Consider the following 57,671-nt stretch of genomic DNA (forward strand, 5'->3'; position numbering starts at 1 on the left):
ATCAAGGTTACAGACCAAGAGCTTGATACTATCGCAATCGAACGAAATTCTTTTCATGGTGAGTGGAACTATATTATCAAACCCAAAGTAGTCAGTTAATTGTTCAAGTTATTTTTACATAACTCCTAAGCATCAAGTCTTCACCCCATCCATACTGCAAAATAAATATTTAAAAATCTAGAAATTGCGACCCCTTAATACAGGTTCTGATTAGCTTGACATTACTTAAATACTTTAAACCGATCGATAAACCGTAGTTTTTAGCATAATAAAGTTTTTCACAGTTTTCAACAAAAAGCAAGCATTTTACCAAACAACTCCAAACGTAAATTTATGTAAAACCAACTGAGTTATCTTTCTCAATAACTTGCTTTGTAACGTCTTTTGTGTAGTGGTCTAATTTTGGTTGATAAAATATTTAAATTCGATAAATTTACAGTAGTTTAATAAATTTTTCTAAACGGTTTTGTCTAGATAGAAAAGACGCGAAATTGGATTGGGCTTTGTCTTGGGGCACTAACATTGGCTCCCTTAAGACTCAAGAATCCCTGGACTTTTGATTAAACCTCAGCAAATTTTTATTCAGTCCGGGGAGTGTCAAAGGTTAAAACCTAAAAACAGTACGAACCCAAGCAAATAAACTATCAGGATTGCTGGAATCTGAGTTCGGTGCAGTAATCCAGATCAAACCTGGCGTAACCTCAATATTATCTCCGATTCTATATTGGTAGAATGCCTCAACGTGTAGGGAAGTATCTTTGTCTGCTTGGCCCGCACCCGTTCCCAAATCTACACCCCTACTGAGACTAATCATTTTTGGTTCCATACCAACTAAAACCCCCCCTAGAGCACCTTCACTAAAAAGATCCGGGAATGCCAGTCCTACCGCCCAATCCATAGCTTCGCCATCTCCGCGCCCCAAATAGCGGTGTGCTGCATAACTTACCCACGCATTAACTGCAAACTTGGGATTAACTTGATAGAACGCCTGTAGACCATAAAGGTTGCCCACAGTTGCGGCTCCAGCCACGGTACTGTTTACTAGGTTACTCCCGACTGCTGGACCGAAATTTGTTCCACTAAAACCTATGGTATTTGGTGGGCTATAGGTATTGACGTAAGTTGCCGCCACCCGAAAATTCCGATTAGAAGAGTAGTATATTAACTGTGCTAAAGCTAAATATCTGCCTGTAAATAAGCCGTTATTAGTTGTGGGATTACCACCGTTTGGTGCGCTGTACGCTAGCCCTAATTGAAGTTGCTTGCCCAATCCCTGGAGTACAGCAATTCCAGGGCCGCTATCTCCATAGTTATAGACCAAAGACCGCCGTGAAAATCGTGAAATTCCATTAGCACCAGTCGCAGAAGACGATTCAAAATATGGGTTAATGGGGCCAGAAAGACCTATCTCACTAGCTCCATCAGACAAGGGATAAATGTTGACTTGGGTATTTGGAAAAGGTAGAAACCGATAGCGAACACCACTGAGAATAAGAGTGTTGCGTGCAAAAGTAATGCTGGAGTTATCAGCAGTTCTCCCCTCATAAGTTCCCAATAATCCACCTGTTAGATTTAGCGGAGTAGGTGGTGCTTGTCCTAATGATTCAATATTTCCACCTCCTATTGTTATACCTAGTGAATCTTTTCCGTTAAAACTGGTGTTTAACCGTAAAGTCGTTGAGCCTTGAAGTGTGACATTGTTAGGTGCTGGTCTCTTGGTGACAACGTTATTGCCGGCTATAAGTTCGCTAGCAACAATCTGGACTCGACCTATAAATTTGGTTGTGGTCGTAAACTTAGTTGCTTCTAACTTCGCAGATCGTGCTTCCAGGCTATCTACGCGTCCCCGAAGTTGAGCGAGTTCTGGAGAAAATTGTTCTTGTAGTTTTTTGATGGTATCCAAGTCTTCGCGTTTGACTAAATCTGTTGTCGAAGTTGCTATTAGTTCATTGAGGCGATCTAAAGCTGCATTCAACCCAGCGGCAAATTCATAGCGCGTTAGGGAGCGATCGCCTTTAAATGTACCATCTGTATATCCTGCAATTACACCGTAGCGCTCAACTAGAGACTGTAATGCTTGAAATGCCCAATCTGTCGGCTTAATATCTGATAGTTGCGAGACGGATGTAACTTGCCCTGCTGCATTCTTTGGGGCTTTTTGGTTAGTTGGCGGTGTAGCTTGCAACAATTGTGATACAGGCATCACTCGATCTTGCAGTTCGTTTGGAGCTTTTTTAAGAGTGACTGGTGCAATTGAAGTGTCTACTGTTTGATTGACAACTGCTTCTGGAGCTTTGTTCTCTTCTACTTCAATAGTAGATACATTAGATTTAGGTAATTCAGCCTGACTTTTAGCTGGATGAAAAACCAGTATAGCTAGAATATCTAGCACCGAAAGCAGGATCGCTATGGATCTATAATTCCAGCGAAATTTTGACATGACTCCTTAACTCCTCAACCTTAAAGATGAATAAATTCGCCCTTGATTTGACATAATAGACAAGACAAATCATTGATCTAATGTTTATAAAAAACGATTAGAACATAGATTTACGAGGGCTTTAGCTACTGACAAAGTGCAAAATTTTGATAAATATCGAAACCAGTACTAAGTAGTTGAATGTCCAATCCAAAATTCGCCGTAACTAGGAATTCTGATGTTTCAAATAATCCTAAAAACAGCTATAATCAGACAATTACTGCCTTAGCAAAGATTTCTCTACTTTTAAGGGAAACTCAACCACACGCTATATGAACCGATCCTTCTAATACATCCTAAAATCCTTTTTTTTGGTTATGCTGTATAAAGTTCATCAATGGCTACTGACATTCACTCAAGCTTGATTTAGATGCGATTATTTGCCAATTAACATTAATTGAAAACACTATTTTCTAATCAGCTATATTTTGACAGCATCAATCGTTAGTCAAGTACGATAGTTCTATCGACTTACCGTACTTTGGTAGCATTATCTTTGCATAGAGCTTGGTACAATGCAAGACCTAGTACTTTTCATCAGGCGAAAATATGTCAAAATTCTTAGCCATGAAGATGGCCGCCGCCACTCTACTAAGCCTAAGTAAGTTGATAACTACAGTGGCACTATTGAAAAGGACACTAGACCATTGATAGCAAGGGCTAAGGATTTGCTAAAAGTGTATTTAACTTCCGCAGCAAAGCGGGAATTGCCCTCAAACCGAATTGCTGTTTGCTGAAAGCCAACCCAAGAACCCAAAGATCGTAACCGAATGGCACTAAGAAAAGCTGAAACCTCGTCAGGGCAGGGTGTAGGGTGTAGGGTGTAGGGTGTAGTGTTTAATAAAATTAAATTTTAGTTGTGTCAAGGAGTTAAACATCTTCTTAATTCCCCACACCCCAATACTTACACCCCATATCCAAAAGCCAGTTATATCATGGATTTGCCGTTATCTTAGTGCCATACACAGACTTAGAAAGTGCAAGTTAGCAAGGTTTCTGTCGATGAAACCAGAAATGAACACTTCCAAGTCGCAAAAATGTGGGTAATTGACACAAAACTTGTATTCTTCACGACAGCTATTGTTGCAAAAAAAGTGTCATGATTATTGGCATTGTGCGTGAAAACGTCAATCTTGTGGGCAGTTATTCTTTATGAATCGTTAATCTATCACTGGCGTTTTAAATAATTTCCTGTAAAATGCTGACTATAAACTACGGTAATTCGATCGATATATCGTAGGAAATACCCTTGTACCCTGCTTGACACAAATGCAAATTCTTTGGTTTATCCCTACTGGATCTCATGACGGACGCTATTTAGGCACAGATATTGGTTCTCGTGTTGTCACACCTGATTATTTACAACAAATTGCCCAAGCTGTAGATAGTTTAGGCTACACGGGCGCATTATTACCTACAGGCAGTTCTTGTGAGGACGCTTGGATAACCGCCGCCGCTTTTATATCTGTCACCAAGCAGATGAAATTTCTCGTCGCAATTCGTCCAGGGATTACTTCCCCAGGTGCTGCTGCACGGATGGCAGCAACATTTGACCGAATTTCTAAAGGAAGATTGTTAATTAATGTAGTGACAGGTGGAGATCCGGTACAGCTGGCTGGGGATGGCTTGCATCTTAGTCATGACGATCGCTATGATTTAACCGATGAATTTCTCAGAGTTTGGCGGGGTATTGTCAGTGGGGAAACAGTCGATTTTAAAGGAAACCACCTGGATATTAAAGGCGGTAAACTCCTATTCCCACCAGTTCAAAAACCCTATCCACCTTTGTGGTTTGGTGGCTCATCTGCTGCCGCCAAGCGGGTTGCTGCTAAACATATAGATGTTTACCTGACTTGGGGTGAACCTCCACAACAAGTAGCCCAAAAGATTGCCGAAGTTCGGCGACTAGCGGCTGAACAAGGTAGAACAGTCCGTTTTGGGATTCGCTTGCATGTAATTGTGCGAGAAACCGAGTCAGCTGCTTGGGATGCAGCCAATGAGCTAATTAAGTATGTGGATGAGGATGCGATCGCTAAAGCTCAGAAAGACTTAGCTCAATCTGATTCTGAAGGACAGCGGCGCATGAGTCAACTACATAGTGGTAGTCGAGAAGCCTTAGAGATTAGCCCCAACCTTTGGACAGGAATTGGATTGGTGCGGGGTGGTGCTGGTACGGCCTTAGTCGGAGATCCTGACACCGTTGCCGCTAGGATGCTGGAATATCGCAATTTGGGGATAGAAACATTCGTTTTCTCTGGATATCCCCATTTAGAAGAAGCGTATCGCACCGCTGAATTATTATTTCCCCGCCTACCTTTGCAAAGTGAACCTGCACCTTTAACACCACCAGTCTTGAGTTCTGTTAGCGAAATCGTCGCCAATGGAAAATTTGCGAAACAACTCACAAGTGCTTCATAACCTAATAATTAGTAATTTCTAATTAAAGAGTAAATTACTAATTTTGTTGGTGATACTTCTAGATTCATCCTTTGGAACAATCTAAAATCCCAAATTCCATGACTATTACCTTTAAAAGCACCAAAAGCAAAAACAAGATATCCCTGAGCGAGGTGTTAGACAACCCGCAAATCGAGAAAATAGTTCCTTGGATTGTGCCTGTCACCATATTAATTCTTTGGGAACTTGCTTCTAGAACTGGCCTACTTTCAAGCAGGATTTTACCAGCCCCTAGTGGTGTAATCGCTACAGCAATTAAACTTGGCTCAACTGGAGAACTGTTCCAACATATAGGAATTAGTGCTGGGCGGGCGATATCTGGTTTTATAGTTGGTGGCAGTATTGGGTTCGCTTTAGGATTGCTCAATGGCTTTTCCCGTATCGCAGAAAAGTTATTGGATAGTTCCTTACAAATGCTCCGTACTATCCCTAATTTGGCATTAATTCCGCTAGTGATTCTCTGGTTTGGTATTGGCGATCAAGCTAGATTATTTCTAGTATCTATGGGGGTGTTTTTTCCGTTATATCTCAATACATTTCATGGTATCCGTAGTGTTGACCCTGGATTGATTGAAATGGGAAAAGTCTATGGATTAAAAACACCACAACTTCTGTGGCAAATTATTTTTCCAGGAGCCTTGTCTTCGATTCTCGTTGGTGTCCGTTTTTCGTTGGGAATTATGTGGCTGACACTAATTGTGGCAGAAACGATCGCAGCAGATTCCGGTCTTGGTTATATGGCAATGAATGCCCGTGAGTTTATGCAAACCGATGTTGTGGTTTTGAGTATTGTAATCTATGCACTACTAGGTAAATTAGCAGATGCAGTTGCCAGAGGATTAGAAACAAAATTCTTGGCTTGGAATCCCAATTATCAAAAGTCATAAATGCCAAATTTACCAGAATCAAAGATTGAAAAATCTTGATTTTAAATGTAGTTTCTTTTCTTCAACATCTCATCAAATAATTAAATTCAAATTGTTCTCAAAAGGAGGTTTTGCAAGTGAGTTCAAATGTACAGGGTACACAACTAAGTATTTTGGATTTGACGAAATCTTTTGGCAATAAAACTGTTTTAAACTCGCTGAATTTAGAAGTTGAAGCAGGTGAGTTTGTCGCTATTGTCGGACGAAGTGGTTGTGGTAAGAGTACATTATTGCGTCTTGTATCAGGATTAGATAGAGCAACTTCAGGTGGAATACTCCTGGATGGAGAACCACTACATAGACTCAGCCGCTTTGTAACAGTGATGTTTCAAGATCCTCGCTTGCTGCCGTGGAAACGCGTTATTCAGAACGTGGGATTGGGCTTAGAAGGTAATTGGCGTGAAAAAGCTTTGTGGGTACTCAATAAAGTCGGACTCAAAGATAGAGCTGATGAGTGGCCTTATGTTTTGTCTGGAGGACAACGGCAACGGGTATCATTGGCCAGAGCGTTAGCCAGTCAGCCCCGTTTGTTGTTGCTAGATGAACCTTTAGGAGCATTAGATGCTCTAACTCGCCAAGAAATGCAGCATTTGATTGAAAACTTGTGGCAAGAGCGAAGATTTACTGCGTTTTTGGTTACTCACGATGTGGAAGAGGCTGTGGCGTTGGCAGACCGAGTGATAGTGATCGATCAAGGAAAGATTTCTATGGATTTACCTGTGAGACTTTCACGCCCGCGAGATCGAAGTAGCGAAGTGTTTATCAATATCAGAGAAGCTGTTTTAGAACGAGTAATGAGCAATGATAATACTCAGGTAAACAACCAGTTATTACAGCTGAGTAGTTGAAATTTAAGCTTTTTGTAGTCAATCAATATTAAACTTGAGGTAGCTGCGGTAAATAGGCTACTTCGAGATTAAAACTTGCTCTTAAAAAGCAGCTATTTATAGTAATAAAAAGTTATTAATGAACAATCAAAATACCTCCCAACTCTCCTCTGTGCTGGTTTGGGTTATTTTTTCTATATTCACGTTCTAGATAAACTAAAATATAATAAATAATCTATATTGCTTTATTGAAAGTAAATCATACAGAAATATCTAATGTTCGTCAAAAAATTAACAAAAGATGATGCAGAAGATTATAGACATATTAGATTAGAAGCTTTAGATAAAAATCCAGGAATTATTGGGAGTCGTCGTCATCCCCAAGAGCTACCAAATTTTGATAGAGTAGTGGGTGCTGATGAATGGCGATCGCTCCTGCCAAAAGTTAATTATGTAGTGATTGCAACACCCCTAACTCCCGAAACCAAAGAATTTATTGATGAATCTGTATTGCGTTGGCGTAGCCCGCCGAAGGCATCGCTCCCAAATCATGCCTACCTAATTAATATTGCTCGCGGTGGCGTAATCGATGAATCGGCATTAATAAAAGCGCTTAAAGAAGGTTGGATTGCAGGTGCAGCATTAGACACAGTTAACTCCGAACCGTTACCACCAGAAAGCCCTTTGTGGTCGCTTCCTAACATCTTTATTACGCCTCATACTTCCGGTCATTCACCCAAAAGTAAACAGCGTTCAATAGCTTTATTTATCGACAATCTAAAGCGTTACCAAGCTGGTCAACCGTTACGAAATGTAGTAGATAAAAAAGCAGGATACTAAGCAATTAAAAATTAAAAATGAAGAGGTGCTGCCGATTGGGTTGCACAATCCAAAATCCAAATCCAAAATTGAATTAGGGAGTAGCTAATAGTGAAACTAATTTTACCCGATCATCTCATTGCAGATATAAAGCCACATCTACCATCTAATATAGATGTCGTGGAGGTGGATAGTGAAGGTAATTTCGATGGTGATGCCAGTGATGCAGAGATTTATGTCAATGGATTTTACCTGAAAACCTCTACCCTTGACAAAGTACTGACAGCAGCACCCGCGCTACGTTGGCAACAGTCACCAAGTGCTGGCGTGAATCACATCCTCACGCCAACTTTTTTGCAAAAGGACATCATCCTCACCAATGGCGCAGGGGTTCATGCAATTCCAATTTCGGAATTTGTACTGGCATTTATGCTCTATCATGCTAAGAATCTGCGGAAATTACAAACTTTGCAGAATGAACACACTTGGGTAAGAGGAGTGTTTCTCGAAGAGTTGGCAGACGCGACTTTATTAATTCTCGGCACAGGAAATATCGGTCAAGCGATCGCATCTCGTGCCAAAGCCTTTGGAGTTACAGTTTGGGGTAGTCGCCGCCATCCCGATCCTCTACCGAATTTTGACAAAGTTGTAGGTGCCGATGAGTGGCGATCGCTTCTCCCAGCCGCAGACTATGTAGTTATTGCCACACCTTTAACTCCAGAAACTAAAGGCTCGATCGATGAAGCTGCATTGCGCTCTATGCGTCAGTCTGCTTACCTAATTAACATTGCTCGTGGTGCGATCGTAGATGAAGCCGCATTGCTTACCGCACTACGTGAGGGCTGGATTGCGGGTGCTGGATTAGACACTGTTGCAACCGAACCTCTGCCGCCAGAAAGTCCCTTATGGTCGCTACCGAATGCCTTTATCACTCCCCATTGTTCAGCCTTGTCGCCACGCCTGAGAGAGCGCATAGCACAACTATTTATCGACAATCTTCAACGCTACCAAAACGGTCAGCCCTTGCGGAATGTCGTAGATAAGCAAGCTGGATACTAAATATTGGGCATTAGGCGCAAGGGGCAGAGGAGCAAAGGGGCAGAGGAGATAAAACTTACTGCAACTTCTCCTCTACTGCAACTTCTCCTCTGCTCCCTTGCTCCCTTGCTTCCCTGCTCTCCTACTTGCCCCACTCCCCAATCACTTAACTTTCAGCACCGACTTCCCTAAAGATTGGCAAATAACATCATTTTGCGGCGTATGTATACGGCTGCACAAAACGTCACGGTAGTGACGCTCTAAAGGATTTCTTTTTAATAAACCAGGATTGCCTGTTAGTTCTAAGGCAATTTCTACAGCACGAATCGAGTTGGTTGTGGTGAGATATTTAACAGCCTGTGCCTGTAATCCTACGTTATACTCATACTTATCCTTGTCAATATCTTGAGCCAAACTATAAATCAATCTATTATTAGCAAACAGCAGTGCTTCTATCTCACCTACAGCAGTTTGGAAACGCGGCAGAGTTGCCAGTGGCTCTTTGAGATTAGAAGGCGATCGCTCCCAAAGATATTTAACAAGCCAGTCTCGCGCACTACTAGCAACACCGAGATATAAAGCACTCACTGTTAAACTGCCCCAAGTGGAAATTAGCGGATCGAAAGATGGCACAGCAGATATGGGGTTGATATTTAGAGCATACTCTGTGGGAATTAATACATTTTCTAAAATGAGGTCATGGCTGCCTGTAGCTCTCATCCCCAAGTGATCCCAGGTTTCGACAATTCGCAAACCTGGCAGATCGCGCGGAACCAGAAAATTCCCAACTTGTGGTTCATCTTCAGTTGTCCGTGCCCAAACAACAAAATAGCTGAGGATGGGACTGCCTGTGGTGTATTGCTTATGTCCTGTTAAACGCCAGCCTTCTGCTGTTCGTTTGGCAATTGTCGCTGGCAATCCGCCTCTGGCTGGCGTTCCTAGCTCTGGTTCAACACGGGCTGCATTTAGCAGGGCAATGCCTTCAATTGATTCACGACACAGCCGCTTATATACTTCTGGATGCCAGCGACGGCTACGGGCTGCATGAGCATGTTGAAGATAGTGCATCGTCAGTACTAATGCGGTCGAAGCATCGCCACGTGCTATCCCTTCAATCACCCGACAGATAGTTGCCAAACCCAAATCCAGGCCACCGAATTCACCTGGAATGGTGAGGTTGAGTAATTCTGCCTCATGCAAAGCTGTAAAATTCTCGAAGGGAAAGGAAGCATCTCTATCGTGTGCCCCTGCGCGGGTGGCGAAATCTTTGGCCAGAGCCTCAACTCGGTCGAAAATATTGGGGAGAGTTTCTAAGCCTTGGGCTACAAAGGTATCTGGCACTGCTTGCTCCAACTGTGACATAAGTACTCCTTCGTAATTCACTGTACTACTAAATCAGAGATGTTTTTCAACATGGAAGCATCTCAAGTTTGTAGGAGCCTCAATTTTCTGCACGACGCCAGTCTCCCCTCACCGCCAATCCTCATTGCCCTAACTGTATTACTTCTAATGCTCTGAAAATACTACTTAAAACCGACCGATATTTAGTAATTCTTAGTTTTCGTAAGTATGACACAAACTCCTGTCATAGAGCAAGCCAAGCCAATCAAAAAATTCAGCGATCGCCCCACAACTTAGGAACTGAATTGCCTACTGGTCTTTTAAGCTAATCATCATTCAAATTAAATCTCCGCGTTTGGAACCAAGCACGGAGAAACAAGCGTTTAAATATTCTCTGCTGAGAGTAATATAAAGATCCCTAGATAACATAGGGATAATTTTCTCATCAAGTAGATTTTCTAATGGATAAATATACAGCAACACCATTGGCGATCGCAACCAAAGTGATATTGGTTGCTTTTATAGCGGTTCCTCTGTTACTGAGGTATAACTGGACTGGATATATATTTTAACTTTGAGGATGTACCTTATCTGATTAAGAACCGCTATGGATGATTTTCTATATTTTACCAAATCGATGGTGTCACACTTTTGTCAGGGCACTGGCTCTATAACCACCATTCAATTTATACATTTATTACTTTACTCGATCGGATCGCAATCTTAGGTTTTAAAAGACGAATTTGCGATTTATTGTCATTTTTTGAACTATAGACTCATTTAAACATGATGGTTATTTCTAAACTTTTATCAAGCTGTAATATGTATTGCTGCTATGCGCTTGATGGTAAAAATGCTAAGATTAGGGTAGTTAACTAGTGTTGTGTGCCCGATCACAACATTAATGTGTTTTACCTCACAGCTAATTTAAACAACTTAATTGTCACCTTTAAGGAAACAATAGTTGCCGATATGGCTACCATCATGTTATGCCACTTAGCTATTTAAAGATTTAATGTATAAATGGTTGTGAAATATATTTTTTTTGTTAAAAATCATCTATTAGGTGACTTGTTAGAAAATTTACATTAAGAAACTACTAAAATATCTAAATTTAAGAGCATAAGGAGTGTAAGCTAATTATGTAAATATCATGTTTGTATGTAAATATGATGTTCGTAAGTCTCTTTTGGTGACTTGCATTTGTTACACTATAGGAGGTATAATACAAACGTTAAATAACTTGCTAGATGCTCCCTAAAAGATACTAAGCAGTGCTGGAAAAAGATCCATTCTGGAATCTCCAAGCAAACTTAAGCAATATTTGTTTAAGTGTAGTTTTGCTTAATTGGTAAAATACTACTTAAACAAAATTACGATGTGCTTTTATAGCTTTATAGTTTTTATCGTCTTCTGTTTCCTGTAGCCTACTCAAAATCTTCTTTTGTTCTAGGTTGCACGATAAGGATAAACTTATCCCGGAGACTATCCCCTAGACTCGCCAAAGCACTAGGGAATATGCCGGAAGCTAATTGCACATTGTGTAAATTTCTGATTAACACTACAACGTTAGTCAGATTTGTAGTTGTGGTTTTTTTGCTGTCAGGCTTTGTGCACACAACTGCTAATGATTACGTTTTCACATAATTTACGACTCAATGCAATTTCTAACTACAATTATGTCACACCATTTAAGTCAAGACAAGGCTGTTAAAAAGTTAGGAATGTCTGAAAACATTCTTTTAAAAATTATTCCAAGTCAGGTCTTGTTAAAAAGCATGAAAGCTAACTTTCAGCCATAACATTGTCCGGAACTAGAAAAAACTTTGAGAGTTTGTGATGGATAAATGAAATATTTTGCATAGCTATTGCTGCATACAGCAAATTATATTGCGAAAATAATTCCTCTTAATCATCACTTACAATTACTGCTGATTGCAAAAATGAGCAATCCATATTTGTATGAAGTCTGTCAATGCAGTTAGTTTTTGAAGCTAAATGTCGCTAAACAAAGCTCTAGCTCGATATTTTAGCATTTACACTAGTTATTGCCACATCAATAACTTGCTGCAACCAGTAGATTGCCCACTCAATAAAAATACCTTGTATGTATGTAAAAGATAGATGCTTAACTAGCATACTATTTCTCTCTAAACTCTACTTTAATAAAGCTTAGAGTTTCCTCGGTGAAAATACGGGATTAAATAATATTTTTAATGAAGTTTTGAATTGGATTCCGACTGATAACTAAATTTTTTTTGTGGAGATGAGAAAATGCCACCAGTGCTTTCTGAGCAACATGTGGGTGAAAGAATTTTGTACACCTTGGGTACAAAACTTTCAGAAAAAGAATTAGAGAACTTCTTGGCAGAAATGGAGATTGTGGAGCCACAATCAGCAAAGCAATTCTGGGAATCTACACAGACGAATCCTGGTATATACATTATTCTTACAGGTAAAGTCCGACTATTAGATAGTTCTGAGAATTTAATTACTACCTTTGGTGCATGGTCTGTTTTTGGTGAATTGACCTTGTTTCCAGAAGCTAACTTTAGTCCTTATGTAGCTAGAGCTTCGACAAGCTTAAAACTTGGCTATTTTAGGCAAGAAGTATTGCAAAGGTTGATAGACAAGTATCCTAACATTCGCGATCGCCTATTTGCCCGTGCAGAACTTTGGGATTTGTTGTTGTTATGTCGCCAAGTATCACAATTCCCACGCCATACATCACAAGTTTCAGGAATGCTCAAAGCCTTATCTTTGTTTGAGCGACACCAGTTAGAAAATGGCTCTGTAAGTCCACAAATATCCCAAAATTCAGAGTTGTGGCTATTGTACAAAGGTCAACTGCGGCATTCTGAAGGCGATTCTTTGACACCAGGTACAATCTTTGCTCAACCAAAACAAGGAGATTGGGAAACAACGCAACCAACGATTGCTTACATTCTGAAAAACGACCAGATGCAAACAGCACTAGAATACTTCCCGGAGTTGGGGGAGTGGGCTTTTGCCATGAGCGTCAGCGGAACGGAATTGGAGACTGAGGACACAACGACCGGCTCAGTGCATCGCAGGAGATTAGGTACTAGAGAAAAAACTTCCCAATCTGCAAAATCTAAAATTATTCCTTTTCCCCAAAAAGAGAAGCAGTCACAACAACAGCCAACAAAAAAATCACGTTTTTACTTTCCCAGTCCGAAAGTACAAATGGGGCATTGGTGGAAGCGGATTACCAAAAGCTATCCCTTCTATGCCCAACAAAGTGCAGCTGATTGTGGCTCTGCTTGCTTGGTGATGATTGGTAACTATTGGGGCAAACATTTTAGTATCAATCGCCTACGGGATATGACCAATGTCACTCGCAACGGTGCATCCTTAAAGGCTATGGCTGCAACAGCAGAATACCTGGGTTTTGCCACCCGTCCAGTGAAAGCTACTCTTGATAAATTAGCTGAACAACCTTTACCTGCAATTGCTCACTGGGAAGGCAAACACTTTATTGTTGTCTATGAAATCACCAAAAAGCGGGTGATTGTATGCGATCCGGCTCTTGGTCAACGCAGTCTGACAAAAGCTGAATTTCAAGCAGGTTGGACTGGTTATGCATTGTTACTGCAACCAACAGCTTTACTAAAAAGTGCTAAAAACGAAAGTAGAAGCTTCTGGAAATTTTTTGAGTTAGTCAAACCTCACTATCGAACACTGCTAGAAATTTTCATAGCTTCAATAGTAATTCAATTATTTGGGTTAGTAACGCCAGTATTTACCCAGTTGTTGCTCGACAGAGTGCTTGTGCAACGCAGTGTTCCAACCTTAAACGCCATTGGTTTGGGAATGATTGTTTTTGGGTTGTTTGGTGTTGCTGTCAACGGTGTACGGCAATATCTCTTATTTCACACTGCTAACCGCATTAGTATCGCCTTACTCGTAGGCTTCATCAAACATACCTTCCGTTTACCCCTTGCTTATTTCGAGTCGCGTTTCGTTGGGGATATAATCTCGCGCATCCAAGAAAACCAGAAAATTCAGCACTTCCTGACTGGTCAGACACTCTCGATTGTGTTGGATATGCTGACATTAGTGGTTTATCTGGCTTTGATGTTTTCCTATAGCTGGCGGATGGCATTATTCGTGCTGTGTACTGTACCGCCATTTTTTATCTTGGCGCTGGCCAGCACAAGTATTTTACGCCGCATCTCCAGAGATATTTTTAATGCAGCTACCAAAGAACAAAGCTATCTCATAGAATCCCTAAGCGGAATTCGTACCGTCCGCTCATTAGCAATTGAACAGACAGTGCGTTGGCGTTGGGAGGAACTGCTAAATGATTTAATCAAAAAAGACTTTAATGCTCAAATAATTGACAATCGCATACAAATTATCAGTGGCGTCATCCACACCTTTGTAAATACTTCATTGCTGTGGTACGGAGCAACCCAGGTAATTAATAACGAACTAACTATTGGACAATTAGTTGCTTTCAATATGTTGGTGGGTAACGTCTTGAGTCCTTTCCAGCGACTGGCTTTGCTGTGGAATGAATTACAGGAAATCGTGATTTCCACTGAACGTATTAATGATGTGTTGGAGGCGGAACCAGAAGAAGACTTAGAAACTAAACCCCGCAAGTCGTTAGGTAAACTCCGCGGTAACATTTGTTTTCAGAATGTTACGTTTCGTTATCACTCAGAAAGCGACACTAACGTATTAGAAAATCTCAACTTTGAAATTAAGCCAGAACAGATGGTTGCAGTCGTAGGGCGCAGCGGTTCTGGAAAAACAACTCTCAGTAAATTGATTTTGGGTTTATACCCACCGACAGATGGCAAAATCCTCATTGATGGTAACGATATCACCAATGTATCTATGCGATCGCTCCGTTCCCAAATCGGCGTTGTAGACCAAGATACTTTTCTGTTTGGTGGGACTGTTCGCGAAAACATTGCGATCGCTAATTCAAATGCTTCTTCAGAACAAATTATCCAAGCAGCAAAATATGCTGGAGCCGATGAATTTATTCAAAAATTACCGATGGGTTACGAATCCGAAATTGGTGAAAGCGGCGGAATGCTTTCTGGTGGACAGCGCCAACGCCTAGCTATTGCTCGTGCTTTGCTCGGAAATCCTCGGTTATTACTGTTTGATGAAGCCACTAGTCACCTAGATTCAGAATCAGAACGGATTATTCAAAACAACCTCAAAACAATTCTTAAAGGACGCACAAGTGTAATTATTGCCCATCGCCTCTCTACAGTCCGCAACGCGGACTTAATCCTGGTTTTAGATCAAGGTATTTTGGTAGAAAGCGGTACCCACGACGAATTAATCGCTAAAAAAGGTCATTATTACTACCTGAATCAACAACAGATGTCTCAAGTTAGTTGATGGGGCATTGGGCAGTCTTTTTATTCTCGACGAGACTCTGCGTAAACAATTTTGAATTTTGAATTTTGAATTGATTTCTCCCCCACTCCCCATCTACTGTTATTGGAAATAAAACCATGCCACATCCCAATAGATCGTCCCCACTTCCCCCAGATGAGCAAGATGAATATCAAGGTTACAAACAGCAAGAGGAACCGGTATTTGACGAGCAGACAGAGGCCGAAAATGAAAGTCAAGATTTGTACTACGGTACAGAAAAACTACTCAATGCCTTACCTCGAATTTGGACTCGTGGTTTGTTATATACGCTCATCGGTTTTGCTGGTCTATTCTTGCCTTGGGCAACTCTTTCGAAAGTCGATGAAACTGGTAGTGCCAGAGGGCGTATAGAACCTAAAGGCGCAACTCAAAAATTAGACGCTCAAGCTGCTGGAAGTGTCAAAGCAGTGACGGTTAAAGAAGGAGATACAGTTAGAGCCGGACAGGTTTTACTGGAACTGGATTCTGAGTTGCTACAAACGGAAGTCCAACAAGTCCAGAGCAAATTGCAAGGGCTACAAAATCGGCAATCCCAACTGGAACTGCTGAAAAATCAACTTTTAATGTCAACGAGTCTTTTAGAACAACAAAATAAATCCCAAGAATTAGAAAAATTGGCTCAACTCAACCAGGTGCAGCAAAACCTGGATGCCAAACTGAGTAGCTATAACCTCCAAAAGTTAGAAAAGCAATCATCAGTTAAGCAAGCACAGGAGCAAATTTCCACCAATCAAGACGATCGGGAATCGGCTGAAGGTCGTTTGATTATAGATTCTAGGAACGTTGCACGTTATAGCAAACTCGTTGACGATAAGATAGTTGCTCCAAACGTATTTGATGAAATCAAAAAACAAGAGCAAGAAAGCAAACGACTTTATAAAAAGTCTTTATCAGATATTAAACAAGCTCAATTGCGTTTAGCCCAAGAGCTAAATAGTTATCAGGTAACTATCAAAACGTTAGAGTCTGATATCAAACAAGCAAAACTCCGACTGCAAGAAGAACAAAGTAGTTATAAAAGTGCCACGCAAGCCGGACAACTAGCTGTAATGAAAAATCAGGAGCAGCTAAAAGATATACAGGCACAAATAACAGCAACGCAATCAGAAATCGCTCAGACTAAAAGCCAGCTTATATCTACAAGATTGCAAATTCAGCAGCGCGTGGTGCGATCGCCGATTAATGGGGTGATTTTTGAATTACCCACCACTAAACCAGGAGCGGTGGTACAAATCGGTCAAAGGATTGCCCAAATTGCACCCACGAAAACAGACTTCGTACTCAGAGCAAATATGCCTAATCAGGATAGCGGTTTCTTGAAGTTAGGAATGCCAGTAAAAATCAAGTTTGATGCCTATCCCTTCCAAGAGTATGGCATCGTGCCAGGAAAAGTTACCTGGATCTCGCCTGACTCGAAAGTTAGCCAAACACCCCAAGGCAACATCGAAACCTATGAATTAGAAATCACCTTAGATCAGCAGTATGTCCAAAATGGCAACAAACGTATTCTATTAGGTGCCGGTCAGACAGCAAATGCTGAAGTCATCATTCGTCAACGCCGAGTTATTGACTTTGTTCTAGATCCGTTCAAAAAACTGAAAAAGGGCGGTTTGGAGATGTAGGTAAAGAAAGGTATTGCACTGGAATCAGGAAATAGGGCAAGGGAGATTGGAGGAATAATTAATGCCCCGTGCTCACTTGCCCTGAGCGACTTGTGCCAAGCGTTGCCGAGGTAAGCCATTCGCTCGCGTAGCGTCTCGCAGAGAAGGGATACCTAATCCGCTTAATTATTGGAGATATAGTGTTATGCCCCACAATCTGACCATTTCTACCTCAGATATCATTCACAGTCTTAAACTCTCGTGTCAGATACCTGCTGTTGTGGAAGCGATCGCATCGCAAAGTATTATTGCCGAAGCAGCTCAAGCAGCAGGAATTACAGTCACCCCAGAAGAACTACAGCAAGAAGGAGATAACTTAAGGTTCGCCAAGAAGCTTGTCAAAGCTAAAGACACCTGGTCATGGCTAGAAAAACACCACCTCTCTGTGGATCAGTTTGAAGAATTAGCCTACAACAACATCCTTTCGCGGAAGTTAGCGAATCATCTATTTTCCAATCAACTGGAAAAGCACTTTTACGAACATCAGCTAGATTATATCGCCGCCGTTACCTACGAAGTTGTCTTCGAGGATCGAGACTTGGCTTTAGAGCTTTTTTATGCCCTAGAAGAAGGCGAAATCAGTTTTCCAGATATTGCTCGTCTATATATCTCAGAACCAGAAGCTCGTCGTGCTTATGGATACAAAGGACTCCGATACCGCAAAGATTTTCGTCCAGAGATTGCAGCCGCCGTCTTTGCTGCTGCACCACCAGAAGCTCTCAAACCGATAACGACTCCCAAGGGAGTGTATTTAATTTGGGTGGAAGAAGTCATTCAACCCAAATTAGATGAACAGTTGCGCCAAATAATCATTACAGAATCCTTTTCTGATTGGTTAAAGCAACAAATCACCACGATGAAAATAGTTACTCAAATAGACTTAGACGGTTCGCAAGAGGAATTAAATATGTTATTCACCAAGACTAAATAATGTAGGAGTTTCCAAATATTTTTGTTGCGAAGTATCTACCCTAAATTAGGATAGATTTCTATAGTCTTCAAAAATGTTGCAAATACAGGTTTTATTTACTTCAAAACTTCATAGCTTTTCTTTTTTAGTGTTTTGTGAATATCTCTACAAAGTGCTGCTTTTGCTTTACTTAAAAATTAAATTAAATCGCTATAACTCTTTCTGAGCAGCAATTACTTTAATTTCTGCTTATATTTGTCATGCAGTTTTTTCTAAGTTCAGATAGGACTACATATAATGCTTTCCAAACATAAATACATTAGTTTTTTTAATCATAAATTCCTCAAAAAAGCATTGACTTTTTTGAGGAATAAAGTATATTAGATGTATAGCCAAACGAAAGAAGTTGGTTAGACAAAATATTCCCAACAACAGTTACAAATTTTAGGAGAACTCAAATGATCATTTCTGATCTAAACTACTTGGAAAATACCTCTGAAGAAATTATCGGTGGTACTTATGGTAAGAAGCCAATTATCATCATAATCAAGAAGCCCAAGCCCCCTGTAAAATTCAACAGCGTTGCACAAGCTGATGCAGATGCTTCAGCAACCGGCGGCCTCAACAATGTAGCCGTAACCTTTACTAACGCTACCGTCACTCCTACTAGTGCTACTGCTTCATCATCAAGCTTTGCTCAAACTAGCAATTAGTAGTAAAAAGTAGTAATAATTAAACTCTACTTACAAAAAGTATTAACTTCTGCAAGTAGAGTTAGGCTCGAAAGCTTAGTATATTGATAAATGCCGAAGGCTCTTTGCTCATTTGAGCCTTCGGCTTTTACCAAAAATACATCTTTTGATCTCAAAAAACTGTTTACGCAATAAAATTTTACAACTTACAACATTTAATTCTCAACTCAGTTCGCAGTCTGTGTTGTTTGCCCGCCCTGAATTAAAACTCTGGGCTAATAGTTATAAGAGGATTATTTTACCGTAGCATTAGGCTTCTCGTAGATCCCCGAAAGTAGAGAAGGGTAAAATTCCTTTTAATTAAGTTTAGGAAGTAATCAAGCAGACATGATATCAATCGATATCAGTTATAAGTTTCAAAAGCTTGAGTTCCTTGCAGATATAGGAACAAAAGAGATATTAAATAAATAAAGATTGTATAAATTATAGCTCATAAATAAAAGGATACAAGCTCCTAAGTCTATTTATGGGGATTGTTAATTTTGAATTTGGAGCAAAGCGACGTGACCACAATTCCTGATGCTCTCCAACTCGCAAGTCAATATCACCAAACTAAGCGCTTCACCCAAGCCGAAGAGATTTATCGTCAAATTATAGACGTAGATCCCCAGCAGTCAGAGGCATTCTATGGATTAGGTCTGCTGGCGCAGCAACGAGAACAATATCAGAATGCAGAACAATTTTTTCAAACAGCCTTGCAATTACAGCCAGAAGTAGGGGCAATATACAACAGCTTGGGATTTGCTCTGCAACAACAGGGTAAACTAGAAGAAGCGATCGCCTGTTATGAAAAAGCACTCTTAATTCTCCCTGACAGCATAGAAGTACAAATTAATATCAGAAATATTCTTCACATTCAAGGTAAGCTGTCACCAGAAGAACAAATCCACTACGCAGAGTTGAATGAGCAGTTTGCTTTGGCTAGGCAACAGGCAGGCGATTTCAAGATAGCAGAATTATATTATCGCCAAGCTATTGCATTGCAGCCAGATTTGGTATCATCTCATACTAATTTAGGAGAAGTACTCCAAAAACAAGGGCGATTCAATGATGCCATCGATTCTTACCAACAAGCACTAAAAATTAAACCAGACTATCATTACGCCTATCACAACTTAGGGTATCTTTTCCAGGAAAAAGGAAAATTTGCAGAAGCAATAGAAGTTTACGAAAAAACTTTAAGCATTCAACCTGATTTTGCAATTACCTATAACAACTTGGGAAATATTCTCAGGGCACAAAATGAATTTGATGCCGCCATAGAATCCTATCAAAAAGCGATTACAATTCGACCTGATATTGATTACATCTATTCTAACTTGGGAACAGCATTGAGAGATGATAACCAAATAGAAGCGGCAATTCAGGCATTTGAGCAAGCAGTCAAAGTGACACCAAACTACGATCTGGCTAAATTTGGTGCTTGTATGAGCCAACTACCAGTTATCTATTCTAATGTTGAAGAAATTGCATTCAGACGAAATCAGTATCAACAGTATTTGCAAGATTTAGCTAAATATTATGAATTAATCGATTGCGAAGAACGGGCCAAAGCATCTGAGGCTGTGGGAGCATTTCAACCTTTTTATTTGACATATCAAGGCTTAAATGACCGAGATTTACAGCGAACTTATGGAGAAATGATTTTCCAGATTATGTCGAGTCGCTATCCCCAAGATTGCCAGCCGCTTGTTCTGCCAAATTTAGATAAAAATCAAAAGGTTCGTATTGGTATCGTTTCTGGGTTTTTATCTAGTCATTCTAATTGGAAAATCCCGATTAAAGGTTGGGTAGAAAATATAGATCGAAGTGAGTTTGAATTATTTGGTTATTATACCGGAGAGAAAACAGATTACTCAACAATGAGTGCCACCAAGGCTTTTGATAAATTTGTCCAAGGTGTTCGCTCAACTGAACAATGGTGTGAGGCGATCGCAAAAGATAAATTACATATCTTGATTTTCCCAGAATTTGGGATGGACCCAATGACGCTCAAACTGGGTTGTTTGAGATTAGCGCCAATTCAAATGACATCTTGGGGACATCCTGAGACTAGTGGACTCCCGACAATTGACTATTACTTGAGCAGTGACTTAATGGAACCAGAAAATGCTCAAGAATATTATACAGAAAAATTAGTTAGATTACCCAATCTATCTATTCATTACATACCTTTAGCAATTCAAACCGAAGAAATTAAGAAGCCAGATATAGGTTTAAAAGAGGATGATATTTTCTTCTGGTGTTGTCAGTCATTATATAAATATTTGCCCAATCATGATGATGTTTTCCCCTCTATTGCTAAAGAATTAGGAAATTCTAAGTTTGTGTTTATTAAAAGCAAAAGTGAAGAAATAACAGAAAGATTTCGCCAGCGCTTAAACCATGCTTTTGCAGCATTCGGGTTAGATTATCAAGATCACTGTTTGTTTTTGTCTTTCCTCAATAACAGTAAGTTTGCTGGGACTACAGCTTTAGCAGATGTCTTCTTAGATAGTATTGGTTGGTCTGGATGTAACTCCACGCTCGAATCTATTGCTCATAATGTTCCGGTTGTCACTTTACCAGGAGAGCTGATGCGATCGCGGCATTCTCTGGCAATTTTGCAGATGATGGGTATCGAAGAGACGATCGCTTCAAATAAATCAGAATACGTGCAAATCGCCATCCGTCTGGGGAAAGATGCTAAATATCGGCAATATATTTCCCAGCAAGTTGCAGAAAATAAACATAAATTATATGGCGATTTAAAGCCAGTCAGAGCGCTGGAAAATTTTATTTTGCAACTGGTTAATAAACCAAGACAATTTAACGCCGAAGAAGTTGCTGAATTGTTTCAACTTGCACTTCAAGATCATCGAGCTAATCGCCTAGACACAGCCGAACAGCTATATCGTCAGGTAATAGAAAAACAACCAGACTATTCAGAAGCATTATACGGTTTAGGGATGCTGGCACAGCAGAAAGGTGAGTTGCAGGAAGCTCAGAAGCATTTGAGTGTAGCTTCGCAAGTTCAGCCTAACTCTGTGAAAATTTGGTTTAGTTTAGGTAATTTGCTTCAAGGCCAAGGACAGTTACCAGAAGCTGAAGCAGCTTACCGAAAAGCTATTGCGTTGCGACCAGATGCAGGGACAATATACAACAATTTGGGCTACACCTTGCAACAACAAGATAAGTGGGAGGAAGCGATCGCATCATATCAAAAAGCTCTGGAATTTCAGCCCAACTGCATAGAAGCAGAAATCAATTTAGCGAATGCGCTGTTTGCTCAAGGGAAGCTTTCACCAGAGAAACAAGCCTATTACGCAGAATTGAATTATCAGATGGGTATTGCCCACCAAGAAGCAGCTGACTGGGAAACTGCTGTTGTTTACTATCGAACTGCGATCGCAATACAGCCTGATTTGGTAGAAGCTCATTATAACTTGGGGGTGGCACTGCAAGAACAAGGGCAGTTAGAAGAGGCGATCGCTTGCTATCAAAAAGCTTTGGAGTTCAATCCCCAATACCAAGAAGCCAATATCAAATTAGAGGAGATTTACCAAACCCAGCACCAAGAAGTTAAAAAATTTGACTCACTAAAAGTTTCTGGCTAAACGGATTATTTCACGCAATAACAGAAACAATAAATACAATCACTATCAGAAAAGGGCAAAAATATGTCATTAACAATTTTGGAGAAAGTTAAAGAGTTTCTGATCAGAATAGTCAAAGACGAAGCTTTTTACACTCAATTAATGAGTGATAAGCTCGACGAAGTGATAAAAGCAATGGAACAAGGTGGCTATAATTTTTCTCAAGAAGAATTTGAAACAGCCTCCATTAAAATATTGGAATTAAAAGAATTAGGTCAGTTTGACGACCTCAGTGAAGAGGAATTAGTCGGGGCCTTTGGCGGGCTTACAATTAAGAATGAAGCAGTTTTTCAGCCATTGTATGGTGTTGTATCACCTCCCGAAGAACCTGGAAAACCACCAATTCAATGGATTCCTAAACCACATCCAAAGCCATGGCCACTTCCTGGCAAAATAATAGATCGACCTGTACAACCGTTATATGGAGTAGTAGTTAGCCTAACAGAAGAACTACAATAACCCGATAAAACGACGAAAAAATAGAATGCGTTAGTTTATTTTGAGGGTTGAGATTGAGAGTTAAGCTATGACATATCACCGCAAAAGCTACGCAGTTTGGGAAATTACCTTAAAGTGCAATCTAGCTTGTAGTCACTGTGGTTCCCGTGCAGGACATGAACGCGCGAACGAACTTTCCCCAGAAGAAGCTTTGGATCTTGTCAAACAGATGGCAGAAGTTGGCATTAAAGAAGTTACTCTCATTGGTGGTGAAGCATTTTTGCGTCCAGACTGGCTGGAAATTGCCAAAGCTATCAACGAGGCGGGAATGTTATGTGGTATGACTACAGGCGGCTATGGCATTTCCTTAGAAACCGCCCAAGAAATGAAGTCAGCGGGAATTCGTACCGTCTCTGTTTCTATTGATGGCTTGGAAGCAACTCATGACCGCCTGCGCGGAAAGAAAGGCTCTTGGAAATATGCATTTAAGACCATGAGTCATTTGCGAGAAGTCGGTATTTCTTTTGGTTGCAACACCCAAATTAATCGCCTATCAGCGCCAGAGTTTCCCTGCATCTATGAGTGCATTCGTGATGCAGGTGCTCGTGCTTGGCAAATTCAGCTAACTGTACCAATGGGAAATGCAGCCGATAACGCAGATATCCTTCTCCAACCCCATGAACTGTTAGATATCTACCCCATGCTTGCCCGTGTGGCGCGTCGTGCTTACCAAGAAGGCGTGCAACTTCAGGCGGGAAATAACATTGGTTACTACGGCCCTTATGAACGACTGTTACGGGGACGGGGAAAGGAGCATGATTTCTCATTTTGGCAAGGTTGCGGTGCAGGACTCTCAACCTTGGGAATTGAAGCTGACGGAGCGATTAAAGGTTGTCCCTCACTACCGACTACTGCCTATACAGGTGGTAACATTCGAGAACAGACCTTACATGATATTATCGAGGGTGCAGAAGAACTACGCTTCAATCTAGGAGCAGGAACACCTGAAGGCACAAAACACCTGTGGGGTTTCTGTAAAACCTGCGAATATGCTGAACTTTGTCGTGGGGGTTGCAGTTGGACTGCCCATGTTTTCTTTAATAAGAGAGGTAATAATCCTTACTGTCATCATCGCGCTCTTGTTCATGCCAAACAAGGTATGAGAGAGCGTGTAGTTCCCAAAGTCAAGGCGCAAGGATTGCCATTTGATAATGGCGAATTTGAGCTAATTGTCGAGCCTACAGATACTTTATTGCCAGCAAACGACCGATTACACTTTACTGCTGACAGCATTCAGTGGTCAGAAAGTTGGCAACAAGAACCCGAATTTTATTACTCTTTAGTGAGATAATAAATCATGGCAGAAAATTCCGAAATTAACACAATTTCAGAAGAGAAAACTGACCTTGAGTCATCACCCTCTCAAGAATTAGAGAAAATCCCACTACTTCCACGTTCCGCTTGGAATAGTCAGTTAACCTATTTCAAAGTGCTGTTAAAAGCAAAGCAAATTCTGGATAAAAGCTAACAGGTTCATTAGGAATATCAAGAGATTTAGCTCGTAAATTAGGAGAGAATTACTCCCCGAATATTTACGTGCAAATTTGTTAACTAACAAAATCAACACGGTTTTTTTATGGCATCAAGAGTAAGTCTAAGACTGACACCCCAAAAGTTACTTTCTTTCAATGGTAGAACTAATCTCAATAACAGACCCGATCCCAAGCCCGATCCTAGTCCTAATTTTGCTACCGCTGAAGGGGATGCTACTTTTTCTAACTATAGTGAAAGTGCTGCAAGCATTTTAACTGCTACCCAAGCAGATACCTTAGTTAAAGGTGGCATAACTGCTGCAATTGCTGAGGCTCAAGCAAGTTTCGATCCAACTTTTTCATCACTTTTCACTAAGTCGGCTGTAGTTGGATTAAGTGGTCAATTTGAAGGTACTTCCAACAGCGAAGCAAAGGTACTTGCTAGTTTTGCGGTTGGTCGTAATGACAGCTTCTCTTTTGATTTTTCAGCAGATTTAAAATTGGCAGCTAAAGAAATTGAAAATCCTGACGTTGAATATAACAAGGGTCAGTCGACAACAACTTTTTTGGTATTAGATACCACAAATCCTAACAAGGCCAGAGTTTTAGATTATTTTGGCATCCAAGGCAAATTAGTCTCCTCCGATGAAATCGGGGATCTAACATTTGGTCGTAGTCGCAATGTCACAATCGACAGTCGTGATAAAGATTCTGATATTGATGGCGACAATGGTACTGATTTCCTAAATGGTAGTGCTGTTGGTACTTATGAGCGGAATTTTAATCGCAATACTAACCTAACTATAGTCAAAATTAATACTAGTTCTGTTGAATTGGCAGGAGATACTTTAATCGGCAACCTGGGTAGAGATGTTATCTATGGCACGATTCGGAAGGATAATCTGACGGGAACCAACGGGGCGGATAAACTTTATGCCAGCCTGGGGGATGATAAGCTATCTGGAAAAAGAGGTAATGATAACCTCGATGCCGGCCAAGGTAATGATTCGCTAGATGGTAGCGATGGCAATGATACACTCTATGGCGGTTTAGGCAATGATACACTCTATGGTGGTAGTGGTAATGATGTCTTAGTTGGTGGCGATGGTAATGACACATTTACTTTCAAACGTAGCGATGCCTTGTTGAAAAAAGACTTCGATGTCATTCAAGATTTCCAGGTTGGTGTTGATAAGCTTGTATTAGATGGCTGGGGAAGTCGAGGTAACATAACAGATACCAACGATGGCGCTCTTCTCACCTTAAATTCTTTGTCTCTCGTTAATTCTTTGCCTCTCGTTAATTCTTTGTCTCTCGTTAATAATCCTCAACAAAGCATACTATTTTCAAACGTGAGTGCCAGTGAGATAAGCTCGATAATATAATTTGCTTAAGGCTAATTGCTCTCTAGGAAAACTACTTTGATTCTGGATGATTTCCACCTGAAAAAACATAACTTTTTCATTCCCTAAAAGACTCTGATTTCCAAGCATCTCTGTTAAAACAATTAGGTGAGTCAAAAATCTGATTGGATAAGAAAATATCGATGCTTTTTCTGGGAGAGGCTTTGCCAACAGGAACCCCTATGGTGTACGCACTGAAATTTACTTGGGTTGGTAATTTTTTGATTACTAACTTAAGGCTGATTTCTCGCCCATCCTGTTGACAAAATCTCTGCCTTGTCTAATGAAATAGGGGTGCTTTATTAACAGGCAAAAACAGGTAAAAGATTTATTTTATTGATAGTTATCATTTATCTTCTGAATCTATACTAATATTATATAAGAATCTAATTTCAACTTATATATAATATAGTTATAGATACTACATAGTTATGAACACTACAAGTATTTCAGAATCTAAAGTTAAATCTCTTATTCAAATTGCGGTACAAAAGCATCAGTCAGGTGAAAAAGATGAAGCTGAATTGCTAGAGAAAACAGAAGTAGCTGAAATGCTCGAACTAGCAGTTCACCAGGAACAAGACAATCATTTATTGGAGGCGGAACTGCTATATAGTCAAGTTCTGGAAAAACAACCCGATCACCCTGAAGCTTTATATGGTTTGGGGATGTTGGCGCAGCAGATGGGGCAACCCCAAACTGCTGAACAGTGGCTAAGTGCGGCTTCACAAGTTCAACCAGATTCTGTTAAAACTTGGTTCAGTTTAGGTAATTTGCATTTAGCTCAGGAACAGTTTTCAGAAGCAGAGAAAGCTTATCGGCAAGCTTTAGTTTTATTACCTAACTCACTACCAATCTACAACAACTTGGGCTATACTCTGCAACAACAAGGATTATTTGAAGAAGCAATTAACTATTATCAAAAAGCTCTAGAGTTAAAGCCAGACTTTATAGAAGCAGAGGCTAACTTGGGCAATGCGTTACACGCTCAAGGTAAACTCTCTAGCAATCAACAAACGCACTATGCACAATTAAATAATAAATTGGGTGTTGCCCGCAAAAAAGCAGGAGATTTGGAAAATGCTATTACTTGTCACAAGCAAGCGATCGCACTACAGCCAGATTTATTAGAAGCTCATTATAACTTGGGGTTAGCGCTGCAAGAACAAGGGGAGTTAGAACAGGCGATTATTTGCTATCAAAAAGTCTTGGAACTTAATCCCAACTATGGAGAAGCTTACCTCAATTTAGGCAAAATTTACCAACAGCAAAACAATTTAACGGAGGCGATTTCTACTTATCGACAAGGGTTAAAGCTGATTAATCCCCATTATGCCAAAGCATTAGCAGCTACCCAGGTATTTGATAACACAGATGAGATAGCAGTAACTCCCCTACATACTCAAGGAGAGGTGCAAATAGGTGAGTATTACTTTCCACTAATTCCTCCAGTATCAGCAACGGAAGACAAGCGACCTTTCTGGAGTGTAGTTATTCCTGCATATCAACGTACTGACTATCTCTTAGAGTGTTTGGTCAGCGTCCTAGCTCAATGGTCAGGTATTGAGGAAATGGAAATTCTTGTGATTGATGATGCAAGTACACCACCTCTATATCAACTAATAAATGAGATCGGACGAGGAATAGTACGCTATTACCGCAATCCCCAAAATCTCAGACAGCAAGGAACTTGGAATGCAGGAGTTAGTAATAGTCGAGGATTGTGGATTCACTTACTTCATGATGATGACTATGTGTTGCCAGGTTTTTATACTCGCCTCAAGCAGAGTCTAGAAGGTTGTCCAGATTCCGTTGGAGCAGCTTTTACAGGTTATGAAAATATCAATGAAACAAGAAAAGTTACTTTCCGCCAACAATTGTACGGGACATATAAAGGTATAGTTTCAGACTTATTGGTATATATTGGTGTAGCAAACCCATTGAATCCGCCTGCCGTTGTGATTCGTCGAACAACCTATGAACGGCTAGGTGGATATCATCCAGAATTAACCTCTACTCTTGACTGGGAACTCTATAAACGTATTACTACCTTCTATGATTGGTGGTACGAGCCAGAAATTTTGGTTCATTATCGCGTGCATTCCCAAAGTATGAGAACTGAGCTTTCCTTATCTGGAGATCGGGTAGCATCCATCCGTCGTTCTATTGAGATATCTGAGAGCTATCTTCCTGCCAATCTTTGTGCAGAAATTACAGCACAATCACGTAAACATTACTTTATTAATTGTTTAGCAGATATAGAAGTTCCTCTCAAGGCGGGTTATCTGACTGGGGCTTTTCACACAATTGAAGAGATTCTCAAAATCGATCGGTCTGCTGAGTCACTAGCGCAGTTATTTACTTGGCTGAGAACAGATATTGCTACTCCCCTAAGGGATGAGATCGCCTTCAGGTTGGTCTCTCTGCCTCTAAATAATTAAACAGTCAAAACCTTAACTAAATACTGGGTTCGCCCATTTTTTTGAAGTTAGAGAAATTGGTCAATTATGTAGGAATAAGGTTTTGAGAAAAATCAGGTTTTTGGATGGTGGCGAGTGGTGAAGCAATATCCAAGATTAATTCTACAAAATAGCGATCGCAATCTGGGACAAACGCTATAACCCCTATTTTTCCGTTACGTCTTTTTTATAACTGCTGAGTAAATAAGTGAATCGGCAGTAAAAAATATTGATAAAAAAATACTTAAAATGACAACAATTACTGAATCTCTCCAAATAGCATCGAAACATCATAGAGCCAATGATTTAACCAAAGCTGAACAAGTGTACCGTCAGATTCTGGAAGAACAGCCTAACCACCCAGAAGCTTTATATGGGTTAAGCATACTGTCACAGCAGACCGGTCAGTTTCAAAATGCTGAACAGTTATTGAATGAACTCCTCCAGATTCAGCCCAACTCCGTCAAGGCTTGGTTCAGTCTTGGTAATTTACATCAAACCCAAGGTCAGTTACCAGCAGCTGTAGAAGCATATCAGCAAGCTATAGCGCTACAGACAGATTCAGCGCCACTTTATAATAACCTTGGCTATACCTTGCAACTACAAGGCAAATGGGAAGAGGCAGTTGCTTGCTATCAAAAAGCCTTAGAGTTACAGCCCAACTGTACTGAAGCTGACGCGAATTTGGGTAACGCATTGCACGCTCAAGGAAAGCTCTCTTGCCAAGAACAGGCTCAATACGGCGCATTAAACAATGAGTTGGGCAAAAGTCGGCAACAAGCCAGAGATTTAAAGAATGCTGTAGCTTATTATCGAGCTGCGATCGCTTTACAGCCTGATTTGCTCGATGCTCACTATAACTTGGGAATTGCGCTTCAACAACAAGGTGATTTTGAAGAGGCAGTAGCCTCTTATCAAAAAATATTGGAACTGAATCCTCACAACGGAGAAATTTACTTCAAATTAGGCAAAATTTACCAAGATCAAAATAAATTACCAGAGGCAATATCTGCCTATCAACAAGGGTTGAAGCTCACCAATCCCCACTACCTCAAAGCGTTTGTAGCTGATGCAGAAACCGACAAACATCAGGAAGTGCCGATTACACCGGAGCTTCCTCAAGAAGAGGTAATTGTGAGAAACTATAAGTTTCCCAAGATTCCAGCAGTTGTGGCTAATCAAAAAAAGAGGCCATTCTGGAGTGTGGTAATTCCTGTATATAAACGCACTGACTATCTTCTCGAATGTCTCGCTAGTGTTTTAGCACAATGGACTGGAGAAGAAGAAATGGAAATTCTGGTAATGGATAATGCCAGTACGCCGCCACTCTTCGAGCTAGTGAATTCTATTGGTAGAGGTATAGTAAGCTACTACCGTAATTCGCAAAATATTGGGTTAGCGGGAAACCATAATACAGGTATTACACTCAGTCGAGGGCAATGGATTCACATACTTCATGATGATGATTATGTTCTCCCTGGTTTTTATTCCCAACTCAAGCAGAGTCTAAAAGATTGTTCGGATTCTGTTGGAGCAGCTTTCACAGGTTTTGATAATATTAACGAAAAAGGGATATTTATTTCCAAAGGGGATATTTGTTACTGGTATGGAGAGCACAGAGGTATTATTCAAGATTGGCTATTACAGATTGTAGTGACAAATCCGTTGAGACCATCGGCAATAGTTGTTCGTCGGCAAACCTATGAAAGACTAGGGGGATATTGTTTAGAGTTAAGCGATCTTAACGGATGGGAAGTTTGTAAACGAATTGCTACTTTTTATGATTGTTGGTATGAACCAAAAACTTTGGCTTGTTATCGCGTAGATACAAGTTGGTACACTAACAAAATGTCGAATGAACTTTTTTTGACAGGAAATCATGCAGTATTTCTTCGCCGTGCTATCGAGATTACAGAAAGCTATCTTCCTGAGGATCTCCGTACAGAGATGACAGCAAAAGCCCGTAGCTATAACTTTGAATATCTTTTAGAAAGTAGGGTAATCATTCCTCTAAGAGCCGGTAATCTGACTGGTGCTTTGCGTATGCTCCAAGAAGCTCTAAAAATCGATTGTTCTCCTGAAGCGATTGCCAAGTTATTCGCTTGGTTGACTCAAGATGAAGCTGCTCCCTTACGGAATGAAATTGCTACCAAATTGCTTACTATTCCTGGAAAAAATATTCCAGACAATACTCCTACTGAATTAAAATCCCCACAAATTGCGATCGTAGCTTAGGATATGAAAATACTTGTAACTGGAACTGAAGGTTATATCGGCTCATTATTAGCTCCTCTATTGATTCAAGAAGGTCATGAAGTTATTGGTTTAGATACTGGCTTTTATAAAGTAGGTTGGCTATATAACGGCACTAAGGTAACTGCCAAAACCCTCAACAAAGACATCCGCCACATTACAACAGAAGACCTGCAAGGCGTGGAAGCAGTAGTGCACATGGCAGAACTCTCCAATGACCCTTTAGGTCAGTTAGCCCCTGATATCACCTACGATATTAACCACAAAGGCTCAATACATTTAGCGAAGTTGGCGAAAGCATCTGGAATCCAACGCTTTGTCTATACTTCATCATGCAGTGTCTATGGTTTTGCCACTGAAGACTACGTTACCGAAGAGTCTACCATCAATCCCCAAACAGCTTATGCCAAATGCAAAGCACTTGTCGAACAGGATGTGAAACTTCTTGCTGATGATAGCTTTTCTCCCACCTTCCTCCGAAATGCCACAGCCTATGGAGCTTCTCCGAGAATGCGCTTTGATATTGTCTTAAACAATCTAGCAGGTTGGGCATGGACAATTAAAGAAATTAAAATGAACAGCGACGGTACACCTTGGCGTCCGCTAGTGCATCTGTTGGATATCTGTAAAGCAATTATCTGTACCTTAGAAGCTCCGCGTGATGTAATTCACAACCAAATTTTCAATGTCGGTGATACAAATAGCAACTATCAAGTCAAACAAATTGCTCAAATAGTTGCAGATGTTTTTACAGATTGTCAATTGAGCTTTGGCAAACACGATCCTGACAACCGCAGCTATCGGGTTTTATTTAATAAAATTAACCAAAACTTACCGGGATTCAAATGTGAATGGGATGCCCGGCGCGGTGCCCAACAACTCTATAATGTCTTCCAGCAAATTGATATGGATAGAGAAACATTTGAATCTAAAGGCTTTACTCGCCTGAAACAACTGGAGTATCTCATTCGCACTCAGCAAATCGATCGAGACTTCTTCTGGCAGACTATTTAAAATATAAGTGATGAATTTACTAAAAACAACAAATAATCAACCCATAACTGGTAACTGTCTGTTCTGTGGGACAGGGTTACGCCATACCTTCGTAGATTTAGGTATGTCTCCTCCCTGCGAAAGTTATCGCAGTCTCAAACAACTCAATGAAGTAGAGCCATTTTATCCTCTCCATGTCTATGTTTGCGAGGAGTGTTTTTTAGTTCAACTCCAAGAATACATTAGCCCAGAAAATATTTTTAGCGACTATGCTTATTTCTCTTCCTACTCTGATAGCTGGTTACAACACGCTAAGAAATACGTTGATTTGGTAGTAGAACGTTTCCAATTAAACCAGGAAAGTCAGGTAATAGAAATTGCTAGTAATGATGGCTACTTGCTGCAATACTTTGTTGCCAAAAGCATCCCAGCGCTGGGAATAGAGCCAGCAGCAAATGTTGCTGAGGTAGCAATTAAGAAAGGTATTCCTACAGTTGTCAAATTTTTTGGACAGGAGACAGCAAAAGAACAGGTTGCTAAGGGCAAACAGGCAGATTTATTACTAGGAAATAATGTCCTTGCTCATACACCATATCTCAATGATTTTGTCAAAGGAATGAAAATTATCCTCAAAGCGCATGGTGTAATTACTATGGAATTTCCCCACCTAATGCGGTTAATTGAGGAAAATCAGTTTGATACTATTTACCACGAGCATTTTTCTTATTTTTCATTTCTTACTGTAGAAAAGATTTTTGCTGCTCACGGCTTGACAATTTTTGATGTAGAAGAATTAACTACTCATGGTGGTTCTTTGAGAATTTATGCCCGCCACCACGAAGACTCTTCTAAACCCGTTAGCAACCAAGTATCAGAATTGAAATATAGGGAAGAAGCGGCTGGGTTTGCACAATTAGAATACTATTTTTCCTTTGGAGAACAAGTTAAAGAAACCAAACGGAAGTTATTAGATTTTTTGATCGAAGTTAAGCGAGAAGGAAAATCGATTGTTGGTTATGGTGCCCCAGGTAAGGGAAATACTCTCTTAAACTATTGTGGTATCCGTACAGATTTTCTTGACTATACAGTAGACCGTAACCCTTACAAACAAGGTCAATTTCTACCAGGAACTCATATTCCGATTTTTCATCCAGACAAAATTGCCGAAACAAAGCCTGACTATATACTAATTTTGCCCTGGAATCTGAAAAATGAAATTATGACACAAATAGCTTACATTCGGGATTGGGGCGGTCAATTTGTTGTACCAATTCCTGAAGTTAATGTTTACTCTTAAATATTTAGTATTTTTTCATCATCCAAAAGGGGAAATAACATGAAAGTAGTTTTATTTTGCGGTGGTTTAGGAGCGAGAATGAGAGAGTATTCAGAAAGTATTCCTAAGCCAATGGTGAATATTGGTTATAGACCGATATTATGGCACGTAATGAAATACTATGCTCACTATGGGCACAAAGATTTTATTTTATGTCTTGGTTACAAAGCTGACCTAATTAAAAGCTATTTTTTGAATTACAATGAATGGCTTTCTAATAACTTTAGCCTTTCCAATGGTAGCCAAATTCAGTTATTTAATCGAGATATTCAAGATTGGAATATCACATTTGTAGATACAGGGTTAACTGCCAATATTGGTCAAAGATTCAAGGCGGTAGAAAAGTATCTAGAAGGAGAAGAAGTATTTTTAGCTAATTACAGTGATGGTTTGACCGACTTACATTTACCAACATATATTAATCATTTCTATCAACGTGATAAAATCGGTAGCTTTTTGTGTGTCAGACCTAGCCAAAGTTTTCACCTAGTTGACATGGAGGAGGATGGCTTGGTGAAGGATATCAAAGAAGTCAAACAACGTGATATTTGGATTAATGGAGGATATTTTATCTTTAAAAAAGAGGTTTTTAACTATATTAATCGTGGTGAAGAACTTGTTCTTGAGCCTTTTCAAAGACTGATTGCCAAAAAAGAACTTTTTGCGTATAAATATACTGGCTTTTTCGGGGTAATGGATACGTTTAAAGAGAAGCAACAGTTAGATGATATGTATGCTCAAGGCGACAGACCTTGGGAAGTATGGGGAGATGAACAACTAGAAGTCAGCCATAATATATGATCCAACTTAGCTTGAACAAGACAGAAGAATCTGAGTACAAAATTCTTTGTCTAGGTTCTCATTGTGATGATATAGAGATTGGTTGTGGAGGCACAATTTTAAAGCTGATAGAGAATTACCAAGATGTTGTTATCTATTGGGTTGTCTTTAGTTCCAATGAGCAAAGAGCAGAGGAAGCAACGACAAGTGCTAGTCTCTTCTTAAAAGAAATCCCGGTCAAGAAAATTATCATTAAAAATTTTCGAGATGGCTTTCTACCTTTTCAAGGGATAGAGGTGAAGGAATGCTTTGAACAGTTGAAGCAAGAATTTTCACCAGATATAATCTTTACTCATCATCGAGACGATCGCCACCAAGATCACCGCTTAATTTCTGACTTTACTTGGAATACCTTTAGAAATCATTTAATTTTGGAATATGAAATACCCAAATATGATGGGGATTTGGGTATTCCTAATTTCTTTGTTCATTTAAATGAAACAGTCTGCCGTCGAAAAATTCAATATATTTTGGATGCGTTCGCTACCCAAAATAATAAGCAGTGGTTTACAGAAGAGACTTTTCGTTCAATTATGAGAATTCGCGGGATTGAATCAAATTCACCGAGTAAATATGCTGAAGCATTTTACTGTCGAAAAATATTTTTCTAAAAAATTAGAATTGGAATTTTTATCAGGTTTGTAAATTTATGATTTTTACTGAAACTAAAATAAAAGAAGCATTTATTGTTGATTTAGAATTGCACCGAGATATTCGGGGCTTTTTTGCTAGGAGTTTCTGTACTCAGGAATTTCAAAATCGTGGTTTAAAACCTGCTATTGCCCAATGCAATTTATCTTTTAACTATAAAAAAGGAACATTGCGGGGTATGCATTATCAAATGCCTCCTTCTCAGGAAACAAAATTGGTGCGTTGTATCAGGGGGGCTATTTATGATGTAATAATCGATTTGCGTCCAGAATCTCCTAGCTATTTATCTCATATTGGTATAGAGTTGACTGCTGAAAATCGCCTTGCTCTCTATATACCAGATAGGTGCGCTCACGGTTTTCAAACTCTGACTGATGAGGCCGAAGTGATGTATCAAATGGGTGATTTATATGCACCAGAATATGCTGGTGGGTATCGCTACGATGACCCAGCTTTTGGTATTGAATGGCCTTTACCTGTAACTGAAATTTCAGAAAAAGATCGGGCTTGGAGTTTATTTGAATCGAAAAAAATTGTAACGTCTACGGCGACGTAACTTTTAAGAGCAATTTAAAAATATATAGTTGCTGAGTGAATGCAGGATTAGTATCAGGCAGAGGCGCAGAAACAGAGAAAATCAGAATTTGGAAAATTAAATTTTGAGTTTCATTCTTAACACAACACTGTGTTCAAACTTTGTTACAGCAGATGAGGGACGAAGTGAATACAATTTATTTTGATTCGACTTTTAGTGATGAAATAAAACGCAAGTATCTCTACAATGGAGAAATATTTGTCTTTTCTCCTTGCGCCAGTGCGATCGCTCTATGTGATTTTGCTCGTGGCATGGTTGAAGAAGCATTTGCCCCTTTAGATCCAAGAGAAGCACAACATAGTCTGCCTGTAGAGAAATACGTTGAGATTTTAGCACAACTCAAGCCAGCTTTTATCCATCATCCTGAATCTAAACAACTCATTCAAGGCATCTTGAAAGAAAGTGGATGTGACTTGAACAAAACCTATTTCGATGTACCTCGCCTGAGAACAGCAACCAGCGATCGCTATCTGACTGCTGGCATTGCTTACGCTTTCCATCCTCATCGTGACACCTGGTACTCTGCTCCTCAGTGCCAGATCAACTGGTGGATTCCTGTCTACGATATTACTCCAGAGAATGCGATGGCATTCCATCCACGCTACTGGAGTCAACCAGTTAAGAATAGCTCAAGGGATTATGACTACGCTCAGTGGATTAAAGAAAGTCGCAAAAATGCGGCACAGCACATTGAAACAGATACGCGCAAGCAACCCCATGCGGAAGAAACTTTAGAAATGGAGCCGCAATTGCGGTTAATTACACAAGTCGGTGGCATGATTCTCTTTTCAGGAGCGCAGATGCACTCCACTATTCCCAACACATCAGGCTATACCCGTTTCAGTATTGACTTTAGAACTGTACATTTTGATGATGTCATAGCTCAAAAGGGTGCGCCAAATATTGATTCAGCTTGTACAGGAACTTCTTTAGGCGACTTCTTACGAGGCACTGACTTCTGCCCGATTACTGATACATTGTTGTTGTCTACAACAAACAATCTCTTGTAGAATAACTTTTGTTTTCCAAACTCCAGTCTGTGAGCAATAAATGGTGAACTCTGTTGAAAAATTGTCTGGACAAACAATACTGATTACAGGTGCTAGCGGATTTCTAGGATCTCATTTAGTCCGTCATTTATGCCAGAATGGTGCAGAAGTACATGCTGTTTCTCGCAGTTTTCATACTTCTGATATCAGCTGCTTGCGATGGTGGCAGGGTGACATGGAAGACATTGAATTTGTTCAAAACCTTTTCCACAGCATTAAACCTGACGTAATCTTCCATTTATCCGGTCTTGTAACAGCAGTTCCTAATCTAGAGTTCATATTACCTACCTTTCACAGTTTGCTGACTAGTACTATTAACTTATTGACGGTAGCTACCGAAATTGCCTGTAGTCGCATTGTGTTAATAGCTTCTTTAGAGGAACCAGAACAAGATCGTCCTGAAGTAGTTCCTTCTTCTCCTTATGCTATTGCTAAATTTGCTAGTAGTACTTATGGTCGAATGTTCCATCGACTCTATCAAACACCTGTAGTTCTTGTTAGGCCATTTATGACTTATGGGCCGCGGCAAAATGTGTCTAAGATCGTTCCTTCTGTTATTCTTTCCTTGTTGCAAGGGCAAGCTCCAAAACTTAGTAGTGGAAAGCGTCAAGTTGATTGGATTTATATTGATGACGTGATTGCAGGACTTCTGGCTGCAACACAAGTTCCTAGTGTAGAGGGTTGTACATTCGATTTAGGTTCGGGAGAACTAGTACCCATTCATGCAGTTGTGTCCCAGCTTGTTAATCTGGTTAACCCTCAAATCCAGCCTCTATTTGGTGCTTTACCTGAGCGGCCGATGGAAAGAATAAGAGTAGCTGATACGGCTTATACATACGAGAAACTGGGTTGGCAACCTTCAATTCCTCTAAAAAAGGGCTTGGAATTGACTGTAAATTGGTATACAAAACATCAGCAAGAGATTAGATACACCAGTTAACAAGGATTCTACTTATGGTTGCAGATAGACTTCAGAATATTAATTTATTCGATCTAAAAAATTCTTTTAACCTCAAGGATATCAGTCTAGAAATTTACCAGCTAATTTCTGATTTATATCCCATCTGCCGCAGTATTACAGGTGATGGATTTAGAGAAACTTTAAAAATTCTTCAGCAGCATCTTCCTTTGTCAGTTCATGAAGTGCCGACAGGAACAGAGGTATTTGATTGGACAGTCCCTAATGAATGGAATATTAAAGATGCCTATATTAAAAACTCTCAAGGTGAAAAGATTGTAGATTTTACAAATTCAAATTTGCACGTTGTTAACTATAGTATTCCCATACATCAAAAAATATCTCTTCAAGAACTTAAATCGCATCTATTTACACTTGCCGATTATCCTAATTGGATTCCTTACCGAACTTCATATTACAAAGAAAGTTGGGGTTTTTGCCTGACTCATAATCAGTATTTGCAACTAGAAGATGAAGAGTATGAAGTATGTATTGATTCTTCTCTAAAACCAGGTTACTTGACTTATGGTGAGTATTATATTCCTGGAGACAGTACTGATGAAGTCTTGATTTCTTGCCATGCCTGTCATCCTTCACTCTGTAATGATAATCTTTCGGGAATTGCGATCGCTATTTTTATCGCTAAATATTTAAGTCAAACTACACCAAGATATTCCTATAGATTTCTCTGGATTCCCGGAACCATTGGCTCAATTACATGGTTAGCTCTCAACGAAGCTAAAGTCAATAACATTAAACATGGCTTGGTATTAACTTGTTTAGGAGATGCAGGCAACTTTACCTACAAAAAAAGCCGTAGAGGTGACACTGAAATCGATAAAGTTGCTGCTTATGTACTCAAAAACTCAAAACAAGATCACAAAATTATAGATTTCTTCCCCTATGGCTATGATGAGCGACAATATTGCTCGCCTGGATTTAATTTAGCTGTAGGTTGCTTCATGCGATCGCCTCATGGTAGTTTTCCTGAATACCATACCTCAGCAGACGATTTAAATTTCGTTCAACCCCAATATCTTGCCGAGTCATTCTTTCAATGTCATTCGATGTTGCATATCCTCAACAATAACGAAATCTACTACAACAAAAATCCCAAATGTGAGCCACAGTTAGGTAAAAGAGGAATCTATCGCGCAGTTGGTGGTAACAAAGATAGCGGGCTAAATGAAATGGCAATCCTCTGGGTTTTAAATTTATCTGACGGTCAGCATACTCTATTAGATATTGCAGAAAAATCGGGAATGTCATTTGATGCGATCAAATCTGCTGCCGATACATTATCAACACATGACTTATTAACAATTAAAACCAATTAAGTTTGAAAAAGATTGGGAAAATGAAATTCGCTACGACACAAACGCAGGCAAGCCCTTCTCACGAGGTAGTCTCAAAGAAGATCCAAGCTTTAAAACCCCTGGAGGTGGGTTTGATGTGTGTAGCCGCGAATTCTATTTGCTAGGGCTGCCAACTTTTTCTATATTATTATCCTCAATTGTTATGTGAGAATACTTATTTTGTATTGATATATTTAATGTTAGTTTTACATTCTATTTATAATTACTGCCTAGAAAGTAACTTAACTTTATAATCTAGAATATACTTCATATCTTCGCTATTGCTGGGAAAAATATCCTATTTAACTTCATGATTACTTGAACTAAATGTCATTACTTATACCATTGTAAGAGCAGTTTAGATGATTGATATTAGAGAAGTAGTTTAAAAACATACCTTGTCTAGTACATGAATAAAAAATGGGCTGTTAAACGACTTACAATCAATCTCACATCAGGCGAGGCACAGAAGCTTGAACAATACTGTTCAACGACTGGCAGACCAGCAACTGATGTAATTCGGGAGTTAATTCGCTCTCTTTATCCTAAAGATGAAAAAGCCTCTGAAAGCTCATGAATCAAACTGCAAAAAAGTGAAACAGGATAAGTACATCTTAATTTGTCAGTGAAATATGCTGCTTAACAGTTATCAGCTAACAGTGAATCCCTATAAGTAAAGTTAGGGAATTTAAATAAGAATACTCTCTTACAAAGTTCAGAGCCGAGGAAATCTTCGCTCTGACTTTTGCTTTGGATATAGTGCAATCATCTTGATATATTTGCATAATTAAAAATATCAAATTAATTGAAAGAAGGTAGAATTCAGCATCAAGATGTTCTTACTAGCTTGCTCACCCGTAGCGGTAGTGAGTCTGCAAGTGTTTTGTAAACCACCGAATTTCAAGTTTTGTGGCTGTCTTTAAGCAGTAATTTATCCATTTTTTCGGGCAGAATACCCTTCTTGTATCTGGCTTTGCTCCTGAACTCTTTTTTGACAATTAGTAATATTACCGATCTTTTCGGAAAATTTTTAAGTTAGATATGGTACTTACCACTTATTTACTTATACTTTCCAAAGTATTAAAAATTTAATCCTTAATTTATTTAATTACAAATAATGCTTAGAAAAACCTTGGTTATAAATCAGCCAAAGGTAAGCAAGTCTTTGGGCGAACTGAGGATTTTTGCTGGATTTATAACACTCAGCTTTGCGATCGCCAAGTGTGGGCAGTTTTCGCCGGGGAGTGGATCTGCAAGAAGCCTATTTATTGGGTTGGGGCTGTTATGGAAACAGGGTGATAACTTCTTGGCCCGCCTAGATTGGGGCATTCCTTTGATTTCAGCGGACGGGGAAAGGCGATCGCTCCAGGAAAATGGACTGTACTTCTCAGTGAGTTATTCAGCGTTTTGAGGGAAGCGATCGACAATCCCTCTAACTATGAATATATGAATACGGATCGCTCAGAAAGTTTTTATTCAAAAAGCTCTTAGGGTATTGAGAGTCATGGGTTTAGGCAATTGAAATCACAAAGCTACACCAAGATGACTACTAAAATTTTTGATGCTGTTCAAACACAATACCGCTTAGGGAACCCTATCTATATATATATTGATAAAAAGTGAGCGATGAAAGCACCTTCTGTTTGCTGGGGTTTGATCGATATAATGCTGACAGGTGGGATGCTCCTTTGGTGTGCCTCTGTGAGTGCCCAGCTAACTCCTGATGGCACCCTCAATACTACTGTTTCCCAAAACGGTAATCAATTCACCATTACTAATGGTAGTGCCGCTAACAGTAACTTATTTCACAGTTTCCAGCAGTTTTCGGTTCCCACTGGCGGTTCGGCTACTTTTGATTTAGTAAACACGCCCAACATTTCTACCATCTTCAGCCGTGTTACTGGCGGTAATATTTCTAACATTAATGGCTTGATTCAGACGATTAACGGCAACAACCCCGTTAGTCTCTTCTTGATCAACCCTAGTGGGATCGTGTTTGGAGCCAATGCCCAACTAAACATTGGGGGTTCATTTATTGGTACCACTGCCAGGGGTATTAAATTTGCCGATGGCGCTGAGTTTAGCGCAATTAATTTCCAAGCTACCCCGTTGTTGAGTATCAATGTTCCCATTGGCTTGCAACTGGGTAACAATCCCGCACCCATAAACATTCAAGGTACAGGACATACTTTGAGGAATGTCAGTGGACTGGCTCTGGTTCCCCTGATTCGGATTCCCAGTTCTACAAAACTGCGGGTAGAGCCGGGAAACACCCTAGCTTTAGTGGGTGGCGACATACATCTAAATGGGGCAAACCTGATCGCTGAAAGAGGGCGAGTTGAATTGGGTAGTGTAAGCGGTACAGCATTGGTAAACCTGATACCAACCGCACAGGGCTATACGCTGGGATATGGGAATGTACAAAGCTTTGGCGATATTCAACTGGCACAGCGATCGCTATTAGATATCAGCGGCGTGAATGCAGGTTCCGTTCAAATTCAGGGTAGGCAAATTCAATTCACCGATGGCTCTCTGGTACTGGCACAAAATTTTGGCAATCTCCCTGGTGGTGATATTCGCCTTCAGGCTACAGAGTCCATTAATCTAATTGCCAAAACAGCTGATGGCACAGTTCAGAGCGGAGTGCGTAGTAATGCTTTGGGTAGCGGAGCTAGTGGGAATATCAGCGTTATTACTCCCAACCTTACTATCAAGTCGGGAGCGGGGTTGAATAGCACAACTCTTGGAACAGCTCCCAGTGGTGGTAATATTCACATTGATGCAACCGCCATTGAACTGTCTGGTTTTTCACCCAATAATCCTGCTGACATCAGCACAATTAACACTACTACAATAGGCACTGGGAATGCTGGTGATGTTTTCGTCAATGGTAATAGTCTACTAGTATCAAGCGGTGCCTCACTATCTTCGTCTACCTTTGGCAATGGTTCTAGTGGTAAAGTGACGATTCGCAACAACAATACCACGGTGATCGGAGAAAGTCCCTCTGGACTTTACAGCAACATTAGCTCAACTACATTTGCAACTGGAAGTGCCAAAACCTTGACCCTGGATACTGCCAAATTGCAAATTTTGGATGGGGGAGCAGTTGCCACTACCTCATTTTTTGCAGGTAATGGGGGAGATTTGAGGATCGATGCTACTGAAGCGATCGTCATCAGTGGTCAAGGTCGGGCAATTAAGAGTAGCATTAACGCTTCCACTATCCGACCCGATCCGTCGTTGCGGAAACGATTTGGTCTGCCAGATATATTAACAGCCAATGCTGGTACTTTGAGCATTACCACACCGAACTTAACGCTGACGAATGGCGGGACAGTCAGTGTCACCAGTCAAGGCAGTGGAAATAGTGGCAATATTAACATCAATGCAGCCAGCATTCAATTAAAGAATCAAGGGTTTATTCAAGCACAAACAGAATCCGGTAATGGTGGCAATATTAAATTGTCCAGTACAAACCTGTTACTTCTGCAAGACAATAGCCAGATAACCTCAACAGCTGGCGGATCGGGGAATGGAGGTAATATAAATATCAATGCACCCATCATCGTCGGCTTAAAAAACAGCGACATTATTGCCAATGCAGTGCGAGGCAGAGGTGGTAATATCCAAATCACCACTCAAGGCATCTTTGGGCTGAAGTTCCGCAACCAACTCACTCCTGATAGTGACATTACTGCCAGTTCCCAATTTGGGGTAAGTGGCACAGTTCAAGTTAATACTATCGGTATCGATCCAAATTCTGGTTTAGTCGAATTGCCTGCAAATGTCACCGATCCATCCCAGCAAATTGCTACAGGCTGCGCGGACAGTGAAGGCAGCCGCTTTGTAGCAACGGGACGAGGTGGTGTGCCGCAAAATCCTAATCAGGTGACGAGTGATGTCTACGATGGGCTACGCCTACGCACTTGGGACGATTTACGAGATTTGTCTGCTTACCGAAAAACAGATACAGATAAGGTAACTACGCAGATACCTGTATCCCCAAAAGTCCTCGTTGAAGCCACTTCTTGGCAGCGCAATGCTAACGGCAAAGTCGAATTAATTGCAACCCAATCTACCGCAAATATACAGCCCCAGTTAACTTGTGATGCAGTTCCCAAGAGTTAATTTGCTCAGGAATCTTATAACCAAGTTGGTTAAATTTTAAAGTAATATATTATACAAAAAATTAAACTATTTTAGTGATAATTATTTATGTATTTCCAAATTAAACAACTTCGTTGGCTATATATCAGTCTGAGTATTTTGAGCTTGTGTTTGGCAATAACCATTACACCTACTAGAGCGTCTTTGCCAGTACCAACAACTTCTACCCTAAATGTGTCAGTATCAACTTCCCAGCCTAGCAATTGGCTAGAACAGGGACGAAACCTCTACCATTCAGGACGCTTTGCAGAAGCAGTGACGATTTGGCAAACGGCAGCACAACGGTATCATACCCAAGGCGATCGCTTGAACGAAGCTCTAAGTTTAAGTTACCTCTCACTGGCACTACAGGAACTTAATCAATGGCAAGCAGCCCAACAGTCTATTGAGCAAAGTCTGAAACTGTTACAAATAGCTAAACCCTCTGCTGATGCAATTCTCTGGGCACAAGCACTCAATACCCAAGCAAATTTGCAATTGCATACTGGCAAAGCCGAAACCGCCCTCGAAAGTTGGCAAAAAGCTCAAAAATTTTATGAGCAAGCAGGCGACACAATGGGAAGCCTGGGTAGTCAAATCAATCAGGCACAAGCTTTACAAACTTTAGGATTTTATCGTCGTTCTAAACAACAGTTAGAAGCACTGACTCAAAAACTCCAAGGGATGCCGGATAATGAAATCAAAGTCAGCGGACTGCGATCGCTTGGTTTAGCCTTGCAAATAATTGGCGAATCTGGTAAAAGTCAACAGATTTTAGAGCAAAGTTTAGCGATCGCTCGCCAAATTTCAGCCCAACCCCAGTTAAGTTCTATTCTGATCGGTCTGGGCCAAACTGCCGTTGACTTGCAAGATCCGGAAGCCGCATTAGATTACTTTGAACAGGCTCAACTCTTAACAACTAACCCAAGCGATCGATTACAAGCGCGTTTGGCTCAGTTCAAACTTTTCCTCAATTACGACAAACTGGAGTTTGTTAACCCACTGGCACCTCAACTACTGCAACAACTCCGAGAACTGCCCCCCAGTCACACCTCACTCTACGCAGCGATCAATTTTGTTGCCACTCTCAACCACCAGTCAAATTCTGAGCAAATTCTACCGCGAAAAGATTTGGCGCAACTGATGGCAGTCACAGTCAAATCTGCACAGCAAATCCAGGATACTCAAGCCGAAGCTCATGCACTAAATCAGTGGGGAAAACTCTATCAGCGTACACAGCAGTTATCTGAAGCACAGGAGTTAACTCAGAAATCCCTCAACATTGCCCGCCAACTCCAAGCTAACGATATCATTGCTCAATCTGCTTGGCAGGTGGGACAGTTGTATAAACAACAAGGCGATCGCTCAAAAGCGATTACCGCCTATACAGAAGCAGTCAACGCTTTAAAGGCACTGCGGGGAGATTTGGTAGCTATCAACCCTGATGTCCAGTTCTCTTTTCGCACCAGTGTAGAGCCTGTCTACCGAGAACTGGTTGATTTACTTCTAGAGAATCAACCTAGTCAAGCAGAACTAATACAAGCTCGTGAATTGATTGAGGCACTCCAAATTGCGGAACTCGATAACTTTTTTCGGGAAGCCTGTTTAGATAGAACTCAACAGATCGATCGGGTCGATCCCACTGCAACCGTCATTTATCCAATCATCCTGCCAGATCGTTTAACAGTAATTCTCTCCAAAGCAGGGCAACCACTCCGTTCCTATGTCACTCATAAATCGCAAGCTGAAATTGAGCAGACTCTAGACAATTTTTTGGTTGCTCTTAACCCTGTTTCGGATTCTAAAAACCGAGATCGATTATCTCAACAAATTTATGGTTGGTTGATTCGTCCAGAGGAAGCAGAGCAAGCATTTATTGATACCAAGACATTGGTGTTTGTTTTGGATGGTCGATTGCGGAACATTCCCATAGCAGCTCTTTTTGACGGTAAGCAATATCTGATCGAGAAGTATGCTGTAGCAATCTCACCAGGATTGCAACTGATGGCGACGCGATCGCTTCATCAAAACCACATTAGTGCGATCGTTGGTGGCATTAGCCAATCTCGCGCTGGCTTTAGTGCTTTGCCTGCTGTGGAATCAGAAGTGAAACAAATCTCCAAGGCGGTATCTTCTAGGGTGTTACTGAATCAGGAATTCACCAGTCAAGCCCTTGCTGAACGTGTGAAATCTAGTAGTGCAGGTATTGTCCACCTAGCAACCCACGGACAGTTTAGTTCCCGCCTCGAAGACACCTTCTTGCTCACTTGGGATGGACAAGTCAATGTTAAAGAATTATCTGAACTCCTGAAAAATCGGGGTAGCGATCCATCAAAAGCCATCGAGTTGCTGGTACTAAGTGCCTGCGATACTGCCGCAGGCGACGATCGCGCCGTCTTGGGACTGGCGGGCTTGGCTGTCAAATCCGGCGCTCGCTCAACTATCGCCACCCTATGGCCCGTCAAAGATCGGGCAGCCGCGATGCTTATGACTCGCTTCTATGACCAACTCCGGCAACCCAAAATCACTAAAGCCGAAGCACTAAGACAAGCACAAATTAGCCTAATTCGCCAAACTGATTTCCACGAACCGTTCTTTTGGTCTGGCTTTGTTTTGATCGGCAACTGGATTTAGCTAAGTAATACAACGGACTCAATTGTAAATAATTTAGGCTATTTTTTACAGTGTTTGCTCTCAAGCTCGCCTATACTGCTAGTAGAAGTTCCCTGATTTTACTCTTACTAAGACTTATTCTCTGAGCTTCTGAACATAGTCGAAAGAAACGTATTTTGTTTGTATCACATTTCAATGACATAAGGAAAAACATCATGAAACGTCGATATTTAGCTAGTACATTGAGCGTCATCGCTCTGATCGCTAGCAGTACATGGACTACTGCCCATGCTGTTACATTTACCCCACCCCCCAACAGTAGCTCTCCTAGACAATCAACTGGAGGAGCTTCTCGCGGTAGTATATTTACCCCTGCTGTCGGCAAAGGTGCGCCCAGACAAGCAACTGGAGGAGCTTCTCGCGGTAGTATGTTTACTCCTGCTGTCGGTAAAGGTGCGCCCAGACAGGCAACTGGAGGAGCTTCTCGCGGTAGTATGTTTACTCCTGCTGTCGGTAAAGGTGCGCCCAGACAGGCAACTGGAGGAGCTTCTCGCGGCAAGCTCTTTACACCTGCCGCAGGCAAAGGCGCTCCTCAACAAGCAAGTGCGGGAGCTTCTCGCGTTGGTACTTACTACTTGAATCCATCGACTACAAGTACAACGCAACCAGCAGCGCTAATCGCCCTCTTGCCCCAAAATTTCTATGGCACAACAATATCTGAACGTCCCACAATCTTGGTGTATCTCCCAGCTTCCAATGCCGAAGAAGCAGTGTTCAGCCTCAAAGATGAAGCTGGCAATATGCAACATCAGATGAACATTTCAGTTGCAGGGAAGACTGGAGTAATCGCGATCGAATTACCAGCCAATGCACCCGCTTTAGCCGTTGGTAAAAACTATCAATGGTTCCTAGCGCTGAAAGTAGATGGTCAACTCAGCCCGAGTACGCCTTACGTCGATGGTTGGATTCAGCGTATCCAGCCCAGCGCGGAGTTGGCAACAGCAATCCAAGAGGAAGATGCTTTGAAGCGGGCTACTATTTTGGGTAAAAACGGTGTTTGGTATGACTGTGTAGCGACACTTGCATCGGTATACACCACTCAACCTAACAATGCGACTCTCCGCAAACAATGGGAAGAACTTCTATCCTCAGTTAGTTTGAAGGAGATTGTAACAGCGAACTTATTAGCATCTACTAACTAATCCCAATTTGGGCATTAGGTATGGGAAGAGACAAGGTAGACAAAGAAGAAACTTGTTCAATAATTCCCCCTTATTCCCTTTGTTCCCCTCTTCTTACTCCTCATTACCTCTTATCCCCAGAGGGAACCCTACCTTCCCCAATCCCCATTGTATGACACAAATATGTGGCGCAGATTCCAGGCTTTTATCCAACGTACTCGCAGCGTTTTGATTATTACTCCCAGCGTTGCCTTGACAGTTATAGTTGGGCAATCGTTGGGACTTTTCAATTTACCGGAATGGAAAATTCGCGACGAATGGGTTCGTCAGCGATCTTCACAGGCGATGCCTATGGCGGGCTACGCCTACGCAGATGAGATTGTGATTGTTACAATCGATGAGCGCGATATCCAGTCGGTGCGTAAATGGCCAGTTCCAGACTGGGCGCTGGCACGATTACTAGAAAAAATCCGGGCGCAGCAGCCTAGAGCGATTGGCTTGGATCTCTATCGAGATTTACCGGAAGGAAGCGGACACGAGCAACTCGTTCAAGTCTTTCGCAACACTCCCAATTTAATTGGAGTTGAGAAAATTACTGGCGAACGCGTCAATCCCCCGCCGGAATTGAAAAAACAGGATCGGGTAGGATTAGCAGATTTAGTGTTAGATGGCGATCGCTTTGTACGTCGCGCCCTCTTGACAGCTGAAGATGCCAAAGAGAAAAACACCATTAAAGCCGGATTAGCAACCCTTGTAGCCCTAAAGTACCTCGAAGCTGAAAAAATTAGTTTAGAAAGCATTGACCCCCGACAGCAAAAGTTTCAGTTGGGTAAGGAAATTTACTTACCACTGCAAAATCAAGAAGCAGGTTATACCGATGCCGATTTAGGAGGCTATCAAATTCTGCTCAATTGGCATGGTTCAGAAGCCGCATTTCGGACAGTTGCGATGCGCGATGTGTTAGCAGGGAAAATTCCGGCAAATTTGATGCGCGATCGCATGGTATTTATTGGGTCAATTGCCTCCAGTACCAATGATTTCTTCAGTACACCCTTCTCTTCCTGGATCTCTGCTCAAAAACCGACTCCAGGTGTGGTTGTTCATGCCAATATTGCTCATCAACTAGTACGAGGAGCAAAAACAGGAAATGCCAGTCTGCACGGTGTTTCTGGCATTTATTTATCCGTTTGGATTGTTTTGTCGTCTGTCATTGGTTCTACAGGCAGTTGGTTGTTATCTAGTTGCAAGCTGCGGATTCCCGGCGGCAAAATTCTTTGGGCAACTGTAGGCATCAGTGGAGCCTGTATATGGGGTGGCTATGGGATGTTTTTGTATGGTGTTTTAATTCCGGTAACACCCACTTTAGCTGCGTTTCTCGGTAGTGTGATTGCAACAACTAATGCCTATAAACAGCGGAAGTTAGAAGAAACAAATCGCCAACTGGAAATTGCCAACAGTCAACTATTGGATTATTCCAAAACCCTAGAGACAAAAGTCGAAGAACGAACTCATGAATTAGTGGAGGCAAAGCAAGCTGCCGATGCTGCCAATCAAGCCAAGAGTGAGTTTCTCGCCAACATGAGCCACGAACTACGTACACCTCTCAATGGCATCCTTGGTTTTGCCCAGGTACTAGAAGGATCGCCAAATATGACAGCTAAAAACCTAGAAGGAGTCAGCATTATCTACCAATGCGGTTCGCATCTTTTGATGCTGATCAATGACATTCTCGATCTCTCGAAGATAGAAGCAAGGAAATTGGATTTGGTTGTCACTAGTGTGCATCTGCCCAGTTTCTTACATGGTGTGACTGAGATTTGTGGTATCCGGGCTGAACAGAAAGGGATTAGATTTAATATCTTAATTAGCGATCGCCTACCACTTGCCGTTGAAGCTGATGAAAAACGGGTGCGGCAAGTGTTAATTAACTTACTGGGCAACGCGATCAAATTTACAGACAACGGTAGTGTAACGTTCAAAGTGGAAGTCATTAGTCAAGAGTCTAAACAAAGGACCAATGACAATGGACAAATGACACATCAAAAAATTCGTTTTCAGATTGAAGATACGGGTATTGGGATGTCACCAGACCAACTGGAGAAAATCTTTTTGCCCTTTGAGCAAGTGGGTGAAGCTAGGCAACGATCTGAAGGTACTGGCTTGGGATTGGCGATTAGCCAAAGAATTGCGGCATTGATGGGGAGCCAAATTCAGGTGCAAAGCCACTTGGGTGAAGGAAGTCTGTTTTGGCTGGATTTGACAGTATCAGTACCATTCGATCATGACTGGCGTGGCAAAGAGATGTCTACGACGGATTACACCCCAACTCCCCAGAAAATTACCGGAATTCAGGGTAGTGCGCCTCAGATTCTGATTGTCGATGACGATCGCAACCACTGTTCTATGTTAACCAGTCTGCTGCAAGAAATTGGCTGTCGAACCTTGGAAGCAATCGATGGCAAACGTGGGCTGCAAGTAGCAATTGAACACAATCCAGATGTGATTCTACTCGATTTAGCCATGCCCAATATGGATGGTTTTGAGCTAATGGTTCACCTGCAAGCGAATCCACAAACCTGTTCTATTCCGATTATCGTCTCTAGTGCCAGCGTTTTTGAGTCAAATCGCCAGCGGAGTTTAGAGGCAGGGGCAACAGCATTCCTACCCAAACCGCTCCAAATTGACGAACTACTCAATAGACTGCGATCGCTGTTGGGAGTGGAATGGATGTATGCCGAATCTTCGCCTCCCAAAGGTGAGCAGATTACTAGTAGTGAATGGGTTCTACCATCCCAAGATGTTTTGCAACAACTCTATCATCTGGCAATGATGGGAGATATCTCGGCGATTGAGGGAATGTTAAGAGAACTAATTGAGGAAAACAGTCAACTAGCTCCCTTCGCAGCAGAGTTAAGCAAACTCACTGCTAATTTCCAAACCGGAAAAATCCGTAAGTTACTCAAATCATTTGTCACAACGGAGTTACATCCATGATCGCTGTTCCGATCTCGAAACCCATACATATTCTATTAGTGGATGACAATCCAAATAATCTCAAGGTGCTATCTGAAGCGATTCAGAAGTGTGGCTGGAAAGCTCTCATGGCAACAGATGGAGAGTCAGCGATCGAACAAACAGAATATGCCCATCCCGATCTGATTCTTTTGGATGTAATGATGGCAGGTATTGATGGATTTGAAACTTGTCGCAGACTGAAAACAAATCCCATCACTCACAATATTCCAGTAATTTTCATGACTGCCCTATCCGATTCTACAGACAAGGTGGCCGGACTGGAAATAGGTGCAGTTGACTACATTACCAAACCCTTCCAACACGAAGAAGTCATTGCCCGTTTAAAGTTACACCTCAAAATTTCCCGTCTCACTCGCACACTAGAAGAACGCGTGCAAGAACGCACCGCAGAATTAACTCAATCTCTACAGCAGTTACAGCAAACCCAACTACAAATGATTCAGAGTGAGAAAATGTCCACATTAGGGCAGTTGGTTGCAGGTATTGGTCATGAGATTAATAATCCGGTTGGTTTTGTTGGCGGAAATTTATCTTATATTGAGGAACATGTAAATAATCTACTTCGCCTGGTGAGCCTGCAACAGCAGAAGCTAACGCAGTCAGACTCGGAAATTCAAGAGCTTGTTGAAGAAATTGACTTGGAGTATCTGACGGAGGATTTGCCAAAACTAATGGCATCAATGCACCAAGGAATTACCCGTTTGAAAGATATCAGTCTCTCTTTGAGAACTTTTACTCGCACAGATATTTCATCTCAGGTGGAGTTTCAGATTCACGAAGGAATTGATAGCACCTTAATGCTGTTGAAACATCGACTCAAAGGTAATGGCGATCGCACTAAAATCCAGGTTGTCACACAATACGGTGAGTTACCTCCAATCAGTTGCTATCCCGGACAACTGAACCAAGTGTTCATGAATATCATTGCCAATGCCATTGATGCATTTGATGAACTCCATCAAAACAATTGCGATCGAGATATTGCTGCTTACCCGAACATCATCACTATTACCACATCGGTTGATACCAAACAAAAAACCGTCACAATTTGTATCCAAGATAACGGCCCCGGTATGCTTACTGAGGTGCAATCTCGAATTTTTGATCAATCTTTCACAACCAAGGCTGTGGGTAAGGGAACCGGGCTGGGATTAGCGATTAGCTACCAAATTATTGTTGACAAACACAACGGACAAGTTAACTGCTTGTCAACACCTGGTGAGGGGACAAAATTTATTATTACTTTGCCAATGTAACTGAATATACATGATTTTTATCAGAAATTCCGCAACTCAACATAACCCAATACAGTCCATATAAGCCCAAAACACTTGTAGAGACGGCGATTTATCGCGTCTAAAAAACCCAAAATTTTTGCCAGTAGCCCTTAACTGATCCGTATTACCAAATAATCGTGGGAGGTGTGGGAGGTGTGGGAGGTGTGGGAGGTGTGGGAGGTGTGGGAGGTGTGGGAGGTGTGGGAGGATGAGGAAGAAGTCTTACCCCCCACACTCCCCACACTCCTCTTCCCCTGAAGCCTACACTATGCGTGAGAAATCCGGGATTTGGATACGGGCGGGTGAGATACCCACCCTAATTATGCAATTTCAATTTGGAATAACTTATTTCAGGGCGCAGAACCATCAAACGCAGTTTTGTAAGCATCAGCAGTTTCTATGCCAAAACCTCCAGCTTCGACATGACGAACTAGCGATTGAATGATGGGTGTAGCAATACTAATACCAAATAAAGCATTGAAGCCTGCAACAACGACTGGTGCTGACAAAATAACTGTAAATTCTGGAAATAAAGCTAACACAGCTACCAAGACCAAAAAAACAATTGGTGTCGCAATACCTGCTGCCTTTGCTGCTTCAAAAATTAGATTTTTATACTCTTCAACAGTAATGTCACCCCGATAAAGATCCAAAGAGTAGGAAATTGCCGTGACTATAACCTGAGTGAGAATAGCTGTTCCCGTTGCAGTAATCCCAAGTTTCGCGATCGCCCCAGAATTGCTGACAATAGAATCTACTGCATTATAAACCCGAATATAAAACTGTTCGCCAACGGTCATAACTTTGGCACCTCGGCGAAGATTATCAACACCTACTTCCCAAAGGATATTATCAGCAGCATTCGATCCACCTTGCGAACGTGGATTGATGTGGCTACCATGCTTATCTCTAAGAAATTGACGAATTGTATATTCTTTACCTCCAAGCTTTGACGTGCCAGGAATTTTCTCAAAAAGCTTCATGACATCTGCATCAGAGCGAGGTAAGTCTCCCACCCGAACGCCAGCACGATATTTCAGCCTATTTGCAATCTTGGGCATCTCTTGGGCTAATTCGGCAGCTGTCTTTGGTAAATTTTGCAAAGCATCAGCCATAACCATGCTAGATGCAGCAACTCCAACAGCAGTTTGTTGAAATGTTTGACTAACATTTTGAACAGTTTGAAAACCTGACTGTGCTGCGATGGTTGATAAACTTTGTAAATCATTAACTGCATGGACACTTGAAGTAGTCACCTCGCTAGTAGCGTTCTTGATTCCATCAACTACCTCATTCATCTCGTTTACTACATTGTTGGCTGCTTCTTGAGCTTTATCTCTAACTGTATCTGCCAACTTTTGTGCTTCGTTGATAAAATCCATGTTTTATGCCGTGGAGTGTTTGCTCCAGTTTCTCTTTCTCAAACTAAGAAGCACCTCAGCATTCATGACGAATTTACTTCCAAAATTTTTAAAGAGATAGTAATCACTTTATATTGTTTGTGTATGTTACTTTCAAAAACTTTACTATCCTGCTAAATCAGTTGTTACATTGGACAGCAGACGTTGGTATCAGGTAGTCTTACGCCATTGCAGAACCAACGTAAGCGATCGCAGCAATAAATATATTCCCTTGGCAAAGTCTATGTGTTCCAAGCCATAAGGTTGCAAATATACTAACAGTAATGGTCATACCAAGTACTAAAAAACAGTTTCATGGTTTGAGGTTTAGCGATTTAATAAAAGAGGCCCCATTCGTTTTTAGATCTTCAGATGATGGGGTTATTATTACAGCCTCAACAGCAGAATTATTATTCATACAAAGCAGACTTCTCTGATATAATATTTTATTCTGGATATTTAATCCTTTTTTCTTAATTACTTCTTGCAAGGAAGTACCGGGTTTGCCCATTAAAGTAAAGTCTTGACAGTTATATCCACTTTGATTAATGGAAGACTGAGATACTTGTTTACCCTGAATAAAACTTGTTTCATTAGCAGTTTTAACTAGAATTTGTAAAACTTTTGGGATTCTCTGCGAGGCTATTGGTTTGGAAAAAGTTGAATGGGTCACTGAATATATAGATTGATTCTTAAGAGTTGTCCAATTTCGGCTATTAATACCTTTTATTGGAGTACTATTTTCTTCTAGAATAGTCCCTGGCATTACAATACTAAAATTTCCTTCTTTGGATGTTAAAACTTTTTCTTGGGATGATGCAGGTGTACAAGCCGATAAAACAAATATCCCGAAACAATTAATTATCCAAAAACGTTTAATACTTTTGATAAGTAAATCCATAAATGTTAATTTTATAATAATTTTTTTAGAACATAAAACTATTTTTTCAACTCATGCACAGGTTGCCACTCCTGTTGTGTAATTATTTGGCTAACGAATTACAACCAATGTCTTCAACACAGAGTCTTATTTTAAGTTTTCCCATAATAGTGATTTTTCTAACACAAAAGCTGTTAAATCAAATCTTGAACCAAGATTTTCCACCAATATGGCACTCATCACTTCAATAACCCACATCAGCACAGCTTTTGGTAATTTGGGAGAATCTATTGTTCCTGCGATCGCGTCCTTGCTTTATCCCAGCTTTCCTTAAGACTAAAGGATTTCTCAGTTACGCAGCTAAAAAAGGTGACTCGGAAAATACGATTAAATTGAGCTTCCAAACTCGGAATTTGAGCTTCAGAACTTGACATTACGAGTTCTCTACTCAAACTCCGAGTTTTTAACCTCTTAAGCAAAATTGCCGATAGATTTTTTGCACTATTGATGCTTACGGCTGCACTTTTCTAGATTTACAGAAATTTTTAGTTTCTACCTTTGAAAGAGTTTAGCCATTCTTGAACTTGCTCGCGGGCAATATCGCGCCCTCCAAGACCAAAAGCTAGGGCAATTGCAACTGCGATCGCACCTAGTAAAAGTCCAAAGGCTAAATTCACAATATCACTGGCAACTCCAATCTGTTGCAGTGCCATTGCAGAAACTAAGGCAATAATTGCAATCCGCGCCACTTGTCCCAAAATCTGGGCTTGGCGATCGCCGGAACTGGTAATGATGTTAAAAGCCAGATTTGCCAGGAATAAGCCAATAGCAAAGATCACCAATCCGGCCAAAATCCGCCCGAATATAATCACAATCCCAGACACTAATGCTGTCAGGGCTGGAATATTCAAGATATTCACCGCTGCCACTGTGGCAAACAGCATGATACCCACTAGGGCAACAATGCCGACAATTTCCGATGGAGTGCGGGTTGGAATCGGTGGGGTTGTTGGTTCTGTGGAAATGACGATTCGTCTGCTGGGTGTTGTCAGACCCAAAATAGTGAAAATGTTATTAAACCCTAAATTGGTGAGGATACTTGTAACCAATTCCGCGATAAACCGCCCGACGAAATAGGCAACAATCAAAATTGCTGCGGCTGTAAAGATGGCAGGTAGGGCGTTAAGAACCTGTTGCAGCATGGCGATCGCAGGTATTGATATCGCATCAATTCGCAAGGCATTAAGCGCTGCGATCGCCACAGGAATCAGAATCAAAACATAGACAATTGTGCCGATAATACTCGATAGAGGTTGTACCCCCGCACTTGTAGATAATCCCAACCGACTACCTAAATGGTCAAGACCAGTTGTCGCCAGCAAGTTAGTCACAATCCGCCGTACTACATTAGCGATGAACCAGCCAACTACAGCAATCAAGATCGCCGCTAAAATGTTCGGCAGAATTAGCAGAACTTCTGTAATTAAAGCTTGTACTGGTTGTAGAGCCTGCCTGAGTTCGAGAGTATCTAAAACTGGGGCAAGAAACAGTAAAAATATAAACCAATACAGAGCATTGCCGATCGTATCGCTAAGAGACAGCTGATTCAGGCTGGGCGCTCTGTCTTCTGGTTCTGGATTCAAACGCTCATCCAGGTTAAATGCCTGTAATGAGCGCACAGTGATAATCTTTACAATGGTCGCCAAAAACCAGGCTGCTCCCAAAAGGATTCCCGCACCAACTACCTTTGGCAAAAAGCCAATAAGTTGATTGAGAAAACTATTCAGGGGTCGAGAGGCTACCTCCAAATCTAATGTCTGTAAAACAGCTACTGCCGTCAACAGAATAATGCTCCAAAAGACTAAGCTGGAGATAAATTTCTCCACTTGGGGAACATCTTGACGACCCGTTACCCCTGCGGCAATGCGGTTATCTATGTTTGTGCGCTTGAGGATTCCTCGCGTCAGTGCCGCTACACCGAAGGCAATTAGCAAACCTACACACAAAATTGCCACTGCCCCTAAAAGACGAGGCGTAAACAGAATCAACTGTTGAACAATACCTTGCACATCAGCGATTCCTTGATTCACTGCTGGTTGTATTGGTTGCAGGCTGGGCGATGATTGTGCCAAAAATTGCTGCACCCTCGTGGATAAACCAACTCCGTAGGCGTAGCCCGTCGTAGACATCACCTGGGTTATTTCTTGCCAAGTCGTGTTCATGGTTTTCGGGAATTATGCTTAAGTATTCGCCGCAAACACTGAGTCAGTGTTTTGCCTATCAATTTACCAGTAAAAACATACATATTTACTCATATTTGATTTAATATACGGGCATTGGGCATAAGAGGCAGAGGTGCAGAGGGGCAAAGGGGCAGAGGGGCAGAGGGGAAAAGACTCACTGCAACTTCTCCTCTGCTCCCCTGCTCCCCTGCTCCCTTGCTCTCACTCCGCTGAATTTTGCGTTACTCTAATTGCAGCAACAGCACTAAAAATGTGGAATGTCCCAAGTTTTGGAACAATCGATTCAAATTAATGCTACAGCTACAGTGGTGGAGCGCTGTATTAGCGATTTAGCTCTCATGCACCGTTGGCTCAACCCCGTTCTCCGTTGCGAACCTGTGGGCGAAGCTTGGAGTACTGATGTCGGCAGTAAAAGTCGTTTTATTATTCAAATTCCTCTCATAAAACCCACCTTGAATAGCGTAGTTGTAGAACGACAACCGGGTTTGGTAGTTTGGGAATTTCAGGGATTTTTTCAAGGGCGCGATCGCTGGGAATGTCAACCCACAGAAAAGGGAACGCTTTTACTCAATCGCTTTGAGTACGATATCCCTAACCCCCTAGTCAGCTGGGGCTTCAACACTTTTGCTGCGTCGTGGACGAAAGAAGATATGCAAGCCCAGCTACGTCGCCTCAAACGAGTTGCAGAAGAAGAAAATAATTCGTAATTCGTAATTCGTAATTCGTAATTGGGCAGAAGAGGCAGAGAGGCAGAGGGGAAAAACTTACTGCAACTTTTCCTCTACTCCCCTGCTCCCCTGCTCCCCTGCCTCTTCCCCTACTCCCCTGCTCCCCTGCCTCTTCCCCTACTTCTCTTTACCCAATTCGGTAAGTAGCCGCCGAATCACAGATGCATCCTCGGCATTGGGAACTTTTGCTAAATAATTTTGTAAGTCGTCTACGGCTTGGGGATAGTAACCGAGTTGATAGTAGATCAAACCGCGATCGCGCAATTCTAAAGTTAAACCAGGAAACAGCAACAAAATTCGTTCAACTGCTGCCAGCGTTTTTTCTAACTCTTGCTGTTTGAGGTAAATAAATTTTAAATTTGTCAACATCCGGGCCAAAAATTGCCGATTACTAACTACAGCCAAAAATTCTGGTTGTAGCGTCACAGGTTGCCGATAAAGTTGAGATAGGCGTTCTTCGCAATCTTGGGTAAATATTATTTCACCGCCATTGAAAGCATCCACAAAAATCTCTATATCGGGAATATCTGGGCGGATCAGGAAATGTCCTGGCATACCTATACCGACCATCGGAAAATCAATACGTCGAGCAACTTCCAGGTAAACCAGCGCTAAGGTAATCGGAATCCCCAATCGGCGATCGATTACATCATTGAAAAAGCTGTTGCGTGGATCGTAATAGTTAATTTTATTACCAGAAAATTTTAAATCCTCGTATAGATACTGATTAATAGTTTGAACTATTCGCAAAGGATAACGTGAATCAGGCAGGCGTTCTTGAAGCTCCCATGCCATAGTCTCAAGGGCGTTGAAATATTCCTCTGGGTCTAGCTTGGGATATTCTTCTTGTGCAATGTACAAAGCTGCCTTTGCTAGGTCAATTTGCTCGTCAGACTGCTGAATCTCCTGGTAAAAATATTGTCGTGCTGACGATAAATTCATAAGCTGTTGCTCGGTGAAAGTGTGAGGATGAAGCCGCAGGTACGCCTAACTCAGGCATCGCGGCTTGGCTAAAAGCTGTTTTTGTATCTATCTTCATCTTATGGATATTCAGAAGTTTTGGAAATGTAGTTTATGGATAGCTTTATATATCTATTACTAACTGACTTTTAGTAAATGCTGCGTTGGTGATGTCTTTGATGAACTATAACCACACAAAATACATGATGTAATACAAATATGCATTATTTCAAGGCAAAAGCTAAATATTGATATCTAGCTTTTTCCCTGCAAGTGTAAATATTTAAGTAATTTAAAATATTAGTATTTTTTGCTACAATGGGTCAGGCTAGGGCGATCGCATCGGAAAAATGAAATTAAGATAAACTTGAGCGTATTCTGTCAATCTGGTCAGGATGAGGACTACAACCCCAACCACCGAACTCCTTTTTAAGGAATTACTAAGAGAGTTATGTCCCCGTCCGATGCTAGAGTGAAAGGTGACATTTCTTATTCTTATGTCTTCTCCGACCTTATCTGAAATCTAGCTTCACTCATTAGGCGCAGCATGGTAACAACCGCAGAAAAAACAAACATTGGTTACATTACCCAAATCATTGGCCCAGTTGTAGACGTTAAATTTCCCGGCGGGAAATTGCCACAAATCTACAACGCCTTGAAAATCGTTGGCACCAACGAAGCTGGACAGGAAATCAACATCACCGTTGAAGTACAGCAACTGCTGGGCGACAACCAGGTGCGGACTGTTGCGATGAGTTCCACCGAAGGCTTAGTGCGCGGTTTTGAGGTGTCCGATACAGGCGCTCCCATCAACGTACCAGTTGGTAAAGCCACTTTGGGTCGAATTTTCAACGTCCTTGGCGAACCTGTGGATAACAGGGGCCCTGTAAATGCTGAGGCAAGTTTACCCATCCACCGCTCTGCTCCCAAATTCACTGACCTGGAAACAAAGCCTTCCGTGTTTGAGACTGGGATTAAAGTTGTTGACCTTCTGACTCCCTATCGACGCGGCGGTAAGATTGGTCTGTTCGGCGGTGCTGGTGTTGGTAAGACCGTGATCATGATGGAGTTGA

40 protein-coding genes and 1 pseudogene (1 of these 41 running past the window's edge) are annotated in these 57,671 nt (G+C 41.1%); 33 read left to right on the forward strand and 8 right to left on the reverse strand.

The window, feature by feature from the left end:
• Window positions 1-604 precede the first annotated feature (604 nt).
• Entirely contained in the window at window positions 605-2,440 is a 1,836-nt protein-coding gene (locus tag AC1F2U_RS16145; protein ID WP_480262014.1) for an iron uptake porin, read from the reverse strand.
• A 1,308-nt stretch (window positions 2,441-3,748) separates the two neighbouring features.
• Between AC1F2U_RS16145 and ssuD the strand changes: the two genes are divergently transcribed.
• The 5 genes and pseudogenes from ssuD to AC1F2U_RS16170 all read left to right on the forward strand — a co-directional run bounded on the left by ssuD (window position 3,749) and on the right by AC1F2U_RS16170 (window position 8,567).
• Window positions 3,749-4,897, forward strand: a complete 1,149-nt coding sequence (gene ssuD / locus AC1F2U_RS16150) for an FMNH2-dependent alkanesulfonate monooxygenase (RefSeq protein WP_480262015.1) — start codon at window positions 3,749-3,751, stop codon at window positions 4,895-4,897.
• A 98-nt stretch (window positions 4,898-4,995) separates the two neighbouring features.
• Window positions 4,996-5,823 (forward strand): aliphatic sulfonate ABC transporter permease SsuC, encoded by an 828-nt coding sequence (gene ssuC, locus AC1F2U_RS16155; protein ID WP_480262016.1) that lies wholly within the window; start codon window positions 4,996-4,998, stop codon window positions 5,821-5,823.
• A gap of 116 nt (window positions 5,824-5,939) precedes the next feature.
• A complete protein-coding gene (locus AC1F2U_RS16160) occupies window positions 5,940-6,710 on the forward strand; it encodes an ATP-binding cassette domain-containing protein (protein ID WP_334716765.1) in 771 nt (256 codons plus the stop codon).
• Between the two features lie 336 nt (window positions 6,711-7,046).
• A pseudogene (locus AC1F2U_RS16165) lies at window positions 7,047-7,529 on the forward strand (NAD(P)-dependent oxidoreductase); the annotation flags it as partial.
• A gap of 87 nt (window positions 7,530-7,616) precedes the next feature.
• Complete coding sequence (locus tag AC1F2U_RS16170; RefSeq protein WP_480262112.1) at window positions 7,617-8,567, forward strand: D-2-hydroxyacid dehydrogenase; 951 nt, start codon at window positions 7,617-7,619, stop codon at window positions 8,565-8,567.
• Window positions 8,568-8,708: 141 nt separating this feature from the next.
• On the opposite strand, the gene AC1F2U_RS16175 is transcribed toward AC1F2U_RS16170, so the two are convergent.
• Window positions 8,709-9,908: an acyl-CoA dehydrogenase family protein gene (locus tag AC1F2U_RS16175; RefSeq protein WP_480262017.1), complete on the reverse strand. Its 1,200-nt coding sequence runs from the start codon at window positions 9,906-9,908 to the stop codon at window positions 8,709-8,711.
• A gap of 2,253 nt (window positions 9,909-12,161) precedes the next feature.
• On the opposite strand from AC1F2U_RS16175, the gene AC1F2U_RS16180 reads away from it, so the two are divergent.
• From AC1F2U_RS16180 to AC1F2U_RS16305, 26 genes are all read left to right on the forward strand, one after another.
• Entirely contained in the window at window positions 12,162-15,272 is a 3,111-nt protein-coding gene (locus AC1F2U_RS16180) for a peptidase domain-containing ABC transporter (RefSeq protein WP_480262018.1), read from the forward strand.
• A gap of 116 nt (window positions 15,273-15,388) precedes the next feature.
• The gene (locus tag AC1F2U_RS16185) at window positions 15,389-16,933 is read left to right on the forward strand and encodes a beta-barrel domain-containing protein (RefSeq protein WP_480262019.1); all 1,545 of its coding nucleotides are present in this window, start codon (window positions 15,389-15,391) and stop codon (window positions 16,931-16,933) included.
• A 184-nt stretch (window positions 16,934-17,117) separates the two neighbouring features.
• Window positions 17,118-17,903: a peptidylprolyl isomerase gene (locus tag AC1F2U_RS16190; RefSeq protein ID WP_480262020.1), complete on the forward strand. Its 786-nt coding sequence runs from the start codon at window positions 17,118-17,120 to the stop codon at window positions 17,901-17,903.
• Between the two features lie 437 nt (window positions 17,904-18,340).
• Window positions 18,341-18,595, forward strand: coding sequence for a hypothetical protein (locus AC1F2U_RS16195; RefSeq protein ID WP_480262021.1), 255 nt, complete (start codon window positions 18,341-18,343; stop codon window positions 18,593-18,595).
• A 542-nt stretch (window positions 18,596-19,137) separates the two neighbouring features.
• On the forward strand, window positions 19,138-22,230 hold the full coding sequence (locus AC1F2U_RS16200; RefSeq protein ID WP_480262022.1) for a tetratricopeptide repeat protein: 3,093 nt from the start codon (window positions 19,138-19,140) through the stop codon (window positions 22,228-22,230).
• Between the two features lie 63 nt (window positions 22,231-22,293).
• The gene (locus AC1F2U_RS16205) at window positions 22,294-22,728 is read left to right on the forward strand and encodes a Nif11-like leader peptide family RiPP precursor (RefSeq protein ID WP_480262023.1); all 435 of its coding nucleotides are present in this window, start codon (window positions 22,294-22,296) and stop codon (window positions 22,726-22,728) included.
• A 67-nt stretch (window positions 22,729-22,795) separates the two neighbouring features.
• On the forward strand, window positions 22,796-24,058 hold the full coding sequence (locus AC1F2U_RS16210) for a nif11-class peptide radical SAM maturase 3 (RefSeq protein WP_480262024.1): 1,263 nt from the start codon (window positions 22,796-22,798) through the stop codon (window positions 24,056-24,058).
• Window positions 24,059-24,064: 6 nt separating this feature from the next.
• Window positions 24,065-24,235 carry a hypothetical protein gene (locus tag AC1F2U_RS16215; protein ID WP_322703265.1) on the forward strand — a complete coding sequence of 57 codons (171 nt, stop codon included), beginning with the start codon at window positions 24,065-24,067 and terminating at the stop codon, window positions 24,233-24,235.
• A gap of 108 nt (window positions 24,236-24,343) precedes the next feature.
• Complete coding sequence (locus AC1F2U_RS16220) at window positions 24,344-25,624, forward strand: calcium-binding protein (protein WP_480262025.1); 1,281 nt, start codon at window positions 24,344-24,346, stop codon at window positions 25,622-25,624.
• 449 nt (window positions 25,625-26,073) lie between these two features.
• Window positions 26,074-28,083, forward strand: coding sequence for a tetratricopeptide repeat protein (locus tag AC1F2U_RS16225; RefSeq protein WP_480262026.1), 2,010 nt, complete (start codon window positions 26,074-26,076; stop codon window positions 28,081-28,083).
• Window positions 28,084-28,350: 267 nt separating this feature from the next.
• The gene (locus AC1F2U_RS16230; RefSeq protein WP_480262027.1) at window positions 28,351-30,336 is read left to right on the forward strand and encodes a tetratricopeptide repeat protein; all 1,986 of its coding nucleotides are present in this window, start codon (window positions 28,351-28,353) and stop codon (window positions 30,334-30,336) included.
• Window positions 30,337-30,339: 3 nt separating this feature from the next.
• Window positions 30,340-31,368, forward strand: coding sequence for an NAD-dependent epimerase/dehydratase family protein (locus tag AC1F2U_RS16235; protein ID WP_480262028.1), 1,029 nt, complete (start codon window positions 30,340-30,342; stop codon window positions 31,366-31,368).
• Between the two features lie 10 nt (window positions 31,369-31,378).
• Complete coding sequence (locus tag AC1F2U_RS16240) at window positions 31,379-32,644, forward strand: methyltransferase domain-containing protein (RefSeq protein WP_480262029.1); 1,266 nt, start codon at window positions 31,379-31,381, stop codon at window positions 32,642-32,644.
• Window positions 32,645-32,683: 39 nt separating this feature from the next.
• On the forward strand, window positions 32,684-33,484 hold the full coding sequence (locus AC1F2U_RS16245) for a sugar phosphate nucleotidyltransferase (RefSeq protein ID WP_334893605.1): 801 nt from the start codon (window positions 32,684-32,686) through the stop codon (window positions 33,482-33,484).
• A complete protein-coding gene (locus AC1F2U_RS16250) occupies window positions 33,481-34,134 on the forward strand; it encodes a PIG-L deacetylase family protein (RefSeq protein ID WP_480262030.1) in 654 nt (217 codons plus the stop codon). The genes AC1F2U_RS16245 and AC1F2U_RS16250 overlap by 4 nt, the downstream gene beginning before the upstream one ends.
• A 38-nt stretch (window positions 34,135-34,172) precedes the next feature.
• Window positions 34,173-34,730: a dTDP-4-dehydrorhamnose 3,5-epimerase gene (rfbC, locus tag AC1F2U_RS16255; protein ID WP_480262031.1), complete on the forward strand. Its 558-nt coding sequence runs from the start codon at window positions 34,173-34,175 to the stop codon at window positions 34,728-34,730.
• 164 nt (window positions 34,731-34,894) lie between these two features.
• Window positions 34,895-35,779, forward strand: coding sequence for a 2OG-Fe(II) oxygenase family protein (locus AC1F2U_RS16260; protein ID WP_480262032.1), 885 nt, complete (start codon window positions 34,895-34,897; stop codon window positions 35,777-35,779).
• A 40-nt stretch (window positions 35,780-35,819) separates the two neighbouring features.
• On the forward strand, window positions 35,820-36,758 hold the full coding sequence (locus tag AC1F2U_RS16265) for an NAD-dependent epimerase/dehydratase family protein (RefSeq protein ID WP_480262033.1): 939 nt from the start codon (window positions 35,820-35,822) through the stop codon (window positions 36,756-36,758).
• A 14-nt stretch (window positions 36,759-36,772) separates the two neighbouring features.
• Window positions 36,773-38,113 carry a DUF4910 domain-containing protein gene (locus tag AC1F2U_RS16270; RefSeq protein WP_480262034.1) on the forward strand — a complete coding sequence of 447 codons (1,341 nt, stop codon included), beginning with the start codon at window positions 36,773-36,775 and terminating at the stop codon, window positions 38,111-38,113.
• A gap of 427 nt (window positions 38,114-38,540) precedes the next feature.
• Entirely contained in the window at window positions 38,541-38,708 is a 168-nt protein-coding gene (locus tag AC1F2U_RS16275) for a CopG family transcriptional regulator (RefSeq protein ID WP_322662451.1), read from the forward strand.
• Between the two features lie 540 nt (window positions 38,709-39,248).
• On the forward strand, window positions 39,249-39,542 hold the full coding sequence (locus AC1F2U_RS16280; RefSeq protein WP_480262115.1) for a hypothetical protein: 294 nt from the start codon (window positions 39,249-39,251) through the stop codon (window positions 39,540-39,542).
• A 215-nt stretch (window positions 39,543-39,757) separates the two neighbouring features.
• Window positions 39,758-42,262: a two-partner secretion domain-containing protein gene (locus AC1F2U_RS16285; protein WP_480262035.1), complete on the forward strand. Its 2,505-nt coding sequence runs from the start codon at window positions 39,758-39,760 to the stop codon at window positions 42,260-42,262.
• Window positions 42,263-42,349: 87 nt separating this feature from the next.
• A complete protein-coding gene (locus AC1F2U_RS16290) occupies window positions 42,350-44,914 on the forward strand; it encodes a CHAT domain-containing protein (protein WP_480262036.1) in 2,565 nt (854 codons plus the stop codon).
• 194 nt (window positions 44,915-45,108) lie between these two features.
• Complete coding sequence (locus AC1F2U_RS16295; RefSeq protein ID WP_480262037.1) at window positions 45,109-46,095, forward strand: DUF928 domain-containing protein; 987 nt, start codon at window positions 45,109-45,111, stop codon at window positions 46,093-46,095.
• Window positions 46,096-46,257: 162 nt separating this feature from the next.
• Window positions 46,258-49,068: a CHASE2 domain-containing protein gene (locus AC1F2U_RS16300; RefSeq protein ID WP_480262038.1), complete on the forward strand. Its 2,811-nt coding sequence runs from the start codon at window positions 46,258-46,260 to the stop codon at window positions 49,066-49,068.
• Window positions 49,065-50,366, forward strand: coding sequence for a hybrid sensor histidine kinase/response regulator (locus AC1F2U_RS16305; protein ID WP_480262039.1), 1,302 nt, complete (start codon window positions 49,065-49,067; stop codon window positions 50,364-50,366). Before AC1F2U_RS16300 ends, AC1F2U_RS16305 begins: the two co-directional genes overlap by 4 nt.
• Before the next feature lie 371 nt (window positions 50,367-50,737).
• Here the strand turns inward: AC1F2U_RS16305 and AC1F2U_RS16310 are convergent, their stop codons facing one another.
• The 4 genes from AC1F2U_RS16310 to AC1F2U_RS16325 form a co-directional block, all read right to left on the reverse strand.
• The gene (locus AC1F2U_RS16310; RefSeq protein ID WP_480262040.1) at window positions 50,738-51,769 is read right to left on the reverse strand and encodes an HNH endonuclease; all 1,032 of its coding nucleotides are present in this window, start codon (window positions 51,767-51,769) and stop codon (window positions 50,738-50,740) included.
• 331 nt (window positions 51,770-52,100) lie between these two features.
• A complete protein-coding gene (locus AC1F2U_RS16315; protein ID WP_480262041.1) occupies window positions 52,101-52,688 on the reverse strand; it encodes a hypothetical protein in 588 nt (195 codons plus the stop codon).
• A 266-nt stretch (window positions 52,689-52,954) separates the two neighbouring features.
• On the reverse strand, window positions 52,955-53,101 hold the full coding sequence (locus AC1F2U_RS16320; RefSeq protein ID WP_480262042.1) for a hypothetical protein: 147 nt from the start codon (window positions 53,099-53,101) through the stop codon (window positions 52,955-52,957).
• A 111-nt stretch (window positions 53,102-53,212) separates the two neighbouring features.
• Window positions 53,213-54,889 carry a mechanosensitive ion channel gene (locus tag AC1F2U_RS16325; RefSeq protein ID WP_480262043.1) on the reverse strand — a complete coding sequence of 559 codons (1,677 nt, stop codon included), beginning with the start codon at window positions 54,887-54,889 and terminating at the stop codon, window positions 53,213-53,215.
• 278 nt (window positions 54,890-55,167) lie between these two features.
• On the opposite strand from AC1F2U_RS16325, the gene AC1F2U_RS16330 reads away from it, so the two are divergent.
• Window positions 55,168-55,617, forward strand: a complete 450-nt coding sequence (locus AC1F2U_RS16330; RefSeq protein WP_480262044.1) for an SRPBCC family protein — start codon at window positions 55,168-55,170, stop codon at window positions 55,615-55,617.
• Between the two features lie 138 nt (window positions 55,618-55,755).
• Here the strand turns inward: AC1F2U_RS16330 and AC1F2U_RS16335 are convergent, their stop codons facing one another.
• Together AC1F2U_RS16335 and AC1F2U_RS16340 are read right to left on the reverse strand one after the other, a co-directional pair.
• Entirely contained in the window at window positions 55,756-56,580 is an 825-nt protein-coding gene (locus AC1F2U_RS16335; RefSeq protein ID WP_480262045.1) for a SirB1 family protein, read from the reverse strand.
• Complete coding sequence (locus AC1F2U_RS16340) at window positions 56,528-56,677, reverse strand: hypothetical protein (protein ID WP_480262046.1); 150 nt, start codon at window positions 56,675-56,677, stop codon at window positions 56,528-56,530. Before AC1F2U_RS16340 ends, AC1F2U_RS16335 begins: the two co-directional genes overlap by 53 nt.
• Before the next feature lie 468 nt (window positions 56,678-57,145).
• Between AC1F2U_RS16340 and atpD the strand changes: the two genes are divergently transcribed.
• Window positions 57,146-57,671, forward strand: partial view of a F0F1 ATP synthase subunit beta gene (atpD, locus tag AC1F2U_RS16345; protein ID WP_190891177.1) — the 5' end (the start) only. The gene runs 923 nt beyond the window's last position; the window shows 526 of its 1,449 coding nt (coding positions 1-526); the start codon lies at window positions 57,146-57,148; the stop codon falls past the right edge of the window.

Source organism: Nostoc sp. LEGE 12454 (assembly GCF_056620565.1).

Bases quoted from the DNA above. Each gene is read 5' to 3' on its own strand.
- AC1F2U_RS16270 (WP_480262034.1), top strand. From the start codon at position 36,773: ATGGTTGCAGATAGACTTCAGAATATTAATTTATTCGATCTAAAAAAT.
- AC1F2U_RS16340 (WP_480262046.1), bottom strand. From the start codon at position 56,677: ATGAAGATAGATACAAAAACAGCTTTTAGCCAAGCCGCGATGCCTGAG.
- AC1F2U_RS16305 (WP_480262039.1), top strand. From the start codon at position 49,065: ATGATCGCTGTTCCGATCTCGAAACCCATACATATTCTATTAGTGGAT.
- AC1F2U_RS16235 (WP_480262028.1), top strand. From the start codon at position 30,340: ATGAAAATACTTGTAACTGGAACTGAAGGTTATATCGGCTCATTATTA.
- AC1F2U_RS16210 (WP_480262024.1), top strand. From the start codon at position 22,796: ATGACATATCACCGCAAAAGCTACGCAGTTTGGGAAATTACCTTAAAG.
- AC1F2U_RS16220 (WP_480262025.1), top strand. From the start codon at position 24,344: ATGGCATCAAGAGTAAGTCTAAGACTGACACCCCAAAAGTTACTTTCT.
- AC1F2U_RS16285 (WP_480262035.1), top strand. From the start codon at position 39,758: ATGAAAGCACCTTCTGTTTGCTGGGGTTTGATCGATATAATGCTGACA.
- AC1F2U_RS16295 (WP_480262037.1), top strand. From the start codon at position 45,109: ATGAAACGTCGATATTTAGCTAGTACATTGAGCGTCATCGCTCTGATC.
- AC1F2U_RS16180 (WP_480262018.1), top strand. From the start codon at position 12,162: ATGCCACCAGTGCTTTCTGAGCAACATGTGGGTGAAAGAATTTTGTAC.
- rfbC (WP_480262031.1), top strand. From the start codon at position 34,173: ATGATTTTTACTGAAACTAAAATAAAAGAAGCATTTATTGTTGATTTA.
- ssuD (WP_480262015.1), top strand. From the start codon at position 3,749: ATGCAAATTCTTTGGTTTATCCCTACTGGATCTCATGACGGACGCTAT.
- AC1F2U_RS16290 (WP_480262036.1), top strand. From the start codon at position 42,350: ATGTATTTCCAAATTAAACAACTTCGTTGGCTATATATCAGTCTGAGT.
- ssuC (WP_480262016.1), top strand. From the start codon at position 4,996: ATGACTATTACCTTTAAAAGCACCAAAAGCAAAAACAAGATATCCCTG.
- AC1F2U_RS16325 (WP_480262043.1), bottom strand. From the start codon at position 54,889: ATGAACACGACTTGGCAAGAAATAACCCAGGTGATGTCTACGACGGGC.
- AC1F2U_RS16265 (WP_480262033.1), top strand. From the start codon at position 35,820: ATGGTGAACTCTGTTGAAAAATTGTCTGGACAAACAATACTGATTACA.
- AC1F2U_RS16205 (WP_480262023.1), top strand. From the start codon at position 22,294: ATGTCATTAACAATTTTGGAGAAAGTTAAAGAGTTTCTGATCAGAATA.
- AC1F2U_RS16245 (WP_334893605.1), top strand. From the start codon at position 32,684: ATGAAAGTAGTTTTATTTTGCGGTGGTTTAGGAGCGAGAATGAGAGAG.
- AC1F2U_RS16250 (WP_480262030.1), top strand. From the start codon at position 33,481: ATGATCCAACTTAGCTTGAACAAGACAGAAGAATCTGAGTACAAAATT.
- AC1F2U_RS16185 (WP_480262019.1), top strand. From the start codon at position 15,389: ATGCCACATCCCAATAGATCGTCCCCACTTCCCCCAGATGAGCAAGAT.
- AC1F2U_RS16190 (WP_480262020.1), top strand. From the start codon at position 17,118: ATGCCCCACAATCTGACCATTTCTACCTCAGATATCATTCACAGTCTT.
- AC1F2U_RS16330 (WP_480262044.1), top strand. From the start codon at position 55,168: ATGTCCCAAGTTTTGGAACAATCGATTCAAATTAATGCTACAGCTACA.
- AC1F2U_RS16145 (WP_480262014.1), bottom strand. From the start codon at position 2,440: ATGTCAAAATTTCGCTGGAATTATAGATCCATAGCGATCCTGCTTTCG.
- AC1F2U_RS16320 (WP_480262042.1), bottom strand. From the start codon at position 53,101: ATGTCAAGTTCTGAAGCTCAAATTCCGAGTTTGGAAGCTCAATTTAAT.
- AC1F2U_RS16225 (WP_480262026.1), top strand. From the start codon at position 26,074: ATGAACACTACAAGTATTTCAGAATCTAAAGTTAAATCTCTTATTCAA.
- AC1F2U_RS16310 (WP_480262040.1), bottom strand. From the start codon at position 51,769: ATGGATTTTATCAACGAAGCACAAAAGTTGGCAGATACAGTTAGAGAT.
- AC1F2U_RS16240 (WP_480262029.1), top strand. From the start codon at position 31,379: ATGAATTTACTAAAAACAACAAATAATCAACCCATAACTGGTAACTGT.
- AC1F2U_RS16280 (WP_480262115.1), top strand. From the start codon at position 39,249: ATGCTTAGAAAAACCTTGGTTATAAATCAGCCAAAGGTAAGCAAGTCT.
- AC1F2U_RS16195 (WP_480262021.1), top strand. From the start codon at position 18,341: ATGATCATTTCTGATCTAAACTACTTGGAAAATACCTCTGAAGAAATT.
- AC1F2U_RS16315 (WP_480262041.1), bottom strand. From the start codon at position 52,688: ATGGATTTACTTATCAAAAGTATTAAACGTTTTTGGATAATTAATTGT.
- AC1F2U_RS16230 (WP_480262027.1), top strand. From the start codon at position 28,351: ATGACAACAATTACTGAATCTCTCCAAATAGCATCGAAACATCATAGA.
- AC1F2U_RS16215 (WP_322703265.1), top strand. From the start codon at position 24,065: ATGGCAGAAAATTCCGAAATTAACACAATTTCAGAAGAGAAAACTGAC.
- AC1F2U_RS16275 (WP_322662451.1), top strand. From the start codon at position 38,541: ATGAATAAAAAATGGGCTGTTAAACGACTTACAATCAATCTCACATCA.
- AC1F2U_RS16335 (WP_480262045.1), bottom strand. From the start codon at position 56,580: ATGAATTTATCGTCAGCACGACAATATTTTTACCAGGAGATTCAGCAG.
- AC1F2U_RS16175 (WP_480262017.1), bottom strand. From the start codon at position 9,908: ATGTCACAGTTGGAGCAAGCAGTGCCAGATACCTTTGTAGCCCAAGGC.
- AC1F2U_RS16300 (WP_480262038.1), top strand. From the start codon at position 46,258: ATGTGGCGCAGATTCCAGGCTTTTATCCAACGTACTCGCAGCGTTTTG.